Origin of the sequence: Pseudoxanthomonas jiangsuensis, assembly GCF_010093185.1 — a bacterium.
Lineage (GTDB): Bacteria > Pseudomonadota > Gammaproteobacteria > Xanthomonadales > Xanthomonadaceae > Pseudoxanthomonas > Pseudoxanthomonas jiangsuensis.
In genome coordinates, this window is sequence record NZ_PDWL01000004.1 from 111,654 (window position 1) to 167,651 (window position 55,998).

49 protein-coding genes (2 of these 49 running past the window's edge) are annotated in these 55,998 nt (G+C 72.2%); 25 read left to right on the forward strand and 24 right to left on the reverse strand.

Features of this window, described 5'->3' with window-relative positions:
* Positions 1-82, forward strand: partial view of a hypothetical protein gene (locus CSC62_RS04080; RefSeq protein WP_211368925.1) — the 3' portion only. It extends 659 nt beyond the left edge of the window; 82 of the gene's 741 nt are visible here — the last part of the coding sequence; its start codon lies off the left edge, out of view; it ends in the stop codon at positions 80-82.
* A 21-nt stretch (positions 83-103) separates the two neighbouring features.
* Here the strand turns inward: CSC62_RS04080 and dmeF are convergent, their stop codons facing one another.
* Positions 104-1,096: a CDF family Co(II)/Ni(II) efflux transporter DmeF gene (dmeF, locus tag CSC62_RS04085; protein ID WP_162404894.1), complete on the reverse strand. Its 993-nt coding sequence runs from the start codon at positions 1,094-1,096 to the stop codon at positions 104-106.
* Positions 1,097-1,149: 53 nt separating this feature from the next.
* On the opposite strand from dmeF, the gene CSC62_RS04090 reads away from it, so the two are divergent.
* Positions 1,150-1,422: a metal/formaldehyde-sensitive transcriptional repressor gene (locus CSC62_RS04090; RefSeq protein WP_162404895.1), complete on the forward strand. Its 273-nt coding sequence runs from the start codon at positions 1,150-1,152 to the stop codon at positions 1,420-1,422.
* Positions 1,423-1,490: 68 nt separating this feature from the next.
* Here CSC62_RS04090 and ahcY read toward each other — a convergent pair whose 3' ends face one another.
* On the reverse strand, positions 1,491-2,933 hold the full coding sequence (gene ahcY / locus CSC62_RS04095) for an adenosylhomocysteinase (protein WP_162404896.1): 1,443 nt from the start codon (positions 2,931-2,933) through the stop codon (positions 1,491-1,493).
* A gap of 322 nt (positions 2,934-3,255) precedes the next feature.
* On the opposite strand from ahcY, the gene CSC62_RS04100 reads away from it, so the two are divergent.
* The 5 genes from CSC62_RS04100 (at position 3,256) to CSC62_RS04120 (ending at position 13,536) form a co-directional block, all read left to right on the forward strand.
* A complete protein-coding gene (locus CSC62_RS04100; protein WP_162404897.1) occupies positions 3,256-5,769 on the forward strand; it encodes a S9 family peptidase in 2,514 nt (837 codons plus the stop codon).
* Between the two features lie 150 nt (positions 5,770-5,919).
* Positions 5,920-8,634, forward strand: a complete 2,715-nt coding sequence (ppc, locus tag CSC62_RS04105; RefSeq protein WP_162404898.1) for a phosphoenolpyruvate carboxylase — start codon at positions 5,920-5,922, stop codon at positions 8,632-8,634.
* A gap of 123 nt (positions 8,635-8,757) precedes the next feature.
* Entirely contained in the window at positions 8,758-9,975 is a 1,218-nt protein-coding gene (locus CSC62_RS04110; RefSeq protein ID WP_162404899.1) for an OmpA family protein, read from the forward strand.
* A 74-nt stretch (positions 9,976-10,049) separates the two neighbouring features.
* Positions 10,050-10,448 (forward strand): DUF6180 family protein, encoded by a 399-nt coding sequence (locus CSC62_RS04115; RefSeq protein ID WP_162404900.1) that lies wholly within the window; start codon positions 10,050-10,052, stop codon positions 10,446-10,448.
* A 172-nt stretch (positions 10,449-10,620) separates the two neighbouring features.
* The gene (locus CSC62_RS04120) at positions 10,621-13,536 is read left to right on the forward strand and encodes a serine/threonine-protein kinase (RefSeq protein ID WP_162404901.1); all 2,916 of its coding nucleotides are present in this window, start codon (positions 10,621-10,623) and stop codon (positions 13,534-13,536) included.
* Between the two features lie 44 nt (positions 13,537-13,580).
* Here CSC62_RS04120 and CSC62_RS04125 read toward each other — a convergent pair whose 3' ends face one another.
* The 4 genes from CSC62_RS04125 to metK form a co-directional block, all read right to left on the reverse strand.
* Positions 13,581-14,543 (reverse strand): phosphatidate cytidylyltransferase, encoded by a 963-nt coding sequence (locus tag CSC62_RS04125; protein ID WP_246194178.1) that lies wholly within the window; start codon positions 14,541-14,543, stop codon positions 13,581-13,583.
* Positions 14,544-14,563: 20 nt separating this feature from the next.
* Positions 14,564-15,178 carry a lysophospholipid acyltransferase family protein gene (locus CSC62_RS04130; protein WP_170298350.1) on the reverse strand — a complete coding sequence of 205 codons (615 nt, stop codon included), beginning with the start codon at positions 15,176-15,178 and terminating at the stop codon, positions 14,564-14,566.
* Positions 15,175-15,831: a CDP-alcohol phosphatidyltransferase family protein gene (locus CSC62_RS04135; protein ID WP_162404903.1), complete on the reverse strand. Its 657-nt coding sequence runs from the start codon at positions 15,829-15,831 to the stop codon at positions 15,175-15,177. The genes CSC62_RS04130 and CSC62_RS04135 overlap by 4 nt, the downstream gene beginning before the upstream one ends.
* Before the next feature lie 410 nt (positions 15,832-16,241).
* Positions 16,242-17,462: a methionine adenosyltransferase gene (gene metK / locus CSC62_RS04140; RefSeq protein WP_162404904.1), complete on the reverse strand. Its 1,221-nt coding sequence runs from the start codon at positions 17,460-17,462 to the stop codon at positions 16,242-16,244.
* 221 nt (positions 17,463-17,683) lie between these two features.
* On the opposite strand from metK, the gene olsF reads away from it, so the two are divergent.
* The 3 genes from olsF to CSC62_RS04155 are packed head-to-tail and all read left to right on the forward strand — an operon-like array spanning position 17,684 to position 21,289.
* Positions 17,684-19,405, forward strand: a complete 1,722-nt coding sequence (gene olsF / locus CSC62_RS04145) for a bifunctional ornithine lipid synthase OlsF (RefSeq protein WP_170298352.1) — start codon at positions 17,684-17,686, stop codon at positions 19,403-19,405.
* Complete coding sequence (locus tag CSC62_RS04150) at positions 19,402-20,220, forward strand: UDP-2,3-diacylglucosamine diphosphatase (protein ID WP_162404905.1); 819 nt, start codon at positions 19,402-19,404, stop codon at positions 20,218-20,220. The genes olsF and CSC62_RS04150 overlap by 4 nt, the downstream gene beginning before the upstream one ends.
* A gap of 37 nt (positions 20,221-20,257) precedes the next feature.
* Positions 20,258-21,289 (forward strand): metal-dependent hydrolase, encoded by a 1,032-nt coding sequence (locus CSC62_RS04155; protein WP_162404906.1) that lies wholly within the window; start codon positions 20,258-20,260, stop codon positions 21,287-21,289.
* Between the two features lie 112 nt (positions 21,290-21,401).
* Here the strand turns inward: CSC62_RS04155 and dusB are convergent, their stop codons facing one another.
* The 3 genes from dusB to CSC62_RS04170 all read right to left on the reverse strand — a co-directional run bounded on the left by dusB (position 21,402) and on the right by CSC62_RS04170 (position 24,785).
* Positions 21,402-22,394 (reverse strand): tRNA dihydrouridine synthase DusB, encoded by a 993-nt coding sequence (dusB, locus tag CSC62_RS04160; protein ID WP_162404907.1) that lies wholly within the window; start codon positions 22,392-22,394, stop codon positions 21,402-21,404.
* 35 nt (positions 22,395-22,429) lie between these two features.
* Positions 22,430-23,395, reverse strand: coding sequence for a ribokinase (locus tag CSC62_RS04165; protein WP_162404908.1), 966 nt, complete (start codon positions 23,393-23,395; stop codon positions 22,430-22,432).
* A gap of 91 nt (positions 23,396-23,486) precedes the next feature.
* Positions 23,487-24,785, reverse strand: coding sequence for a NupC/NupG family nucleoside CNT transporter (locus CSC62_RS04170; RefSeq protein WP_162404909.1), 1,299 nt, complete (start codon positions 24,783-24,785; stop codon positions 23,487-23,489).
* A 138-nt stretch (positions 24,786-24,923) separates the two neighbouring features.
* Between CSC62_RS04170 and CSC62_RS04175 the strand changes: the two genes are divergently transcribed.
* From CSC62_RS04175 to CSC62_RS04190, 4 genes are all read left to right on the forward strand, one after another.
* Positions 24,924-25,898, forward strand: coding sequence for an aldo/keto reductase (locus CSC62_RS04175; protein ID WP_162404910.1), 975 nt, complete (start codon positions 24,924-24,926; stop codon positions 25,896-25,898).
* 97 nt (positions 25,899-25,995) lie between these two features.
* On the forward strand, positions 25,996-26,172 hold the full coding sequence (gene hemP / locus CSC62_RS18230) for a hemin uptake protein HemP (protein WP_425501989.1): 177 nt from the start codon (positions 25,996-25,998) through the stop codon (positions 26,170-26,172).
* Positions 26,173-26,347: 175 nt separating this feature from the next.
* Positions 26,348-26,968, forward strand: a complete 621-nt coding sequence (locus tag CSC62_RS04185) for a Hemin transport protein (RefSeq protein WP_162404912.1) — start codon at positions 26,348-26,350, stop codon at positions 26,966-26,968.
* A 63-nt stretch (positions 26,969-27,031) separates the two neighbouring features.
* The gene (locus tag CSC62_RS04190) at positions 27,032-27,973 is read left to right on the forward strand and encodes a DUF6607 family protein (RefSeq protein WP_162404913.1); all 942 of its coding nucleotides are present in this window, start codon (positions 27,032-27,034) and stop codon (positions 27,971-27,973) included.
* A gap of 75 nt (positions 27,974-28,048) precedes the next feature.
* Here CSC62_RS04190 and CSC62_RS04195 read toward each other — a convergent pair whose 3' ends face one another.
* The 3 genes from CSC62_RS04195 to CSC62_RS04205 are packed head-to-tail and all read right to left on the reverse strand — an operon-like array spanning position 28,049 to position 30,559.
* On the reverse strand, positions 28,049-29,161 hold the full coding sequence (locus tag CSC62_RS04195) for a PDZ domain-containing protein (protein WP_162404914.1): 1,113 nt from the start codon (positions 29,159-29,161) through the stop codon (positions 28,049-28,051).
* Positions 29,162-29,199: 38 nt separating this feature from the next.
* Positions 29,200-29,901 carry a hypothetical protein gene (locus tag CSC62_RS04200; RefSeq protein WP_162404915.1) on the reverse strand — a complete coding sequence of 234 codons (702 nt, stop codon included), beginning with the start codon at positions 29,899-29,901 and terminating at the stop codon, positions 29,200-29,202.
* 1 nt (position 29,902) lies between these two features.
* On the reverse strand, positions 29,903-30,559 hold the full coding sequence (locus CSC62_RS04205) for an RNA polymerase sigma factor (RefSeq protein ID WP_162404916.1): 657 nt from the start codon (positions 30,557-30,559) through the stop codon (positions 29,903-29,905).
* A 148-nt stretch (positions 30,560-30,707) separates the two neighbouring features.
* Between CSC62_RS04205 and CSC62_RS04210 the strand changes: the two genes are divergently transcribed.
* From CSC62_RS04210 to CSC62_RS04230, 5 genes are all read left to right on the forward strand, one after another.
* Positions 30,708-31,676, forward strand: a complete 969-nt coding sequence (locus CSC62_RS04210; RefSeq protein WP_162404917.1) for an SPFH domain-containing protein — start codon at positions 30,708-30,710, stop codon at positions 31,674-31,676.
* A 3-nt stretch (positions 31,677-31,679) separates the two neighbouring features.
* Positions 31,680-32,114, forward strand: a complete 435-nt coding sequence (locus CSC62_RS04215; protein ID WP_162404918.1) for an NfeD family protein — start codon at positions 31,680-31,682, stop codon at positions 32,112-32,114.
* A 98-nt stretch (positions 32,115-32,212) separates the two neighbouring features.
* Complete coding sequence (gene gcvT / locus CSC62_RS04220) at positions 32,213-33,331, forward strand: glycine cleavage system aminomethyltransferase GcvT (protein WP_162404919.1); 1,119 nt, start codon at positions 32,213-32,215, stop codon at positions 33,329-33,331.
* 116 nt (positions 33,332-33,447) lie between these two features.
* Positions 33,448-33,840: a glycine cleavage system protein GcvH gene (gcvH, locus tag CSC62_RS04225; RefSeq protein WP_162404920.1), complete on the forward strand. Its 393-nt coding sequence runs from the start codon at positions 33,448-33,450 to the stop codon at positions 33,838-33,840.
* An 826-nt stretch (positions 33,841-34,666) separates the two neighbouring features.
* Complete coding sequence (locus CSC62_RS04230; protein ID WP_162404921.1) at positions 34,667-35,113, forward strand: histone; 447 nt, start codon at positions 34,667-34,669, stop codon at positions 35,111-35,113.
* 99 nt (positions 35,114-35,212) lie between these two features.
* On the opposite strand, the gene CSC62_RS04235 is transcribed toward CSC62_RS04230, so the two are convergent.
* On the reverse strand, positions 35,213-36,610 hold the full coding sequence (locus CSC62_RS04235) for a serine hydrolase domain-containing protein (RefSeq protein ID WP_162404922.1): 1,398 nt from the start codon (positions 36,608-36,610) through the stop codon (positions 35,213-35,215).
* A 79-nt stretch (positions 36,611-36,689) separates the two neighbouring features.
* Between CSC62_RS04235 and CSC62_RS04240 the strand changes: the two genes are divergently transcribed.
* Complete coding sequence (locus CSC62_RS04240) at positions 36,690-37,295, forward strand: LemA family protein (protein ID WP_162404923.1); 606 nt, start codon at positions 36,690-36,692, stop codon at positions 37,293-37,295.
* A gap of 76 nt (positions 37,296-37,371) precedes the next feature.
* A complete protein-coding gene (locus CSC62_RS04245; protein WP_162404924.1) occupies positions 37,372-39,267 on the forward strand; it encodes a M48 family metallopeptidase in 1,896 nt (631 codons plus the stop codon).
* Between the two features lie 472 nt (positions 39,268-39,739).
* Here the strand turns inward: CSC62_RS04245 and CSC62_RS04250 are convergent, their stop codons facing one another.
* On the reverse strand, positions 39,740-41,317 hold the full coding sequence (locus CSC62_RS04250; protein ID WP_162404925.1) for a GMC family oxidoreductase: 1,578 nt from the start codon (positions 41,315-41,317) through the stop codon (positions 39,740-39,742).
* 197 nt (positions 41,318-41,514) lie between these two features.
* Between CSC62_RS04250 and CSC62_RS04255 the strand changes: the two genes are divergently transcribed.
* Complete coding sequence (locus CSC62_RS04255; RefSeq protein ID WP_162404926.1) at positions 41,515-42,864, forward strand: NTP/NDP exchange transporter; 1,350 nt, start codon at positions 41,515-41,517, stop codon at positions 42,862-42,864.
* Between the two features lie 16 nt (positions 42,865-42,880).
* Here CSC62_RS04255 and CSC62_RS04260 read toward each other — a convergent pair whose 3' ends face one another.
* The 4 genes from CSC62_RS04260 to CSC62_RS04275 all read right to left on the reverse strand — a co-directional run bounded on the left by CSC62_RS04260 (position 42,881) and on the right by CSC62_RS04275 (position 47,293).
* The gene (locus CSC62_RS04260; RefSeq protein WP_162404927.1) at positions 42,881-43,258 is read right to left on the reverse strand and encodes a hypothetical protein; all 378 of its coding nucleotides are present in this window, start codon (positions 43,256-43,258) and stop codon (positions 42,881-42,883) included.
* A gap of 17 nt (positions 43,259-43,275) precedes the next feature.
* Positions 43,276-43,755 (reverse strand): hotdog fold domain-containing protein, encoded by a 480-nt coding sequence (locus CSC62_RS04265; RefSeq protein WP_162404928.1) that lies wholly within the window; start codon positions 43,753-43,755, stop codon positions 43,276-43,278.
* A gap of 128 nt (positions 43,756-43,883) precedes the next feature.
* Positions 43,884-46,355 (reverse strand): acyl-CoA dehydrogenase, encoded by a 2,472-nt coding sequence (locus CSC62_RS04270; RefSeq protein ID WP_162404929.1) that lies wholly within the window; start codon positions 46,353-46,355, stop codon positions 43,884-43,886.
* Positions 46,352-47,293: an alpha/beta fold hydrolase gene (locus CSC62_RS04275; protein WP_162404930.1), complete on the reverse strand. Its 942-nt coding sequence runs from the start codon at positions 47,291-47,293 to the stop codon at positions 46,352-46,354. Before CSC62_RS04275 ends, CSC62_RS04270 begins: the two co-directional genes overlap by 4 nt.
* A 151-nt stretch (positions 47,294-47,444) precedes the next feature.
* On the opposite strand from CSC62_RS04275, the gene CSC62_RS04280 reads away from it, so the two are divergent.
* Positions 47,445-48,041 carry a TetR/AcrR family transcriptional regulator gene (locus tag CSC62_RS04280; protein ID WP_162404931.1) on the forward strand — a complete coding sequence of 199 codons (597 nt, stop codon included), beginning with the start codon at positions 47,445-47,447 and terminating at the stop codon, positions 48,039-48,041.
* 7 nt (positions 48,042-48,048) lie between these two features.
* Here CSC62_RS04280 and pepQ read toward each other — a convergent pair whose 3' ends face one another.
* The 6 genes from pepQ to rph form a co-directional block, all read right to left on the reverse strand.
* Complete coding sequence (gene pepQ / locus CSC62_RS04285) at positions 48,049-49,371, reverse strand: Xaa-Pro dipeptidase (RefSeq protein ID WP_162404932.1); 1,323 nt, start codon at positions 49,369-49,371, stop codon at positions 48,049-48,051.
* 63 nt (positions 49,372-49,434) lie between these two features.
* Positions 49,435-49,779 (reverse strand): PilZ domain-containing protein, encoded by a 345-nt coding sequence (locus CSC62_RS04290; RefSeq protein ID WP_162404933.1) that lies wholly within the window; start codon positions 49,777-49,779, stop codon positions 49,435-49,437.
* On the reverse strand, positions 49,776-52,184 hold the full coding sequence (locus CSC62_RS04295; protein ID WP_162404934.1) for a DUF1631 domain-containing protein: 2,409 nt from the start codon (positions 52,182-52,184) through the stop codon (positions 49,776-49,778). Before CSC62_RS04295 ends, CSC62_RS04290 begins: the two co-directional genes overlap by 4 nt.
* Positions 52,185-52,325: 141 nt before the next feature.
* Entirely contained in the window at positions 52,326-53,483 is a 1,158-nt protein-coding gene (gene hemW / locus CSC62_RS04300) for a radical SAM family heme chaperone HemW (protein ID WP_162404935.1), read from the reverse strand.
* A gap of 157 nt (positions 53,484-53,640) precedes the next feature.
* The gene (gene rdgB, locus CSC62_RS04305; protein ID WP_162404936.1) at positions 53,641-54,249 is read right to left on the reverse strand and encodes an RdgB/HAM1 family non-canonical purine NTP pyrophosphatase; all 609 of its coding nucleotides are present in this window, start codon (positions 54,247-54,249) and stop codon (positions 53,641-53,643) included.
* On the reverse strand, positions 54,249-54,977 hold the full coding sequence (gene rph, locus CSC62_RS04310) for a ribonuclease PH (RefSeq protein WP_162404937.1): 729 nt from the start codon (positions 54,975-54,977) through the stop codon (positions 54,249-54,251). Before rph ends, rdgB begins: the two co-directional genes overlap by 1 nt.
* Before the next feature lie 136 nt (positions 54,978-55,113).
* On the opposite strand from rph, the gene CSC62_RS04315 reads away from it, so the two are divergent.
* The gene (locus CSC62_RS04315) at positions 55,114-55,974 is read left to right on the forward strand and encodes a YicC/YloC family endoribonuclease (protein ID WP_162404938.1); all 861 of its coding nucleotides are present in this window, start codon (positions 55,114-55,116) and stop codon (positions 55,972-55,974) included.
* Positions 55,975-55,979: 5 nt separating this feature from the next.
* Positions 55,980-55,998: the beginning of a guanylate kinase gene (gmk, locus tag CSC62_RS04320; protein WP_162404958.1), read on the forward strand. It continues 593 nt past the right edge of the window; 19 of the gene's 612 nt are visible here — the first part of the coding sequence; it begins with the start codon at positions 55,980-55,982; its stop codon lies off the right edge, out of view.

Below are 55,998 nucleotides of genomic sequence, written 5' to 3' on the forward strand. Positions count from 1 at the left end.
GGCCCCGGCCGTGGAGGCGGCGGCGCGGACTGGCCGCGAGCCGGAGGTCCTGGCGCCGATGGCGGCCGCCAGCGGCGGCTGAGTCCGCGCGCGGGAGACGCCTTCAGCCGGCCGTGGCCGGCACCACCGGCGCCGCACGGCTCACCTCGACGGTGATGTGGACCAGCTCCTCGTGGATGGCGATCGCACGCCGGAAGTGGTCGGCATCGGCGTCGGCGGCGGTGACCACGCCGACGATGCACGCGTACCGGCCGCGGCCCACCTGCCAGACGTGCAGGTCGCTGATCCGGGCCGGGACGTCGCCCTGTTCGATCGCCTCGTGGATCTCGGCCACCACCGGCGCGTCCATCTGCGCGTCGAGCAGGATCCGCCCGGAATCGCGCAGCAGGCCCCAGGCCCAGACCGAGACCAGCGCCGCGCCGACCAGGCCCATTACCGGATCCAGCCAGGCCGCGCCCATGAACATGCCGCCGAGCAGGGCCAGGATCGCCAGCACCGAGGTCGCCGCGTCGGCCACCACGTGCAGGTAGGCCGAGCGCAGGTTGAGGTCGTGGCCGTGGGCATGCCCGTGGTCGTGCCCATGGTGCACGCCGCCATGGTCGTGGTGATGGTCGTGCCCGTGGCCGTGCCCGTGCCCATGCTGGTCGCGCAGCCACCAGGCGCAGAGCAGGTTCACCGCCAGGCCGACGGTGGCGATGGCGATCGCCTGCTCGTAGTGGATCGGGCTGGGCTGCAGCAGCCTCTGCACGGACTGCACCACCATCAGCGCGGCCACGCCCAGCAGCAGGATCGCGCTGGTGTAGCCGCCGAGGATCTCGATCTTCCAGGTGCCGAAGGCGAAGCGGCCGTCGCCGGCGTAGCGCCGCGCGCAGGCATAGGCGAACGCCGACAGACCCAGCGCCAGCGCGTGCGAGCTCATGTGCCAGCCATCGGCCAGCACCGCCATCGAGTTGAACCACCAGCCGCCGGCGATCTCCACCACCATCATCGCCAGGGTCAGCCACATCGCCCGACGGGTGCTGCGTTCGGCCACCGGGTTGCCGTCGTCGAAGGCATGGCTGTGGCGGCGGGCGGCGGCAAGGGCGTCGAGGTTCACGGGCGGGATTCCGGCTGGACCGTATACCCCCCAAGGGTATAGGCTCCCGGTCCATGGCGCACGTCCACCGCGACAGGAAAAAGCTGCTGGCCCGGGTCCGCCGGGTGGCCGGGCAGGTCGCGGCGCTGGAAAAGGCCTTGCAGGGCGAGGCCAACTGCACCGACGTGCTGGTCCAGATCGCCGCGGCCAAGGGCGCGATGCACGGGCTGATGATGGAAGTGCTGGCCGGGCACCTGGCCGAGCACGTGGTCGCGCAGGCCGATGCCGACGAGCGCGCGCGCGAGGCCGAGGTGGTGGTGGCGCTGCTGCGGAGCATCGGCCGCTGAAGGCCGCAAGCGGAACGGGCGCCTCGCGGCGCCCGTTCCGGTTCTGCCCCTGCCGCGATCGATCGCGTTCAGTAGCGGTAATGCTCCGGCTTGAACGGGCCTTCCACCGGCACGCCGAGGTAGTCGGCCTGGGCCTGGGTCAGCTTGGTCAGCTTCACCCCGATCTTCTCCAGGTGCAGGCGCGCCACTTCCTCGTCCAGCTTCTTCGGCAGACGGTAGACGGTCTTCTCGTACGCGTCCTTGTTGGCCCACAGGTCGATCTGGGCCAGGGTTTGGTTGGAGAAGCTGTTGGACATCACGAAGCTCGGATGCCCGGTGGCGCAGCCCAGGTTCACCAGGCGGCCTTCGGCCAGCAGGAAGATCGAGTTGCCATTGGCGAAGGTGAACTTGTCCACCTGCGGCTTGATGTTGGTCTTCACCGCGCCGGAGGCGTACAGCGCGTCGACCTGGATCTCGTTGTCGAAGTGGCCGATGTTGCAGACGATGGCCTGGTCCTTCATCGCCTTCATGTGCTCGAGGGTGATGATGTCCTTGTTGCCGGTGGTGGTGACGTAGATGTCGGCGCGGCCGAGGGTGTCCTCGACCGGGGCGACCTCGAAGCCCTCCATCGCCGCCTGCAGGGCGCAGATCGGGTCGATCTCGGTCACCACCACGCGGGCGCCGTAGGCGCGCAGGGAGTGCGCCGAGCCCTTGCCGACGTCGCCGTAGCCGCAGACCACGGCGACCTTGCCGGCCAGCATCACGTCCATGGCGCGCTTGAGGCCGTCGGCCAGCGACTCGCGGCAGCCGTACAGGTTGTCGAACTTGGACTTGGTCACCGAGTCGTTGACGTTGATCGCCGGGACCAGCAGGGTGCCGGCCTCGGCCAGCTGGTACAGGCGGTGCACGCCGGTGGTGGTCTCCTCGGACACGCCCTTCCAGTCAGCGACCACGCGGGTCCAGTAGCCCGGGCGCTCCTTGGCCACGCGCTTGAGCAGGTCCTTGATCACCTGCTCCTCGTGGTTGCCCGACGGGGTGTTCACCCAGTCGCTGCCGTTCTCCAGCTCGTAGCCCTTGTGGATCAGCAGGGTGACGTCGCCGCCGTCGTCCACCACCAGCTCCGGCCCGGTCAGGGTGCCGTCGGCCAGGGTGAAGGTCAGCGCGTCCAGGGTGCAGTCCCAGTATTCCTCGAGGGTCTCCCCCTTCCAGGCGAACACGGGGGTACCGGTGGCGGCGATCGCCGCGGCGGCGTGGTCCTGGGTGGAGAAGATGTTGCACGAGGCCCAGCGCACGTCGGCGCCGATGTCCTTCAGGGTCTCGATCAGCACCGCGGTCTGGATGGTCATGTGCAGGGAGCCGGTCACGCGCACGCCCTTGAGCGGGGCGGTGGCGGCGTACTTGCGGCGGATCGACATCAGGCCGGGCATCTCGTGCTCGGCGATGTCCAGTTCCTTGCGGCCCCAGTCGGCCAGCGAGATGTCGGCGACCTTGTAGTCGCCCCCGGTCGAGAAGGTCTTGATTGCGGCGTTCATTGCGCGTGCTCCGGTCAGGTGCGAGAGGGACTCTCGCGTTCGCCGGGCGCCGTTGTCGCAGGAGTGCGCGCCGAGCCTGGCCATGTCCGGGCCCGCGCACCGGATCGGTGTACGGGCGGCGGCGGAGCCGCCTGTTCCATGGTCGCAGCGCCCCTCGGCGGCGGCGCGCATTATATCGGGCCGCCGCGGCGGCGGCTGAATCCAGGGGCCGTCGCGCCGCGCGGACCTGCGACCGCGGGCGCGGCCGGCAGGACTTCCGTCAGGGGCGTGCAAGGCCGGCGGCGTGGTATCCAGGGCGATCGACTTTCCGTGGAACCCGCCCATGCCCGCAGAACGCCGCGCCCCGTCCCGTCCCCTCGCATCGCCACGTCCGCGCGCGCTGCTGCCGGTGCTGCTGGCCGTGGCCGCCCTGGTCCTGCCGGGCGCCGTCCTGGCCCAGGCGGCGGACGGCGGCTACCGCACCCCGGCGGCCGAACTGCAGGCGATCGTCGACGCCCCGCGCGCGCCGTCGCTCAGCCTGTCGCCGCGCCGCGACCTGGCCGCGCTGGTGCGCAGCCCGGACCTGCCCGGGATCGACGTGGTCGCCCAGCCGGAGCTGAAGCTGGCCGGCCTGCGCTTCCACCCGCGGGTGCACGCGTCCAGCCAGTTCTCGTTCGGCCAGGACCTGTGGCTGATGGACGTGGCCAGCGGCGCCGAGCGCCGGATCGCCGGCCTGCCGCAGCCGCTGGGCCTGGCCGGCATGGCCTGGTCGCCGGACCAGCGCTGGCTGGCCTTCAACCGGATCGACCGCGCCAGCGGCGGCAACGAGCTGTGGCTGGTGGACGTGGCCGCGGGCAAGGCCCGGCGCCTGGCCACCGGCCTGAACACCCTCGCCGGCGGCGGCTACGGCTGGCTGCCGGACAGCCGCGGCCTGCTGGTCCGGCTGCAGAGCGCGCAGGCGCGGCCCTTGCCGGCCGCCGATGCGGTGCCCACCGGCCCGGCGATCCAGCAGACCACGGCCGGCACCGGCGTGCGCTCGGTCCGCACCTACCAGGACCTGTTGAAGAACGAGGCCGACGCCCGGACCCTGGAGCACTACCTGCTCTCGCAGTTGGCCCGGATCGACCTGCAGGGCAAGGCCACGCTACTGGGCGCGCCGGCCCTGTACCTGGGCAGCTCGGCCTCGCCCGACGGCCGCTACGTGCTGGCGCAGAAGGTCGAGCGCCCGTTCTCCTACCTGGTGCCGGTGTACGACTTCCCGCGCGCGATCGAGGTGCTCGACGCGGCCAGCGGCAAACCCGTCCACACCGTCGCCCGGCTGCGGCTGGTCGAGGGCCTGCCGACCGGCAACGACGCGGTGCCCACCGGCGTGCGCGAGGTGCAGTGGCGCGCCGACGCGCCGGCCACCCTGGCCTGGGCCGAGGCCCAGGACGGCGGCGACCCGGCGCGTGAGGCTAAGATCCGCGATGCGGTGTTCATGCAGGCCGCGCCGTTCGACGCTGCGCCGGTGAAGCTGGCCGAACTGGGCTCGCGCCTGGCCGACATCACCTGGGGCCGCGGCGACCTGGCGGTGCTGGACGAGTTCTGGTGGAAGACCCGCCAGCTGAAGACCTGGCGGCTGCGCCCGGAGCAGCCGCAGCAGGCGCCGCAGCTGCTGTTCGACCGTTCCTACGAGGACCGCTACGCCGACCCCGGCACGCCGGCCACGGTCGCCGACGCCGCCGGCCGCCAGCGCCTGCTCACCAGCGCCGACGGCGGCAGCCTGTTCCTGCTCGGCGACGGCGCCTCGCCCGAGGGCGACCGCCCGTTCGTCGACCGCTACGACCTGGCCAGCGGCAAGGCCGAGCGCCTGTTCCATTCGCAGGCGCCGTACTACGAGGCCCCGCGGGCGCTGCTGGACGACAGCGGCACCCGACTGCTGACCACCCGCGAGTCGCCGACCGAGCCGACCAACTACTACCTGCGCGACGCCGCCGCGGCGCAGCCCTTGCGCGCGCTGACCGCGTTCCCGCACCCGACCCCGCAGCTGCGCGACATCGCCAAGGAGCAGATCCGCTACAAGCGCGCCGACGGCGTGGAGCTGACCGGCACCCTGTACCTGCCGGCCGGCTACGACGCCAGGCGCGACGGCCCGTTGCCGGTGCTGATGTGGGCCTATCCGCAGGAGTTCAAGTCGGCGCAGGCGGCCAGCCAGGTCACCGACTCGCCGTACCGCTTCAACCGGGTCAGCTACTGGGGGCCGTTGCCGTTCCTGGCCCGCGGCTTCGCCGTGCTCGACGACCCGTCGATGCCGATCGTCGGCGAGGGCGATGCCGAGCCGAACGACACCTACGTCCAGCAGCTCACCGCCAGCGCCCAGGCCGCGATCGACGAACTGGCCCGGCGCGGGGTCGGCGATCCGGAGCGGGTGGCGGTGGGCGGCCACTCCTACGGCGCGTTCATGACCGCCAACCTGCTGGCCCACACCCGCCTGTTCAAGGCCGGCATCGCCCGCAGCGGCGCCTACAACCGCAGCCTGACCCCGTTCGGCTTCCAGTCCGAGGAGCGCAACTACTGGCAGGCGCAGCCGGTCTACCAGGCGATGTCGCCGTTCAACCACGCCGACCGGATCAAGGATCCCCTGCTGCTGATCCACGGCGAGCAGGACAACAACTCCGGCACGTTCCCGATCCAGAGCGAGCGCCTGTTCGCCGCGGTCAAGGGCCTGGGCGGGACCGCGCGGCTGGTGATGCTGCCGAACGAGTCGCACGGCTACCGCGCCCGCGAGTCGATCCTGCACATGCTGGCCGAGAGCGACGACTGGCTGCAGAAGTACGTGCGCCAGGCCGGCGCGGCGCAGGGCGGCGCCGCGGACTGACCTCCGCGGCCCGGCGCCGGGGCCGCGGGCGCGCCGATGCGTCCGCGGCCGCGACCTGCGGCAATAACGGCTGAAACTTTTGCGGCGCCGCACAAATCGCGGCTAAGCTCGCATGTTCGCCCGTCCGTCCGACCCGAGTAGTCCTGCTTGATGAACGCGCCCCGCCATCTGGAATTCGCCGCTCCCGACCTCCCCCTGCGCGACGACGTGCGCCGACTCGGCGCCCTGGTCGGCGACATGCTTGTCGAGCAGGTCTCGCCGGCCTTCCTCGAGGAAGTGGAGCGGGTGCGCACCACCGCGATCGCGCGGCGCCAGAACGGCGGCGACATGGAGTCGCTGTCGGCTCTGCTGGACGGCCTCTCCCCGGCCCATGCCGAGTCCCTGGTGCGCGCCTTCAGCACCTACTTCCAGGTGGTCAACATCGCCGAGCGCGTGCACCGCATCCGCCGCCGCCGCGACTACCAGCGCGCCGGCACCGGGGTGCCGCAGCCCGAGAGCCTGCACGACGCCCTGCGCCGGCTGAAGGACAAGGGCGTGGAGCCGGCCGAGCTCGGCCAGTGGCTGGAGAGGATCGACATCGAGCCGGTGTTCACCGCCCACCCGACCGAGGCGGTGCGCCGCGCCCTGCTGGAGAAGGAGCAGATCATGGTCGCCGCCCTGGTCGACGACCTCGACGGCGGCCGCACCCCGGGTGAGCGCGCCGCCGACATCGCCCGCTTCCGCATGGCCCTGACCTCGGCCTGGCAGACCGCCGACTCCTCGCCGGTGCGCCCGGGCGTGGAGGACGAGCGCGAGCACGTCGGTTTCTACCTGACCGAGGTGCTGTACCGGGTCATGCCGGTGTTCTACGAGACCCTGGAGCAGGCGATCGGCGAGACCTTCGGCATCGCCACCGAACTGCCGCGGCTCTTGCGCTTCGGCACCTGGGTCGGCGGCGACATGGACGGCAATCCGAATGTCGACGCCACCACCATCCGCAACACCCTCGACGCCCAGCGCCGCAACATCCTCGGCAAGTACCGGCGCGAGCTGCAGAGGCTCACCGGCCTGCTGACCCAGTCCACCGGCGTGGTCGCGGTCGATCCGGCGGTGGTGGACCGGGTCGAGCAGTACCGCGCCCTGCTGCCGGCGGCGGCCGCGGCCGCCCGCCCGCGCCACGCCGACATGCCCTACCGGCTGCTGATCGAGCTGATGCGCGCGCGCCTGCAGGCCACCCTGGAGGACCTGCCCGAGGGCTACGACTCGCCGGAGGAGTTCGGCGGCGACATCGACCTGATCCGGCAGAGCCTGGAACACAACCGCGGCATCCACGCCGGCTGGTTCTCGGTGCGGCGGCTGGTCTGGCGCCTGCGCACCTTCGGCTTCCACCTGGCGCGGTTGGACGTGCGCCAGGAATCGAGCGTGCACGCCCGCGCGGTGGCCGCCGCCCTGGGCGACGCGCAGTGGGAATCGCGCGACGCGGTCGAGCAGGCTGGTGTGCTCGGCGCCTACGCCGGCGGCGAAAAGACCCTGCCGGTGGTGGACGAGCCCGGCAACCAGCGCCTGGACGCGGTGTTCGCCGCGCTCGGCGACGCCCGCCGCCGGCACGGCGCCGACGCCCTCGGCGTCTACATCATCTCGATGGCGCGCAGCCGCGCCGACGTGCTCACCGTGCTGGCCCTGGCCCGCCGTGGCGGCCTGGTCGACGGCGCCGGCCACGTGCCGCTGGACATCGCCCCGCTGTTCGAGACCGTGGACGACCTGCGCCACGGCCCGGACACCCTGCGCGACCTGCTCGCCGACCCGGTCTACCGCGCCCACCTGGCCGCGCGCGGCAACGTGCAGATGGTGATGCTGGGCTATTCGGACAGCGGCAAGGACGGCGGCATCGCCGCCTCGCGCTGGGGCCTGCAGCGCGCCCAGGTGGAGCTGATGCAGACCGCCGAGGAACTGGGCATCAAGCTGACCTTCTTCCACGGCCGCGGCGGCTCGCTCAGCCGCGGCGGCAGCAAGACCAGCCGCGCGGTCGATGCTTCGCCGCGCGGCAGCGTCGACGGCCGCCTGCGGGTGACCGAGCAGGGCGAGGCGATCCACCGCAAGTTCGGCATCCGCGCCCTGGCGGTGCGCTCGCTGGAGCAGGCCACCGGCGCGGTGCTGGTGTCCAGCATCCGCCCGCGCGCACCGGAACCGCGCGAGGCCAAGTGGCGCGAGGTGATGGACACCGTGGCCCAGGCCAGCAGCCAGGCCTACCGCGGCTTCGTCGGCGCGCCGCGGTTCATGGACTACTTCCGCAGTGCCACCCCGATCGACGTGATCGAGCGCATGACCCTGGGCTCGCGACCCTCGCGCCGGCTCGGCCAGGACGCGGCGCTGTCCAACCTGCGCGCGATCCCCTGGGTGTTCGCCTGGAGCCAGGCGCGGGCGGTGATCCCGGGCTGGTACGGCGTGGGCAGCGGCCTGCAGGCGGCGGTCGCGCGGCACGGCGAGGAGGTGCTGCGCGAGATGGGCCGCGACTGGCCGTTCTTCAAGACCTTCCTCGACGACATCTCCATGGTCCTGGCCAAGGGCGACATGGGCATCGCCGGGATGTTCTCGCAGCTGGCCGGCGAGGAGCTGCACGCCGCGTTCTTCCCGCGGATCGAGGCCGAGCACGCGCTGACCCGGGAATGGGTGCTGCGCCTGAACGGCAACGAGTGGCTGCTGCAGCACGACCAGCGCCTGGCCCTGTCGATCCGCCTGCGCAACCCCTACGTGGACCCGATCAGCGTGCTCCAGGCCGACCTGCTCAAGCGCTGGCGCGCCAGCGACCGCGAGGACGACGCCCTGCTGCGGGCCCTGGTGGCCAGCGTCAACGGCGTGGCCCAGGGCGTGCAGAACACCGGCTGAGGCGCGTCGTCGGTCCCGCTTCGCCGCAGGCCGCATCGCGCGCCGCGGTTCAGGTACGGGATACCCGGGCCGCACAGCCCGCCCTTATGATCCGGGCACCATCCACGGACGAGGAGCGGTGCAATGCGGCAGTGGCGATTCTGGCTGGTGACTGCAGTGCTGGCGGCGGGGGCGTGCACGAGGACGCCCGGCGGCGATGCCGGCGATCCCCCTGCCGATCCTCCGCCCCCGCCGCGCGTGGCCGACGCGGGCGGCGAAGCCGGTGCGGGCGCGGCCGACCCCGCCGATGCCGGCATCCCGCAATTCCCCGCCATCCCGGTCATCGTCGTGCCCGAGATCCTCGGTGTCGGCCCGGCCCAGCGCGCGCTGGAGGCCTCGATCCGGCCGATCCTCGATCCGGTCGAGGGCGTGAGCGTGAGCCCCGCGCGTTGCGATGCCGGCGGCGAACTGCTCGCCGACGGCGGCCTCGCCCAGGTGGACGCGCAGGGCAACCTGGTCCGCAACGGCGACGAGGGCATCTTCCGGATCGCCGCCGACGGCAGCGGCAGCGCCAACTTCGAGGGCGGGCTGGTCACGGTGGAGGCCGACGGCAGCGGCACCATCAATGGCAGCGCCGGCGGCGACGGGGACGGCGAGACGGCCATTATCCGGGTGGAGGCCGACGGCTCGGGCAGTTACAACGGCCCGGCCGGGCTGATCACCCTGGACGGCAAGGGCGCCGGGACGTGGAACGGCGACAGCGGCCTGGTGGTCAACAACGGCGACGGCAGCGGCAGCTGGAACGGCCCGCTGGGCCTGCTCCGGATCGAGGCTGACGGCTCGGGTACCTGGAACGGCCCGCACGGGCTGGTGGTCAACAACGGCGACGGCACCGGCACCATCGGCCCGCCGGCACGCGAGGTGAGGATGCCGCCGCTGCCCAGGGTGCCGCCGGCCGGGCGCTTCCCGCCGCTGAGGAAGTTCGCGCCGCCCGGCGCGCCCTGCGGGTATGTGATCACCCTCAACGACCGCGTCCTGTTCGACTTCGACAAGTCCGACATCCGTCCCGACGCGTCGCGGGTACTCGACACCCTCGCCGTGGCGCTGGCGCGGACGCCGGCACGGGGCATGGAGGTCCGCGGCCACACCGACAGCAAGGGCAGCGACGCCTATAACCAGACGCTGTCCGAGCGCCGTGCCGCGGCCGTGGTCGCGGCCCTGCGCGAGCGTGGCGCGGCCGAAGGCGCCGATGCGCGCGGCTACGGCGAATCGCAGCCGGTGGCGCCCAACGAGATCAGCGGCCAGGACAACCCCGGCGGGCGCCAGCTCAACCGCCGCGTGGAGATATTCGTGCGCACCTGAGCGCCGCCCCCGTCGCCACGGCCCGTTCCATTCGCCGCGCCCTGCAGAATTTTCCCTCGAAGGAGAGCATGCGCATGACACGTTTGACGCCCCGCCTGGCCATCGCTGCCCTTGCGCTCGCCGCCGTGCTGCCGTCGATGGCGGCGGCGGCCGACGATTTCAGCCTGAGTTACGACGTGGACCGTTTCCCGTCCTCCCGGCTGGACCTGCAGGCCTGTCGCGCAGCGGTGGCGCGCGGTGCCGCCGCGATCGGTTACACCACCCGCATCGACCGGGACCAGAAGACCCTGGCGATCCACGTCGCCGGCCCGCGCCAGGATGGTCGCGCGCTGGTGGCGTACTGCATCACCGCCGGCGACCAGACCGTGTTCGTGGTCCAGGGCCTGGATTACTCCGGCCCCGGCAGCCCCGAGGCCGAGCGCGTCAAGAGCGCGGTGGCGGCCGAACTGCGCAAGGCGGCGCGGGCCGGCTGAAGGCCGGCCTGGGGGTTCGCAACGCCGGCAGCGCCCCCGTTCGCAAGCCCTTTCCCGCGTGCCGGTCGCCGGCGGAACCGGCTCCCGCGGCGGCGCACGGGCGCGGTAACGGGCGGGCTCTTACGGCTCCCCGCAGAATGGTCGCCGGGATGACGATCCGGCGGGGACGAGGATGCAGGAGAGCGGAACGGGGCAGGGCAGCGACGACACCGGCCGCTACCGCCTGATCAAGCGGATCGTGCTGCAGGCGCTGGAACTGCGCGGCGGCGCCCGCGAGGCGCTGGTGCTGCGCGAGACCCGGGGCGACGACGCCCTGGCGGCCGAAGTGCGCGAACTGCTCGCCGGGATGGACGCCGACCAGACCCTGGTCGTGTCCCTGCGCTCGCCCGGCGCCGGCGTGCCCGACCCGGGCCAGGACCTGAGCGGCCAGGAAGCCTCGGCCGAGGCCGCACGCGAATACCGCCTCTTGCAGCGCCTGGGCGCCGGCGGCATGGGCGTGGTCTACCTGGCCGAGCGCGACGACGCCGGGGTGGTGCAGAAGGTCGCGCTGAAGCTGCTCAACCCGGTCGCCGAGGCCTCGCCCGAACTGCGCGCGCGCTTCGCCCGCGAGCGCGAGCTGCTGGCGCGGCTGGACCATCCCGGTATCGCCCGCCTGCTCGACGGCGGCATCCTCGCCGACGGCCGCCCGTTCCTGGCGATGGAGTACGTGGAGGGTGAGCGGATCGACGCGCACGCCGCCCGGCTGCCGCTGGACGCGCGGATCGTGCTGTTCATCAAGGTCTGCGAGGCGATCGCCGACGCCCACCGCTGTCTGGTCATCCACCGCGACCTGAAGCCGGCCAACATCCTGGTCGACCCGCGCGGGCAGCCGCGGCTGCTGGACTTCGGCATCGCCCGCCTGATCGACGAGGAGGCGGTGGCGGCCAATGAGACCTCCACCGGGCAGCAGGCGCTGACCCTGGCCTACGCCAGCCCCGAGCAGGTGGCCGGCCAGCCGCTGACCACCGCCACCGACGTCTATTCGCTGGGCGCGGTGCTGTACCAGCTGGTCTGCGGCCAGGCGCCGTTCGCCAACATCGACACCCCGGCCGGGCTGTACCACGCCATCGTCCGCACCGACGTGACCCCGCCCAGCCGGCGCCTGCGCCGCGGCGACGCGCCACCCATGGACGCGCATGGCGACGGCTACAGCGGTCCGGTCCCGGCCGACATCGACGCGATCGTGCTAAAGGCCTTGCGCAAGGAGCCGGAGCAGCGCTATGCCTCGGTCGCCGCCCTGGCTGAGGACCTGCGGCGCTACCTCGGCCACCGGCCGGTGGCCGCGCGCGAGGGCGAGCGCGGGTACCGCGCCCGCCGCTACCTGCGCCGCAACGCCTGGCCGCTGGCCGCCGCCGCGGCGGTGGCGCTGTCGGTGCTCGGCGGATTGCTGGCCTCGGTCTTGGCCCTGCGCGAGGCGCGGCAGCAGCAGGCGCTGGCCGAGCAGCGCGGGCGCGAACTGCAGCGCCTGGCGGACTTCCAGCAGTCGATGCTGGAAAGCGTGGACATCGATGCGATGGGCCATGCCCTGACCGACACCCAGCAGCGCCGGGTGCTCGAACTGCTGGACCGGCAGGCGCCGGACTTGCCGCTGCAGATCCGGCTGCAGCAGGCCTTCGCCCAGGTGGGTGCGCCGAGCATCGCCCGCGATGCGCTCGAGCAGCATGTGGTCTCGCACGCCCTTGCGCGGCTGGACCGCGACTTCGCCGACGCGCCTTCGCTGGCGGCGGACATGCGCCAGTCGCTGGCGCGGGTGCTGCTCGCCATCGGTCACTACCCGCGCGCGGCCGAGGAATTGCGGCGGGTGCTGCAGGCACGCGAGGTGGACTTGGGCCCGGGCGATGCACGGGTGGTCTCGGCGCGGATCGACCTGGGCCAGGCTCTGTACCTGCAGGGAGAGTCGGCCGCGGCGGCCGGCGTCTTCGCCCAGGCGCTGGCTGCGGTGCAGGCGCTGCCGCACCTTTCGCCCTTGCGGCGCGCGGCCGAGGCCGGCGCCGCAAGGACGCAGGCCGCACGCGGCGAACTGCAGCCGGCGCTGGAGCGCCAGCGCACCTTGCGCGATGCGTGGATGACGGCGTTGCCGGCCGACGACGAATCGCTGCTGCAGCTGCGCGGCGATTATGTGCACACCCTGGGCAAGCTCGGGCGCCGCGACGAGGCCGGCGAGGAGATGGCCGCGCTGCTGCCGCTGTACCGCGGCCGGTTCGGGCCGGAATCCAACCGCACCCTGTCGGCGATGATCGTGCTGGCGGAACTGGAATTCGCCCGCAACGACTTCGAGCGCTCGGCGGCGCTCGCGCGGGAGGTGGCGCAGGTGCGCGAGCGGCGCCTGGGTGCCGAGCATCCGGACACGCTCAAGGCCTGGGGCACCGCCGCCACCAGCCTGGTGCGGCTGGCCGATTCCCCTGAGAGCTTCGCCGAAGCCGAGGCCCTGCTCGACCGCCTGTTGGCGGTGCAGGGACGGATCCTGGGGATCGGACATCCGACCACGCGCCAGTTCGTGGTCGACCGGATCCGCCTGCTGAGCAAGCAGGACCGGGACGCGGAAGCAATCGCGCTGCAGCGCAGCCTGCTGGCCGACTGCCTGCGCGTGCTCGGCCCGGAGCATCCTGAAACCCTGTTCGCCCAGGGGGCGCTGGCCAGCCTGCTCAGCTACGGGCCGGACCGCCTGGACGAGGCCCGCGGACTGGCCCGCAAGAGCCTGGAGGTCCAGCGCCGGCGGCTGGGCCCGGAACATCCGATCGTCACCGCCACCCTGGACCTGGTCGGCCGGATCGAACGCAACGCCGGGCACTGGCAGGCCTCGCGCGACGCCCATGCGCAGGCACTGGAGATCCGCGCCCGCACCCGCGGCATGCTCGACGCGCACACCATCGAGAGCGCCTCGCGGCTGTACGTGGCCTTGTTCAACCTGCACGACGAGGCCGGCATGCGCGATATCCGCAGCCGTTTCCTCGACCCGGTAATCGCGCTGGACCCGGCGGCGATCAACGCCAGCATGCGCAGCGTGCGCGAGGACGCGGTGATGGCGCTGGAGGGGCGCTGGGACTAGCGCCCCTCCAGCGCTAGGGACACCGGCACGCGGGCGCGGTCTTGCTACTGGAACCCGTAGCGGACCACGTGGAAGAACACCGGCGCGGCGAACACCACCGAGTCCAGGCGGTCGAGCACGCCGCCATGGCCCTCGATCATCTCGCCCCAGTCCTTGGCGCCGAGGCTGCGCTTGACCGCCGACAGCGCCAGCCCGCCGAGGAAGCCGCACAGCACGATCAGCGCCGACAGCGCCGCCGACTGCCAGGGCGAGAACGGCGTGGCCCACCACAGCGCCGCGCCGACCGCGGTCGCGGCCAGGCCGCCGCCGACCAGCCCTTCCACGGTCTTGGACGGGCTGACCTGCGGCGCCAGCAGGCGCCGGCCGAACAGCTTGCCGAACACGTACTGCAGCACGTCGCTCAACTGCACCACCAGCAGCAGGTAGAACAGCAGCAACAGGTTCTGGCCCTCGTAGCCGGGGATGTCCAGCAGCATCAGCGCCGGGGCGTGGCTGAGGCAGTAGACGGTGAGCATCAGTCCCCACTGGACCTTGGTGGTGCGTTCCAGGAAGCGGTCGGTATCGCCCTGCAGCGCGGCCACCGCCGGCAGCAGCAGGAAGCCGTACACCGGAATGCACATCACGAACAGCCCGTACCAGCCGATCCCGATCAGCCAGTACTGCAGCGGGATGGCGACGTAGAAGCACAGGCACAGCGCCAGGTGGTCGCCGCGCCGGGTTGGGGTGAGGGTCAGGAACTCGCGCAGGGCCAGGAACGAGAGCAGCGCGTACAGCACCAGGGTGGCGACCTTGCCGGCCAGGAAGCACACCAGCAGCACCGCGGCCATCGCCCACCAGGCGCGGATGCGGGCGTTGAGGTTCTCCACCACCGGGCCGGGCCGGCGCCGGGCCAAGGCCGCGCCGATCGCCGAGGCCACCAGCAGCAGGGCAACCACGCCGCCGATCAGCCACCAGAAGCGCGAGGGCGCCAGCGCGATCGCGCTGCGCAGGAAGCCGTTGAAGGGCAGGGCGTCTATGGTGGGCTCCTTCAGGGTGTGCCGGCAGGAGGCGCCAGCGCTTGCACCGCCTCGCGGGCGCGCTGCAGGAATGCCGCCTTGTCCTCGCCTGGCCGCAAGGGCAGCGGCGCGCCGAAGCGCACGGTGCAGATCAGCGGCACCGGCAGCAGGCTGCCCTTGGGCAGGCTGCGGCGGGCGTTGTCCAGGTACACCGCCACCGGCTCGACCTGCCGGAAGCGCGCGGCCAGGTGGTAGAGACCACTGCGGAACGGCAGCAACTCCGGGTCCGGATTGCGGGTACCCTCGGGAAACAGGATCAGCGAGTCGCCGCGTTCCAGTGCTTCGTACAGCGGCGCCAGCGGATCCTCGCCGGCCTGTTCGCGGTGGCGGTCGATCAGCACCGCATCGAGCCCGCGCCCGGCGATCAGCCGCCGCAGCGCGCCGGTGCCCCAGTAGTCGCGCGCCGCGACCGGCCGGGTATGGCGGCGCAGTGCCGGCGGCAGCGCTGACCACAGCGCCACCGTGTCCAGGTGGCTGGCGTGGTTGGCGAAGTAGATGCGCTGGCGCGGTTCGGGCCGGCAGCCGATCCAGCGCGGATAGGCGCCGACCAGGGCCTTGCTGGCGGCGACCAGCAGGGCGTCGATCACCCGCCCGCTCCGCCGCTGCCGTGCCTGCCGCCGCCGTCGCGCAGGCGCGCGGCCAGGGCATGGGTGCGGGTGAGGCAGGTGAGCAGCGAACCGGCGGCGATCACCGCCGCGGCCACGGCCAGTGCCGTCCATGCCTGCGGCCACCAGGGCGAGGCGGCGGCGACCAGGCAGCCGAGGGTCATCGCGAACATCCTCTGCTGCTTGGCCATCGGTCCACGGAAGTCGTGGCCCAGGCCCAGCCCGGCGCCGGTCTGGCGCACGTAGGCGGTGAGCGCGGCCAGCAGGGCGCCGCACCAGCCCAGCCAGGGCAGGCTGGCGGCGCAACCGAGGGCGACGATCAGCAGGGAGTCGGCGATGCGGTCGGGGAATTCGTTGTAGAGGGCGCCGGTGGCGGTCTGCTTGCCGCCTTCGATCGCGACCATGCCGTCGAACAGGTTGCACAGCAGCCGCAGCTGGATGCCGAGCGCGGCCAGCACGGGGCCGGCCGGCGCGGGCAGGAGCAGCAGGGCGGCCGCGCCAGCGCCGGCGAAGGCGACGCTGGCCACCGAGATCTGGTTGGGGGTGATGGAGGAACGCGCGAGTGCCGCGGCGATGCGCCTGGCCCATCCGGTATCGCGCGAGGCCAGCGGCCGGCGGTCGTCATCCTGACTCATGCGCCGATCCTAACCCGGCAGGCATGCTCCCGTGCAGCGTCGTCCCCGGGTCTCCGTTTCCCCTCCCCTGTAGGAGCCGGTCTTGCCGGCGACCGTGGAGGCGGACGCACCAATGGCACCCGGTTTCATGCAGGCGCATCCGCCATGGCGGTCGCCGGCAAGACCGGCTCCTACAGAAAGCCCAGCCAAAGCCGGAAGAGCAGAAGCGATAGAACCCGTGGGCACGACGGCCCAGGAGGCCGAAGCCGGCGCTTTTGCTCCAACCAACAAGGCGCGGAGGTTCCAGCCGAAGCCAGCGCTTTCTGCTCCGAACCCAAGGCACGACGGGCTTCGTTACAGCCCCGCGGCACGCGGAAAAAGAAAAGGCCGCCCTGCGGCGGCCTTCCTTCTGCCACGAGCGAACCCGCGGCTTACTTCAGCTTCGCGTCCGCGCGCAGTGCATCGGCGCGGTCGGTCTTCTCCCAGGAGAAGGCGGTGGCGGTCTGCTTCTTGCCGGCGCCGTCGGTGTAGGTCACCTGCTGCGGCTTGCGGCCGAAGTGGCCGTAGGCGGCGGTGGCCTGGTACACCGGGTGGATCAGGTCGAGCATCTTGACGATGCCGTACGGGCGCAGGTCGAAGTGCTTGCGGATCAGCTTCTCGATCTGCGCGTCCGGGATCCGGCCGGTGCCGAAGGTGGTGACCGAGATCGAGGTCGGCTCGGCCACGCCGATGGCGTAGGAGACCTGCACCTCGCACTTGTCGGCCAGGCCGGCGGCGACGATGTTCTTGGCCACGTAGCGGGCGGCGTAGGCGGCCGAACGGTCCACCTTCGACGGATCCTTGCCCGAGAACGCGCCGCCGCCGTGGCGGGCCATGCCGCCGTAGCTGTCGACGATGATCTTGCGGCCGGTCAGGCCGCAGTCGCCCACCGGGCCGCCGATCACGAAGATCCCGGTCGGGTTGATGTGGACCTTCTTCTTCGGCAGCGATTCCAGCCACTTCTTCGGCAGCACCGGCTTGAGGATGTGCTCGTACACGCCCTCGACCAGATCTTTCTGCTTCACGCCCGGGTCGTGCTGGGTGGACAGCACCACCGCGTCCAGGCCGACCACCTGGTGCGCGTCGTCGTAGCGCAGGGTGACCTGCGACTTGGCGTCCGGGCGCAGCCACGGCAAAGGCGAGTTCTTCTTCTTGCGGACCTTGGCCTGCTGCTCGACCAGGCGGTGCGAGTAGTAGATCGGCGCCGGCATGAATTCCGGGGCCTCGTTGCAGGCGTAGCCGAACATCAGGCCCTGGTCGCCCGCGCCCTGCTCCTCCGGCTTCTTGCGGTCCACGCCGGCGGCGATGTCCGGCGACTGCTTGCCGAGCATGTTGATGATCGCGCAGGTGTGGCCGTCGAAGCCGACGTCGGAGTTGTTGTAGCCGATCTCGTTGATCACCGAGCGGGCCAGGCCCTCGATGTCCACCCAGGCGCTGGTGGTCACTTCGCCGGCGACGATCGCCGCGCCGGTCTTCACCAGGGTCTCGCAGGCCACGCGGGCGCGCTTGTCCTGGGCCAGGATCGCGTCGAGGACGGCGTCGGAGATCTGGTCGGCGATCTTGTCCGGATGGCCTTCGGAGACCGACTCGGAGGTGAAGAGATAGCTGGACATTCGGCTATATCCCTGTATTCGGATGAAGAGATGGGCGCGCATGATACACGGCCGCGCGCCGGGGTGCATTGTGCCGGCTGCGGGGTTGCCGCGGGTTAAGCAGTCGTCGGCCTCCGCCTTGCCGGGGCCGGCGGCGGTCATCGCCCGGTCGCGCGGCTGCAACCGGACTGTCGCGCGGGCGGCGCAGGCTGCGCGGCAATCCGCCGCCACCGCACGCGCCCATGACCGTCCTGGAACGCCGCCTGCAAGCCCGCTACCCGCACTGGTTCCGCGGCCGCCGCGCGCACCTGGTGCGGCCCCTGCTGCGCGGGCTGGGGCGCTGGTCGCGGCTGGACGAGGTCGAGGCCTTCCTCGCCGGCCAGGGCCACCTGCGCGGCTTCGCCTTCGTCCGCGCCGCGCTGGAGCACCTGCAGGTGCGCTACGGCGCGCAGGCCGCGGCGGACGGCGCGATTCCCGCGCACGGCCGGCTGCTGATCGTGGCCAACCATCCGTCCGGGGCGCTGGACGCGCTGGCCCTGCTCGACCACGTGGGCAAGGTCCGGCGCGACGTGCGGATCGTGGCCAACGACCTGCTGTCGATGCTGGAGGGACTGGACGAGCTGATCCTGCCGGTGCGGATCCTCGGCGGCACGCCCGGCGCCGGCAGCCTCAAGGCGGTGGAAAGGGCGCTTCAGCAGGAGCAGTGCGTGATCGTGTTCCCGGCCGGCGAGGTCTCGCGCCTGGGCTGGCGCGGGGTGGCCGACGGCCGCTGGCGCCGCGGCTTCGTCGCCTTCGCCCGGCGCACCGGCGCGCCGGTGCTGCCGGTGCGGATCCAGGCGCGCAACTCGCCGCTGTTCTACGGCGCCTCGGCGCTGTTCCGGCCGGCGGGCACCGCGCTGCTGGCGCGGGAGATGTTCGCCCGCCGCGACCGCAGGATCGAGCTGCGGATCGGCCATGCCCGGCGCCTGCCGGAAGGTGTGGACGCGAAGGTTCTGCTGCGCGACCTGCGCCGCGAGCTGTACGCGCTCGACCGCGGCCTGCCGGTCGCACCGTCTTCTCCGTCCGCTCCCGAGCAACTGGCCGAACCCGCCGATCCGGCGGCGCTGCGCGCCGAGGTCGCCGCGCTGGAGCCGCTGGGCGCGACCAGCGATGGCCGCCAGATCCGGGCCGGCCGGCTGGCGCCGGACTCGGTCCTGCTGCGCGAGCTGGGGCGGCTGCGCGAGCTGACCTTCCGCGAGGTCGGCGAAGGCACCGGTCGCGCCGTGGACGTGGACGTCTACGACGCCTGGTACGAGCACATCGTGGTCTGGGACGCGGCGGCCGGGAAGGTCGCCGGTGCCTACCGCGTGGCCCGCGGCGCGCAGGTGCTGGCCGGACGCGGCCTGCCGGGGCTCTACACCGCCGCGCTGTTCGAGTACGCCGAGGCGATGCTGCCGCGGATCGCCGCCGGCATGGAGCTGGGCCGCAGCTTCGTCGCCCCGGAATACTGGGGCAGCCGCAGCATCGACTACCTGTGGCAGGGCATCGGTGCCTACCTGCGCCGGCATCCGCAGGTGCGCTACCTGTTCGGCGCGGTCTCGATCAGCGCCGCGCTGCCGGCGCCGGCGCGCGAGCAGATCGTGGCCTACTACGCGCGCTACCACGGCGACGGCCGCGGCGACGCCTCGCCGCGGCGGCCGTTCGCCTGCCGCGGCCTGCCGCCGCATTTCGGCGACCTCGACGCCGCCTGCGCCTTCCGCGCCCTGCGCGACAACCTCGACGCGCTCGGCGCGACCCTGCCGATGCTCTACAAGCAGTACACCGAGCTGTGCGAGCCGGGCGGGGCGCGCTTCCTCGCCTTCGGCGTGGACCCGGATTTCAGCGACGCGGTCGACGGCCTGATCGAGGTGGACCTGCAGCGGCTGAAGCCGAAGAAGCGCGAGCGCTACCTGGGACATCCCGCGAAGGAGGAGGCCACCGCATGAACCCGACCACCCGTCCGTCCGGCACGGTCCGGCAGCGCACGGTCTTCATCTCCGACGCGCACCTGGGCTCGCCGCACTGCCATGCCGCCGAACTGGCCGACTTCCTCGCCGGCCTGCAGTGCCGCCAGCTCTACCTGGTCGGCGACATCGTCGACTTCTGGTGGATGGCCCAGCGCCGTGCGACCTGGGGCACGGGCCAGCAAAGGGTGGTCGAGGCCCTGCATGCGCTGGCGCGCGCGGGCACGGAGATCATCTACGTGCCCGGCAACCACGACCGCCCGATCCGGCGCTTCTGCGGCTTGGTCCTGCCGGCGATGCAGGTGCGCCGACGCGCGATCCACGCCACCGCCGACGGCCGCCGGCTGCTGGTGGTGCACGGCGACGACTACGACGCCAAGACCCATTTCGGCGGGTTGCAGGAACGCTTCGGCGACTGGCTGTACTACCGAATCCTCACCGGCAACCGCCTGACCAACGCCCTGCGCCGGCGCCTCGGCCTGCGCTACTGGTCGCTGGCCGACTGGCTCAAGCGCCGCAGCGGCGCGGCCGAGCGCTACATCGAGCGCTTCGTCCGCGCCGGCCTGGACGACGCCCGCCGCCGCGGCCTGGACGGGATCGTCTGCGGCCACATCCACCGCGCCGGCCTGTTCGAGCGCGACGGCCTGGTCTACGCCAACGACGGCGACTGGGTCGAGAGCCTGACTGCGCTGGCCGAGGGCGCCGACGGCAGCCTGCGCCTGATCGATCACCGCGGCGAAGTGCGGGCCGAGCTGTCTTCGCGGCTGCGGCTGGTGGAGCTGCCCCGCGCCGCCTGAGTCCTGCGGGCGGCGTGCCTGCTAGCATCCGCCGCCTATGGATTCCCTCAGCCAGATCGTCCTCGGCGGCGCGGTCGCCGCCGCCATCGCTCCCCCCACCCATCGCCGCGCCGCACTGCTCGCCGGCGCCGCCCTCGGCACCCTGCCGGACCTGGACTCGCTGCCGATCGCCCTGCTGAGCGACGATCCGGTGGTGCTGATGACCGTGCACCGCAGCTTCAGCCACTCGCTGTTCGTGCTGCCCCTGGTGGGCCTGGCGATCTGGTGGCTGTTCCGCCGCTTCGGCCGCGGCCGCGTCGCCGAGGCGCCATGGCGCTGGTTCTGGGCGATCCAGCTGGCGCTGGTCACCCATCCCCTGCTGGATGCCTTCACCGTCTACGGTACCCAGCTGTGGTGGCCGTTGCCGGTCCCGCCGACCATGTGGTCGAGCGTGTTCATCATCGATCCGCTGTACACGGTCTGGCTGCTGCTGGCCTGCGCCGTGGCCTGGTTCGCCCGCAGCCGTCCCTTGGCCCATCGCGCCTTGCTGGCCGGGCTGGCGCTGAGCAGCGCCTACCTGGGCTGGTCGCTGCTGGCCAAAGGGCTGGTCGAGCGCCAGGCCGAGCGCAGCCTGGCGGCGATGGGCCTGGCCGACGCGCCGCGCTTCTCGGTGCCGATGCCGTTCAACACCCTGCTGTGGCGGGTGGTGGCGATGACACCGGACGGTTTCGTCGAAGGCGAGCACTCGCTGGTGGCCGACCGCGGGCCGATCGCGTTCCGCAGCTACCGTTCCGACACCGGCGCACTGGCCGAGATCGCCGACCTGGCCGCGGTGCGGCGCCTGGCCTGGTTCAACCACGGCTTCATGAAGGCGCGCGAGCGCGAGGGCCGGCTGGAGCTGAGCGACCTGCGCATGGGTGCCGAGCCCGACTACACCTTCGTGTTCGCCGTCGCCCGGCGCGAAGGCGGACAGTGGCGCGAAATCCCGCCGCAGCAGCTGCGCCTGCCGTGGGAGGCGCGCCGCCGCCTGGGCGCGATGTGGCGACGGATCTGGCAGGAGCCCCCTGCCGACGCGGCGGCTTCATTGTAGGAGCCCGTCTTGCGGGCGACTGCCATGGCGGAAGCGCGTGCGTGAAACCGGGTGCCATTGATGCACCCGACCCCACGGTCGCCAGCAAGACCGGCTCCTACAAAAAGAACGCTCAGGCCGCCGCCGACAGACCCTCGCCGGCGACCAGCGCATCGAAATACCCGGCGGTCAGCCGCAGCTGCTCCTCCGCCGTCTGCGCGCGGTTGACCACGGCGCGGAAGGCCGCGTTCTCCGCCCGGTCCTTCGCGTACCAGCCCAGATGCTTGCGGGCGATGCGCACGCCCTGTTCCTCGCCGTAGAACGCGTGCAGCGCCTGCAGGTGGCCGAGCAGGATCGCGCGCACCTCCTCCAGGCCGGGCTCCGGCAGTTCCTCGCCGGTGGCCAGGTAATGGGCGATGGCGCGGAAGATCCACGGCCGTCCCTGCGCGGCGCGGCCGACCATCACCGCGTCGGCGCCGGTCTCGGCCAGCACCTGCGCGGCCTTGCGCGGCGAGTCGATGTCGCCATTGGCGATCACCGGGATCCGCAATCCGGCCTTGATCGCGGCGATGGTGGCGTACTCGGCCTGGCCGGTGTAGTGCTGGTCGCGGGTGCGGCCATGCACGGTCAGGGCCTGGATCCCGGCGGCCTCGGCGATCCGGGCGATCACCGGCGCGTTGCGGTTGGCCGCATCCCAGCCGGTGCGGATCTTCAGGGTCACCGGCACCGGCACCGCGGCCACCACCGCCTCCAGGATCCGCCCGACCAGGGCCTCGTCGCGCATCAGCGCCGAGCCGGCCCAGGCGTTGCAGACCTTCTTCGCGGGGCAGCCCATGTTGATGTCGACGATCTGGGCGCCGTGGTCGACGTTGTAGCGCGCCGCCTCGGCCAGCTGCCGCGGCTCGGTGCCGGCGATCTGCACGCTGACCGGGTCCGGCTCGCCGGCGTGGTCCATGCGCCGCAGCGACTTGCGCGTGTTCCAGAAGCGCGGGTCGCTGATCGTCATCTCCGACACCGCCAGGCCTGCACCCAGGCGCTTGCACAGCAGCCGGAACGGCTTGTCGGTGACCCCGGCCATCGGCGCCAGGACCACCCGGGGTTGGATCGTGTAGGGGCCGATCTGCATGGCGGGAATCTTAGGCTCGGGAACGCCGGTCCGGCTCAGCCCGGGAAGCGCTCCAGCACCTCGGCATGCCGCGGCATCGCCGCGGCCGCGCCGGGGCGCTCGGTGGACAGCGCGGCGAAGCGGTTGGCGTAGCGCACGTGGGCGACGAACGGCTCCTGCGGCGCGCGCGCCAGTGCGGCGGCCAGGGCGCCGTTGAAGGCGTCGCCGGCGCCGGTCGTGTCGCTGGCGGCCACGCTCTCGGCGCCGATCCGGTAATAGGCCTGGGCATCGCCGCGGGTCTGCTCGTCGGCATGCGACACGAACACCCCCACCGAGCCCAGGGTCACCACCACCGTGCCGTGCGGCAGCAGTTTGCGGCACAGGCCGTGCAGGCTGGCGCCGTCCAGCGCGGCGACCGCGTCCGGCTCCAGCCGCTCGCCGACGTGGCGCACCAGCAGGGCGGCGAACTCGGTCTCGTTCGGGCTGATCAGGTCGGCCAGGCGCAGCAGGCCGATGCTGGTGCTGGCGTTGGCCGGCGCCGGGTTGAGCAGGGTGGTGGCGCCGGCCTCGCGCCCGGCGGTCAGCGCGGCCTCGATCGCCTCCACCGGCGACTCCAGCTGGGCCAGGACCACGCCGGCGCCGGCGAACAGCGCCGGGTCGGCGGCGACGTGGGCGGCGCTGAGCGTGCCGTTGGCGCCGGCCCCGATCACGATGCTGTTGAGGCCGCGCGCATCGACGTAGATGCCGGCGGTGCCGGTGGGCTGGTCGCTGGCCTCGGCGCGCAGGTCGATGCCGTCGGCCGCGGCCAGGCCGCGCGCGAGGGCGCCGCCGGGATCGTCGCCCAGGGCGCAGACGAAGGCCGTCGGCGCACCGGCGCGGGCCGCGGCCACGGCCTGGTTGAAGCCCTTGCCGCCGGGACCGGTGGCGTACTGGCCGGCGATGGTGGCGCCGACGGCGGGCAGCTCGGCGCAGCGCCAGACGTGATCGACGTTGAAGGAGCCGACGACGATGACCGGATTCATGGGACCTCTGCTACTGGAATGGAACGACAACGGGAAAACGGAAACGGCGGGCCGCGCAGGCCCGCCCGGACGGATCGTGGACGCCGGCGGCTCAGCCGAAGTGCGAGAGCACCCCGGCGATGGTGGCGGTCATGAAGGTGGCGACCGAGCCGCCCAGCACCGCGCGCAGGCCGAAGCGGGCCAGGTCCTGGCGCCGCTCCGGGGCCAGGCCGCCGATGCCGCCGATCTGGATCGCGATCGAGCTGAAGTTGGCGAAGCCGCACAGCGCATAGGTCGCGATCAGCGCGCCCTCCTGGCTCAGTACCTGCCCGGGGACCTGGCCGTTCACCACCTTGGCCAGCTCGGTGTAGGCGACGAACTCGTTGATCACCACCTTCTGCCCGATCAGCGAGCCGACCGTGGTCGCGTCCGCCCACGGGGTGCCGATCACCCAGGCGATCGGCGCCAGCAGGTAGCCGAAGATCGTCGCCAGGCTGGTCGGCTTGCCGATCGCCGCGGCAATCCCGGTGACCTCGCCCAGCCAGGTCAGCGGTGCGTTGACCAAAGCGATCAGGGCGATGAAGGCCAGCAGCATCGCGCCGATGTTCAGGGCCAGGCGCAGGCCGTCGCCGGCGCCGGCGGCGGCGGCGTCGATGATGTTGGCGGTGGTCTTCTCCACCTCCATCTTCACCGTGCCGCGGGTCAGCGGCTCGCCGGTCTCCGGGACCAGGATCTTGGCGATCACCAGGGTCGCCGGCGCGGCCATGATGCTCGCCGCCAGCAGGTGCTTGGCGTAGAACACCTGCTGCTCCGGATCGCCGCCGCCGAGCATGCCGACGTAGGCGGCCAGCACGCCGCCGGCGATGTGGGCCATGCCGCCGATCATCATCGTCAGCAGCTCGGACTGGGTCATCTTCGCGATGTACGGGCGCACCGTCAGCGGCGCCTCGGTCTGGCCGATGAACACGCTGGCGCAGACGCTGGTGGTCTCGGCGCCGGACACGCGCATGACCTTGGTGATCGCCCAGGCCATCGCCCGCACCACCGCCTGCATCGCCCCCAGGTGGTAGAGCACGCCCATCAGCGCCGAGAAGAAGATGATGGTCGGCAGCACCTGGAAGGCGAAGATGAAGCCGAACCGCGGCACGTCCATCAGGCTGCCGAAGATGAAGTTCGAGCCTTCGTTGACGAAGCCCAGGATGCGGACGAAGCCGTGGCTGAGCCAGTCGAACACCTCGCGCCCGCCCGGCACCAGCAGTACCAGCGCGGCGAACACGATCTGCAGGAACACGCCGGTACCCACCAGCTTCCAGTCCACCGCGCGCTTGTTGTTCGAGAACAGCCAGACGATGCCGATCAGCACGGCCAGTCCGAACAGGCCGAAGCCGATGCGCCCGAGTGCCTCGATCATGGGTTTCCCAGCGATGTTAAGGATTCGCGAAAGCGTAGCAGGTCGGGGTGTGAAGCGTCCCGCGTGGCCTGGCTGAACGGTTCGGCCAGGCGGCGCACGCGGCTTACACTGCGCGCTCGCGACCCGGAGATCCCCGCCATGCAGTACCGCCGTCTCGGCAGCACCGGCCTGCAACTGTCCGCGCTCGCGTTCGGCGCCTGGATGACCTTCGGCCGCCAGGTCGGCCGTACCGAGGCGCGCGAGCTGATCGCCACCGCCTGGGGCCACGGCATCACCTTCTTCGACAACGCCGAGGCCTACGCCCACGGCGAGGCCGAGCGGGTGATGGGCGATGCGATCGCCGACCTGGGTCTGCCGCGCGATGGCTACTGCGTGTCCAGCAAGGTGTTCTTCGGCGCCGCCGAGGACCCGCGGCCGACCCAGCGCGGGCTGTCGCGCAAGCACGTGGTCGATGCCTGCCACGCGGCCCTGCGGCGGCTGCGGGTGGACTATCTCGACCTGTACTACTGCCACCGCCCCGATCCGGACACGCCGCTGGAGGAGACGGTGGCGGCGATGGACCTGCTTGTGCGGCAGGGCAAGGTCCTGTACTGGGGCACCTCCGAATGGCCCGAGGCGCTGGTCCGCGAGGCCGCGCGCTTCGCCCGCAGCCACCACCTGGCGCAACCGGTGGTCGAGCAGCCGCAGTACAACCTGCTGCACCGCGAGCGGGTGGAACTGGAGTACGCGCCGCTGTACCCGGAACTGGGCCTGGGCCTGACCACCTGGTCGCCGCTGGCTTCCGGCCTGCTGACCGGCAAGTACGCCGGCGGCGTGGCCCGCGAGGGCCGGCTGGCCCAGCCCGACGCGACCTGGCTGCAGAGGCTGGTGCTGGGCGAAGGCGGCGAGCGCCGGCTGGAGCGGGCGCAGCGCTTCGTCGAGGCCGCCGCCGAGCTGGGCGAGAAGCCGGCGCCGCTGGCGATCGCCTGGTGCCTGCGCAACCCGCACGTGAGCAGCGTGATCCTGGGCGCCAGCGGGGTGGAGCAGCTGCGCGAGAACCTGCAGGCGCTGGAACTGGCCCGGCGCTATGACGACCCGGTCTGGGCGCGGCTGGAGGTGGCCGCGACCCGCTGATCGGCGACCGCTTGACACGCGAATGCGAATAATTATCAATAACGGGGTCCGCCCACCTACCGACCGGAGCCCGACCGTGAACGTGCACCGCCTGACCCTGCCGCCGCATGCCCAGTCCACCCGCGCCGCCGCCCCGGCCGCGCACGAGGAGCACGAGGACGTGCTCAGCAGCGAGACCCTGCTCAAGGGCCGCCGCGAGACCCTGATCCGCCATGGCGACAAGGTCTATCGCCTGCGCCACACCAGCAACGACAAGCTGATCCTGACCAAGTAACCGCCGTCCGCCGGCGGGTCCCCGGGGCGTCTCTCTCTCCCCCGCACCGGGTGTCCCGCCGACGGCGCGGCGATGCGGGCCTGCGCACCACGCCGCCGGGTGCGGCGCGCATCGTCCCTGGACGTTTCCGGCGCGGGCCACGGCCCGTCCGATTCCTTCCTCGAGGATTCCCAGGATGGCCAGCCAACGATCCCTGCATGCCATCGCCGCGGCGCCGCGCCGCGACCGCCTGCTGTTGCCGCGCGCCCGACAGCTGGCCGAGCTGGGCACCGTGCTGTGCATGTACCGGGTCCAGCAGGGCGGCGAACTGGCCGGCTGGATGCAGGCGGTGCGCGCGCAGTCCCAGGTCGGCGTCGACAGCGACGGCATGTGCGAGAGCCTGCGGTTCTTCGACGGCCGCGGGCAGTGCTGCTGGCGCCTGTTCCTGCTCCCGGACAGCGACTTCCTGGCCTGGGACACGCTGGCCGCGCAGCTGCCGCCCTGCGACGGCGACGCCGCGGGGCAGGGCGGCGTGGCCGAGCGTCTGTGGCGCCGGGTCGCCGGTCGCCTCGGCGGGGCGGGGTGGCGAGTCTGCGCCCTGCGCCTGCACGTGCTGCCGCGGGAAGGCGCCGCGGCCCTGGCCGCCAGCCCGGCGCCGGTGTCGGCGCTGGGCGCGGCGGCCGCGCGCCGGATCGCGCGCCAGGAAGGCGCCGAGGGCGAGGTCAGGCTCGACGACTGCTGCTGCGCGCGCGCGGCGGCGGCCTCGATCGGTTTTTCTCCGGCCGGCGGCAGCGAGGTGCCGCTGGTCAGGCTCTGAGCTGCAGGACCTCGAACCGCCAGGGATGGCGCCCTTCTCCCGTTTCCAGCCGCCGCGAGTCCCATGTCCGCCTTGTCCCGTACGCGCAGTGCCGCCGCCCTTTTCCTGCTGACGGCGCTGCCGGCCGCGGCCGTGTCCGCCGCCGAGCCGCCGGCACGCGACCGCCAGAGCATCCTGGCGATGCAGGGCGAGTACCTGGTCGATTTCGCCTTCGACGAGACGGTGCTGCTCAAGCCCGGCTACGAGCGCGCGCCGGCGATGCGCAGCGGCGGCGACGAGGTGGTGATCGTGGTCGAGGACGCGCCCGGCCGGATCGTGCTGCAGCACCTGCTGGTGGAACCGAAGAGCGGCCACGTCACCAAGCACTGGCGCCAGGACTGGACCTGGGAGGCGGCGCGGCGCTTCGAGTTCAGCGCCGACCAGACCTGGAGCGTGCGCGCGGTGCCGGCGGCGCTGACCCGCGGGGCCTGGACCCAGTGCGTGTACGAGGTCAGCGACGCGCCGCGCTATTGCGGCACCGGCCGCTGGAGCTACGACAACGACGTGGCCACCTGGACCAGCGACCTGTCCTGGCGGCCCTTGCCGCGCCGCGAGTACACCCGGCGCAGCGACTACAACGCACTGGCGGTGGTCAACCGGCACACGCTCACCCCGGGCGGCTGGACCCACGAGCAGTTCAACACCAAGGTCCTGCGCGGCGCCGACGGCGGCATGCGGGAGATCGCGCGCGAGTTCGGCTTCAACGACTACAGCCGCGACACCGACGTGGACTTCGCGCCGGCCCGCCGCTACTGGCAGGCGACCGCGGGGTACTGGGCGCGGGTGCGGGCGCGCTGGGAGCGTTTCCTGGACCAGCCGCCGGGCCTGCACCTGAAGACGCCGGTGGACGGCATGGCGATGATTATCCCGCTGTTCACCCAGGCTGGCGAGGTCGAGGAAGGCCGCGCCGTGCCGGACGCGGAGATCGACGCGGTGTTCGCGCAATGGGTGGAGCCGGCGCGCTGAGGGCACAAACAAAGCCCCCCGCATCGTGCGGGGGGAGGGAAAGGCCGGTGGATCCGGCGCATGGAATCCTGGGGCTCAGAGCAGGGCGACGCTGGGCGGCGAAGGTGCCGCGGGCGGGGCTGGCGGCACCGGCGCCCTGGGAGGCGCAGGCGGTGCCGGTGGCGCCGGCGGCGCCGGGATGAAGTCCAGCGAACGCATCCGCGCCGGTACCGCGACCTGCAGTTCGCGCGGGCTGCGGTCGCGCAGCACTGCGACCCGCACCTGTTCGCCGGGCTTCTTGCCGCCCATCGCCTGCATCGCCTCGCGTGGGGTGGCCACCGGCTTTCCTTCGATCGACTGGATCACGTCGCCTGCCTGCAGGCTGGGCAGGCTGCCCTGGGCCAGCACCAGCACGCCGCGCTCGGTGCCGAAGTAGCGGCCCAGCTGCGGCTCCAGCGCCAGCAGGTTGAGGCCGTCCCAGCGCAGGGCCTCGGCCAGCAGGGGGGCGGTGCAGGCGTCGCCCTCGCAGGCGCCGGGACGGGTCAGGCGCAGCACTTCGCCGCGCAGCCGCGGGCCGAGTTCGCGCAACTGGGCCAGGTCCTCGCTGTCGAGGATGTCGAGGGCGGCGATGCCGTCATCGCCGCCCGTGCGGTTCAGGCTGCGGGTGAAGACCATGCGCTGGGTCGCGGTGGGGGCCACCGCCACTTCGTGCTGGCGGCCGTCGCGCTGGTAGGTCAGCGGCACCGGCGAGCCGGCCTCGAGCCTGGCCAGCGCCTCGCGCGCGCTGGCCACGCGCGCCTCGCCGGTGCCGCCGGCGATGGCCTGGCCGCGGATCCGCAGAAGGCGGTCGCCGGCCTTCAGCCCGGCCTTGTCGGCGCCGCCGCCGGGGGTGACGCCGACGATGCGCACGCCGGACTGTTCGTCCACGCCCAGCAGCACGCCCAGGCGCGGCGTGCCGGCCTCGCCGCCGCCGATCCGCAGGGCCTGCAGGTGGCGGTCTTCCTCGGCCAGCCCGCGCGAGAGTTCGGCGACGCGGCGCGCGGCGTCGGCCAGTTCGGCGCGTGCCTTGGCCAGGTCGGCCTGGGCGCGTGCCTCGTCGGCCTGCGTCTTCGCCTGCGCCGGCTCGGCATGCGCGGGCAGGGCGAGGGCGGCGGCCAGGGCCAGGACCAGCGGGGCGAAGCTTCGCAGCAGGGTGGGCGCGTGGATCATGGCGGTTCTCTCCATCTATCTATATGTGGAAGGCGGGATCAATAGACCTGGACCAGGGCGTAGCCGCTGTCGCGCTCGCCGTACAGCGCGTCCCAGCGCTGGTCGGCGGCCAGGGTGGCGAGCTGGCGCAGCGCATCGACGCGCTGCTGCCACAGGCCTTCGCGGATGCCCGGGTCGCGGACGCCGGTGGACAGGTCGGCGTCGATCGCCTCGACCCGGGCGTGCAGTTCCGAGGCCAGGGTCAGCTGCACGGCGTCGCCGCCGGCGGCTTGCGAGAGTTCGGCCAGCAACGCTTCCAGGCGCGCCGACTCGGCGTGCAGGCGGGCGATCTCAGCGTCGCCGGCGCCGGCGCGGGGCGGAGCCCGGTGCGTGCGGGCGGCGGGCGGCGACGCGATGTCGGCGACGTCGCCGGCGGATGGCACCGTGTTGGTCGTCGCGACTTCCCGCGGCGCGGTGGGGGCCGAGGTATCGGGCAGCGCGGTGGCTGTCGCCGGGGTGCCGGCGACCGGCGAGACAAGCGGCACGGCGGCGGGGCGCAAAAGCAGCCAGGCGGGAGCAGCGGCCAGGCAGGTCACGGCGGCGGCGGCCAGCCACAGCGGCGGGTGGGGGCGCCCGCGCGCCGGCGTCGGCAGCGACGTGGCCAGCCTTTGCCAGCCGTCGCCCGGTGGCGATTCCAGCGGCAGGGCCGCGAAGGCGTGGTGCCAGTCGGCGGGCGCATGGGTGTGGGGGCGGGGATCCATGTCAGTCCTCCTCGACCTGGAGCAGGGCGCGCAGGCGGCGGGTGCCGCGCGACAGCTGCGACTTGGAGAAGCTCGGGGTGCGTTGCATCAGCTCGCCGATCTCCTCGTGGGTATAGCCTTCGGCGTGGTACAGCCAGAGCACGCTGCGGGTGGCCGCCGGCAGGGCCAGCAGGGCGCGCTGCATCAGGGCGGCGTCGGCCGCGGCCGGCGGCGGCGCGGCCCCGTCCTCGGGGTCGTGCCCGTCCAGCGGCAGGACTTCGTCCATGCGCTTGCCGCGGCGCAGGCGCAGCAGGGCCTCGTTGATCGCGATCTGCCGCAGCCAGCCCCAGAACGGTCCCTGGCCGCGGTATTCGCCGACCCGCCGCAGCAGCTTGAGCATGGTTTCCTGCAGCGCCTCGCTGGCTTCCTCGCGGTCGCCGCACAGGCGCAGGGCCAGGGTGAACACCGGCCGTTCGAACCAGCGGTAGAGCTGCTCGAACGCCGCCGCCTCGCCGCGCCGGGCCCGGCCGAGCAGGGCCTCGGGCACGTCGATGGCGAAGCCCGAGCGCGGCGCGGCCGGGCCCTCGCGCGTGTCCGCGGCCGCGCTCGCCGGGGCGAACGCCAGGCAGCTGGCGGGAGCGAGCAGGCCGGTGGAATCGGGCAGGAGCGGGGTGGTCATATGCGGATGTGGATGCCGCGGCCGGAGAAAGGGTCGCAGCCGGCGGGCGATGCCGATGCGACCGCGCGCCGGCGCCGCGGTTCCCGCCGCCGCCAGTGCCTATACTGGAACCGACTTGGGACGGCCATGAAGGCCAGGGAGGACGGGGATGTTCCCTTCGAGCTTGCTTGCACTGGTGCTGCTGGTGGCCGGCGTGATCGTGCTGTTCAAGACCGTGCGGATGGTGCCGCAGGGCTACGAGTGGACGGTGGAGCGCTTCGGCAAGTACACCCACACCCTGGACCCGGGCCTGCACTTCCTGATCCCGATCATCTACGGCGTCGGCCGCAAGGTGAACATGATGGAGCAGGTGCTGGACGTGCCCAGCCAGGAGGTGATCACCAAGGACAACGCGGTGGTCAAGGTCGACGGCGTGGTGTTCTTCCAGGTGCTGGACGCGGCCAAGGCCGCCTACGAGGTGTCCAACCTGGAGGTGGCGATGATCGCCCTGGTCCAGACCAACATCCGCACCGTGATCGGCTCGATGGACCTGGACGAGTCGCTGAGCCAGCGCGAGACCATCAACGCCCAGCTGCTGAACGTGGTCGACCATGCGACCAACCCATGGGGCCTGAAGGTCACCCGGATCGAGATCCGCGACATCCAGCCGCCGCGCGACCTGGTCGACTCGATGGCCCGGCAGATGAAGGCCGAGCGCGAGAAGCGCGCGCAGATCCTCGAGGCCGAGGGCCTGCGCCAGTCCGAGATCCTGCGCGCCGACGGCGAGAAGCAGGCCGCGGTGCTGGAGGCCGAGGGCCGCAAGGAGGCCGCGTTCCGCGACGCCGAGGCGCGCGAGCGCCTGGCCGAGGCGGAGGCCAGGGCGACCACGATGGTCTCGCAGGCGATCGCCCAGGGCGACGTGCAGGCGATCAACTACTTCATCGCCCAGAAGTACGTGGAGGCGTTCAAGGAGCTGGCCACCGCGCCGAACCAGAAGTTCGTGCTGATGCCGATGGAGGCCAGCGGGGTGATCGGCTCGATCGCCGGCATCGCCGAGCTGGCCAAGGAGGCGCTGGCGGGCCAGCAGCAGGCCACCGCCGCGCGCCGCCCCGGGCAGCCGCCGCGGCTGGGGGGCTGAGCCATGCGCTGGGACGTGATGGGGTGGGCGGTGGTGGCCCTGTTGCTGATCGCGGCCGAGACCCTGGCGCCGGGCGCCTTCCTGCTGTGGATGGGTTTCGCCGCCGCGGCGGTGTTCCTGGTGGTGCTGCTGGTGCCGGTGGATATTCCGGTGCTGGCGCAGGTGGCCGCGTTCGTGGTCCTGAGCTTCGTCTCGATCCAGATATACCGCCGCTGGTTCCGCAAAGCCGCGCGCCAGAGCGACCGGCCGCTGCTCAACCGTCGCGCCGAGCAGAACATCGGCGCGGTCGCGCTCCTGGACCAGGCGATCAGCGGCGGTCGCGGGCGGATCAAGCTGGGCGACGCGTTCTGGGTGGTGGAAGGCCCGGACCTGCCGGCCGGCACGCCGGTGCGCGTGATCGCGGTGGACGGGATGACGCTGAAGGTGCAGGAAGCCTGAGCCGGTAACCGGCTCCCGGAGGGCGCGGCGCGCACGGGGGATCGTTGCGGCTGAAAGGAGTCTGGGATAATGGCCGCCTTCCCGACCGCGAGACCGCCATGATCCGCAAGACCGTGCTCAACGACAGCCACCGCGCGCTCGGCGCCAAGATGGTCGACTTCGGCGGCTGGGACATGCCGATCCATTACGGCTCCCAGCTCGACGAGCACCACCTGGTCCGGCGCGAGGCCGGCATGTTCGACGTCAGCCACATGACCGTGGTCGACCTGCGCGGCGAGCGCGTGCGCGAGTTCCTGCGTCGGCTGCTGGCCAACTCGGTGGACAAGCTCAAGGTCCCGGGCAAGGCCCTGTACTCGTGCATGCTCGACGAGCGCGGCGGGGTGATCGACGACCTGATCGTCTACTACCTGGACGAGGCCTTCTTCCGCCTGGTGGTCAACGCCGCCACCCGCGACAAGGACCTGGCCTGGATCGAAGCGCAGGCCGCCGCCTTCGACGTGCAGGTCGTCGAGCGCCCCGACTTCGCCATGGTCGCGGTGCAGGGGCCGCAGGCGCGGGAGAAGGTGACCGGCCTGCTGCGCGAATCCGACCGCGCCGCCGCCGCCAAGCTCGGCCGCTTCGCCGCGCTCGAGGCCGAGTCGACGGCCGGCGTGCCGCTGTTCCTGGCCCGCACCGGCTACACCGGCGAGGACGGCTTCGAGATCGTCCTGCCGGAGAGCGATGCGGTGGCGTTCTGGAACGCCTTGCTGGAGGCCGGGGTGAAGCCGGCCGGCCTGGGTGCGCGCGATACCCTGCGCCTGGAGGCCGGCATGAACCTGTACGGCCAGGACATGGACGAGTCGACCACGCCATGGGAAGCGGCGCTGGCCTGGACGGTCGCCCTCGACCAGACCGACGGACACCCGCGCGAGTTCATCGGCCGCGCCGCGCTGGAGGCGCAGCAGGCCGCCGGCGTGCCGCGCCAGCTGCTGGGCCTGGTAATGGACGAGAAGGGCGTGCTCCGCCACGGCCAGAAAGTGCTGACCGCGCAGGGCGAGGGCGAGATCCTGTCCGGCACGTTCTCGCCGACCCTGGGCAAGGCGATCGCGTTCGCGCGGGTGCCGGCCGGCGAACCGGGCCAGGTGCGCGTCGACATCCGCGGCCGCGAAGTGCCGGTGCGGGTGGTGAAGTTCCCGTTCGTGCGCGAAGGCCAAGCCCAGGCCGGCGTGCTCGGCTGAGGCGCGGCCGTTCCCGCCGCCGGGCACCGCGCCGGCGGCGGATGGTTTCCCGCGCCACGGACTCCTCGTTAAACTGGCGCCCCTTCCCGACCAGTGCGTGACCGGAGCAATCCCTCATGAGCGAGATCCCCGGCGACCTCAAGTTCCTCAAGTCCCACGAATGGGCCCGTGTCGAAGGCAACGGCCGCATCACCGTGGGTATTTCCGACCATGCCCAGGGCCTGCTGGGCGACCTGGTCTACGTCGAGCTTCCCAACGTCGGCGACAGCGTCGAGGCCGGCAACGCGGTGGCGGTGGTGGAATCGGTCAAGGCCGCGTCCGACGTCTACGCCCCGGTCAGCGGCACGGTGGTGGAGGTCAACGCGGCCCTGGCCGACAAGCCGGAGACCATCAACGAGGACGCCTACGGCGAGGGCTGGCTGTTCGTGCTGGAGGGCGGCGACGCCGACCAGCTGGCCGAGCTGCTGTCGCCGGACGACTACGCCGAGCTGATCGAAGGCGAAGACTGACGCGCGCCGCCGGCGGCGACGCCGCCCGGCAGGTCCGCACGAGCGCACGACGCCCGCCCTCCGGCGGGCGTCTGCGTTTGCGGCGTCGGCGTCCTTCCTCTTCGCGCCATCCCGCCACTCGCTGCGTGGTCGCCGCGTGACGTCGGGAGTGGCGCAGGCACGACCATCGTCGTCGCGCGACCATCCCGACGCGGCGAAAAGCGCCGCGCCGGCTCGCGCAGTTCTGCGCAAATCGGCTTGTGCGACGCGAAACGGACGCCGCCGCGGGATTTTTTTTTCGTCCTTCCGCGGCCGTCCGGAGCGGCGTTCCGAAGTGCGTCCTGCGCGGTCGCGGCGCGCTCGTCCGCAGGCCGTGCCGATACGCGCGAGGAAAAAAACACTTGTTTTCCGCATCCGAATGAAACGCGTCGATGCGCCTGGCATTCGCCGGCGCCGCCGCGCCGGCGCGCGTAGCGGCATGCGGGCGCGATGGCGCGGTGAACGCGGCGGAAAAAAAATCCGCGCGGGTGTTGACAGTAAAAAAAACCGTGATTAGGTTTCGCCCAGCAGACGCTGCCTGCCGAAGCGAGTGAGTCGAATCAACACCACAACGCGAAGCACAACCCGGGCATCCACCATGAACCTTCAGCCGGTGGATCAGGCCCGCTTCCCTCCGAAAAAAGCAGCGAACCCCCGATCCGTCACCCGCGCCAACGCAATGCGCGGGTGTTTCCGTATCCGTATCGACGTGCGTACCGCGCCGACGGACTCCCCCCGGCGGACGCCGCCGCGGGTTTTCGCGACTGGGCGTTACCCATCTCCAATCCACTGACGAGGAGCTACACCCATGGCTGTCAAGAAAGCTGTCGCCAAGAAGAAACCCGCCGCCAAGAAGGCGGTGAAGAAGGTCGCCAAGAAGGCCGCCGCCAAGAAGGCGGTGAAGAAGGTCGCCAAGAAGTCCGCCGCCAAGAAGGCGGTGAAGAAGGTCGCCAAGAAGGCCGCGGCCAAGAAGACCGTGAAGAAGGCCGCCAAGAAGGTCGCCAAGAAGTCCGCCGCCAAGAAGACCGCGAAGAAGGCCGTCAAGAAGGCTGCGAAGAAGGTCGCCAAGAAGTCCGCCGCCAAGAAGCCGGCTGCGAAGAAGGCCGCCAAGAAGGTTGCCAAGAAGTCCGCCGCCAAGAAGCCGGCCGCCAAGAAGGCCGCGAAGAAGCCGGCTGCCAAGAAGACCGCGAAGAAGGCCGCCAAGAAGAAGCCGGCCCCGGTCGCGCTGCCGGCGACCCCGGCTCCGCTGATCTGATCAGACCCCGATAACCGTACGACCATAGACTCCCTCCCCGATGCCCAGCGGGGAGGGAGTTTTTTTATGGGCGAAGGAGAAGGAGCCGGCCGCCGCGGCTCAGCGCGGCGAGGGTGCGGCGACCGAGGACGAGGCCGATGCGCCGCCGGCCGGCGCGCTCGACGGTGCTTCGCCGTCGGCCATCAGGTTGTCGCTGCCGAAGTCGGTGTCCACGTCCAGCCAGCGCTGTGCCGGCAGGCCGACGGCGCGGTCGATGATGGTCGGCAGCAGGCCGGAGGGCAGGCTGCTCTCGCTGTTCCAGAGAATGGCGATGCCCAGGTCGCGGCCGGGCAGCAGCGCGGTCAGGCCGCGGTAGCCCTGGACCGCGCCGGCATGGAACACCACTTCCTCGCCGCCGTAGTCGAACACCCGCCAGCCCAGTGCGTAGCTGGCCGAGTGCACCCGGTCGCGGCGCCAGCCCGAACGCATCTCGCCCGGGGTGGCCACCACCGGCGCGTGCAGGGTCGCCAGCAAGGGCGCCGGCAGCACGTCCGGACGATGGCCGGTGTGGGCCAGCAGCCACTGCGCCATGTCGCTGGCGCTGGCGTTGACCCCGGCGGCCGGCGGCAGGCGGTAGTAGGTCGGCTTCGGATTGAGCGAGACCCAGCCGTTGCGGCTGCGCACGTGCGGCCGCGCCCAGCGTGCGGCGCCCTCGATCCCCGCCAGGCCCAGGCTGGCGTCGGCCATGCCCAGCGGCTCGAAGATCCGGCGCTGCACTTCCTGTTCGTAGAAGGTGCCGGTGGCGGCGAAGACCACGTCGCCGACCAGGCTGAAGGCCACGTTCTGGTAGGCGTAGCACTGGCCGGGCGCGCACTGCATCGGCGCCGAGGCCAGCTTCTGCGCGACCTGGTAGTACTCGGCGTTGCCCTCGATGTCGCGGTCGAAGGCGTTGTGCGCCTTCAGCCCGACCCGGTGGCTGAGCAGGTCGGCCACGGTGACCTGGCGGGTGTAGCCGGCGTCGACCAGCTGGAAGCCGGGCACGTAGTCGGCGACCCGGCTGTCCCAGCGCAGGCTGCCGTCGTTGACCAGCAGCCCGGCCATGGTCCCGGCGAAGGCCTTGGACAGCGAGGCCAGGCGGAACACGGTGTGGGCGTCGACCGGCTGCGGCCGGACCACGTCGGTCACGCCGTAGCCGCGCGCGCTGAGGATCCGGCCGTTCTGCACGATCGCCATCGCCAGCCCGGGCACCCGCTGGCCCTGGACCAGCTGTTCGGCCATGGCCTCGAAGCGGGCGACGTCGAAGCCGGCGGCCAGCGGCTGCGCCGGCGTGGCCGGGAAGGCGCGATAGGGCAGCGGCTGGGTCGGCGGCGGCAGGTGGCCGGGGCCGAGGGTCGGGGTCTGCGCGGTCGACGGCAGGGCCATGCCCAGCAAAAGCGCCAGCGAGGCGATCCTCAGCGACCGCGGGCCGAAGGCGGGGGACGAAGGCCTGGCCGGCCGGCGGACGCGCGCGTCATTCATCGCTGCTGGTGCCTGTACTCTACTGCTGAAACCGATTCTAGCGCCGGATTTCCGGAATGCACAAACCAGGAGAAGATGAATGGGCAGTTTGTTGATCCTGTTGGTATTTCTGGGCCTCGTGGTGGCCGTGGCCCTGTGGGCGGTGGGCATCTACAACGGCCTGGTGACCAGCCGCAACGCCTGGAAGAACGCCTTCGCCCAGATCGACGTGCAGCTGCAGCGGCGCTTCGACCTGATCCCCAACCTGGTGGAGACCGCCAAGGCCTATATGGGCCATGAGCGCGAGACCCTGGAAGCGGTGATCGCCGCGCGCTCGGCCGCGCAGTCCGGCCTGGCCGCGGCCAAGGCCGATCCGGGCGACGCGGCGGCGATGGCCCAGCTGGCCGCCAGCCAGGGCCAGCTCAACGGCGTGCTCGGGCGGCTGCTGGCGGTGGCCGAGGCCTATCCGGACCTGAAGGCCAACCAGAACATGATGCAGCTGTCGGAGGAACTGGCCTCGACCGAGAACCGGGTGGCGTTCGCGCGCCAGGCCTACAACGACGCGGTGATGGCCTACAACAACAAGCGCGAGACCTTCCCCTCCAGCGTGGTCGCCGGCAGCTTCGGCTTCGCTCCGGCCGCTTTGCTGGACATCCCGGCGGAGAAGGCGGCCCAGGTGCGCGAGGCGCCGAAGGTCCAGTTCTGAATCCGGCGGCGGCCGCGATGCGCCGCGACCGGCCGGGTCGCGGCGCCGGGCAGGCCATGGCGACGGCGAGGCGCGCATGAATTTCTTCGAGCAGCAGGCTGCAGCGCGGCGCGGCAGTGGACGGCTGGTGCTGCTGTTCGCCGCGGCCGTGGCCGGCATCGTCATCGCGGTGGACGCGGCGGTGCTGCTGTTCACCGGCAGCGCCGGGGCGACCGTGGCGGCGAGCGTGCTGACCCTGGCAGTGATCGGCCTGGGCTCGCTGTACCGGATCGCCTCGCTGCGCGGCGGCGGCGCGGCGGTGGCCGCGCAGATGGGCGGCACCGCGGTGCCGGAGGACACCCACGATCCGTCCCTGCGGCGGCTGCGCAACGTGGTCGAGGAGGTGGCGATCGCCTCCGGGGTGCCGGTGCCGCGGCTGTTCGTGCTGGAGCAGGAGGCGGGCATCAACGCCTTCGCCGCCGGCTACGGGCCGGCCGACGCCGCCATCGCGGTGACCCGCGGCGCCCTGGAGCGGCTCAACCGCGACGAGCTGCAGGGCGTGGTCGCGCACGAGTTCAGCCACGTGCTCAACGGCGATATGCGCCTGAACATCCGCCTGATGGGCCTGCTGTTCGGGATCATGATGCTGGCCCTGATCGGGCAGAGGATCCTGGTCTACGGCCGCGGAGGCCGCGGCCGCGATGGCCAGGCGCTGCTGCTGGCGGCGCTGGTGGCGATGGTCGTCGGCGGCATCGGGGTGTTCTTCGGCCGCCTGATCAAGGCCGGGGTCAGCCGCCAGCGCGAGTACCTGGCCGACGCCTCGGCGGTGCAGTTCACCCGCCAGACCCGCGGCCTGGCCGGGGCGCTGAAGAAGATCGGCGGGCTGCAGGAAGGCTCGCGCCTCAACGAGCGCGCCGACGCCGAGGAGGTCGGGCACATGCTGTTCGGCGAGGGCATGGCGCTGTCGTCGTGGCTGGCCACCCACCCGCCGCTGGCCGAGCGCATCCGCCGCCTGGAGCCGGGGTTCGATCCGCGTCAGCTGCAGGCGCTGGAGGCGCGCTGGCGCGCCGCCCCACCCGACGGCCTGGCCGAGGACGCGGCGCTGGGCCTGGGCCCGCGCGCGCCGGCGCCGCCGCCCTTGCCGCCGGCCGATGCGCGGCTGGCGGTGACCCCGCCGATGGGCGCCGGCCAGGTCGCAGCGCCGGCCGAGGACGATTACCGCCACGCCCACGACCTGGTCGAGGGCCTGCCCGCGTCGCTCCGCGAACTGGCCCGCGTCCGCGCCACCGCGATGCCGGTGCTGGCCGCGCTGCTGCTGGACGCCGATCCGGCCCTGGCCGCGCGCCAGCGCAGCGAACTGGCCTCGCGCTGCGGCGAGGCGCTGGCGGCGCAGGCCTGCGAACTGCGCCGCACCCGATTGGAAAACCTGCATCCGGTCCAGCGCCTGCCGCTGGCCGCGTTGGCCTTCCCGGCGTTGCGCCAGCGCCCGCGACCGGAACTGGACGCCTTCCTCGACGCGATCGAGGCGATGGTCCACGCCGACGGCCAGGTCAGCGTGTTCGAGTACTGCCTGTCCAAGCTGTTGCAGGTGCAGGTGCGCGAGGCTCTGGACCCGGCGCGGCACGCGCGCTTCGGCCGGCAGAAGGCGCCGGGCGTGCGCGCCGAGTTCGCGATCCTGCTGGCGGTGCTGGCCGAGGCCGGCCACCCGGGCCAGCCGCAGCAGGCGCAGCGCGCCTACCTGGCCGGGCTGCAAAGGGTGCTGCCGCGCGACCACCTGGCGTACGCACCGCCGGCCGAGGGCGTGCGCGCGCTGGACGCGGTGTGGGCGCCGCTGGACGCGCTGGCGCCGCCGGCCAAGCAGGTCCTGGTGGAGGCGCTGGTCGATGCGGTCTCGCACGACGGCCAGCTCGGCGTGGCCGAGGCCGAACTGCTGCGCACCGTCTGCGCGCTGCTGCATTGCCCGCTGCCGGCGCTGCTGACCGACTCGCCGTAGAAGCACGCGGGGTCTGAGCCGCGGCGAACCGGCCGTGCTGTGGCCGCTCGGACTTCTTTCAACCGTCGTCCCGGCGAACGCCGGGACCCAGCGCCTTTGCCTTGCTCCACCCTGTAGGAGCCGGCCTTGCCGGCGGCCGTGGAGGCGGACGCATCACTGACACCCGGTTTCACGCAGACGTTTCCACCATGGCGGTCGCCGGCGAGACCGGCTCCTACAAGGGAAGCAAAGACACTGGGTCCCGGCGTTCGCCGGGACGACGGTGGTGGGCAGAAGCCGGAAGAGCAGAAGCACCCGAAGCGGTGACCTCCAAAGCCGCGGAGGCCGTCGTGCCTTGGGTCTGTGGGGCAAGTGGCACAGGGACGTGCCACGGCCGCGAGTTGCGGGCAGGAGGCCCGCCCGAGCGGTGCACCGCAGACCCAAGGCACGGCGGCCCCGCCCGACGCCAGCACTTTTGCTCCTAGCCCGGTTGCTAACCGCGGACCAGGTCGGCCGCGCGCTCGGCGATCGCGATCACCGGGGCGTTGGTGTTGCCGCCCGGCAGGCTCGGCATCACCGAGGCATCGACCACGCGCAGGCCGGCGATGCCGCGCACCCGCAGCTGCGGGTCGACCACCGCGTCGGCGTCCACGCCCATGCGGCAGGTGCCGGCCGGGTGGTAGATGGTCTCCGCCTTAGTGCGGATGAAATCGGCCAGCTCCGCGTCGGACAGGTCGTCGCGCTCTGGGAAGATCGGCGCCCCGCGAAAGGCGTCGAACGCCTGCTGCCCGAGCAGCTCGCGCGACAGCTTCGCCGCCTCCACCATCACCCGCAGGTCGAAGCCTTCCGGGTCGGAGAGGTAGCCGGCCTCGATCCGCGGCGGGCTATTGGGATCGGCGTCGCGCAGGGACAGCCGGCCACGGCTGCGTGGGCGCAGCTGGCAGGCGTGGACGGTGAAGCCGTCGCCGGGCAGGCGCCGGCGGCCGTGGTCGTCGAGCATGGCCGGGACGAAGTGGAACTGGATGTCGGCCCGCGCGTCCGGCGCCAGCGCCGAGCGGACGAAGCCGCCGGCCTCGGCGATGTTGCTGCTGCCGGCGCCGCGGCGCCCGCGCAGGAACCAGTCGAAGCCGATCTTCAGCTCGCTCGCGCGGTCGTAGCTCAGGCCGGGCGGGCAGTGGCGCAGGGTGCAGATGTCCAGGTGGTCCTGCAGGTTGCCGCCGACCCCCGGCAGGTCGGCGTGCACGTCCAGGCCGTGGCGGCGCAGCTGCGCCGCCGGGCCGATCCCGGACAGCATCAGCAGCTGCGGCGAATTGACCGCGCCGCCGCACAGCAGCACCTCGGCGGCCGCGTTGGCGCGCTGCAGGCGGCCGCCGCGGCGGTACTCGACGCCGGTGGCGCGGGTGCCGTCCAGCACGATCCTGTGCGCCAGCGCGCCGGTGACGATCTCCAGGTTGGGCCGCCGCCGCGCCGGGGCCAGGTAGGCCGCCGCGGCCGAGCAGCGCGCGCCGTCGCGCTGGGTCACCTGGTACAGGCCGACGCCCTGCTGGGTGGCGCCGTTGAAGTCGTCGTTCCGCGGCCAGCCGGCCTGGATCCCGGCTTCGACGAAGGCGCGCGAGAGCGGGTTGACGTGGCGCAGGTCGGACACGCACAGCGGCCCGTCGCCGCCATGCCAGGGCCCGGCGCCGCGGGCGTTGCCTTCGGCGCGCAGGAAGTACGGCAGCAGCGTCTCCCAGTTCCAGCCGTCGGCGCCGGCCGCAGCCCAGGCGTCGTAGTCCTGCGGCGTGCCGCGGGTGTAGCACATGGCGTTGATCGAGCTGGAACCGCCCAGGACCTTGCCGCGCGGCCACCACAGCCGGCGGCCGAGCAGATGCGGCTCCGGCTCGGTCGCGTAGTTCCAGTTGATCCGGCGGTTGTTGACCAGCCGGCCGAGGCCGGCGGGCATGTGGATCAGCGGGTGCCAGTCGCGCGGGCCGGCTTCCAGCAGCAGCACCCGGCAGGCCAGGTCCTCGCTCAGGCGCGCGGCCAGCACGCAGCCGGCCGAGCCGGCGCCGATCACGATGTAGTCGTACATGCCATCCCCTGCGCCGCGGCGGTCCGGCGGCCGCTGGCGATGCTGTCGGCGGACGCCGGCCGGGCGCAAGCCCCCGCCGCCGGCGGGATGCTGCGGGCCGCGGTCGGCGCTGGCGATGTTGCAGTGCATCGGATACCGTGCGCGCCTGAGGCCCGGCCGGCGACGCCAGGCCGGTGCCATTCCCCAGGAAGTCCCCGATGAACCCCGCAGACGCGGCGTCCTCCCGGCTCGCCCGGTTCCGCTCGGCGCTGTCCGATTCGCCCCCCTTGCTGTGGGCGTTCGTGTACTTCTTCTGCCTGCTCAGCGGCTACTACGTGCTGCGGCCGGTGCGCGACGCGATGGGGGCATCGAGCGAGGTCGAAGCGGTGTTCCCGCCGGAGATGATCGGCTTCTTCGCCGCGCACGGCATCCCGCTGAAGGAGCTGATCCTGCAGGTGCTCTCCACCTGTTCCTTCGTCCTGATCCTGGTCGCGCAGCCGCTCTACGGCGCGCTGGTCAGCCGCTTCCCCCGCCGGGTGTTCCTGCCGGTGCTGTTCGGCTTCTTCATCCTGTGCCTGCTCGGGTTCCACCTGCTGTTCGACAGCGCGGTCGCCGGGCGCGGGCTGGCGTTCTTCCTGTGGGTGACGGTGTTCAACGTGTTCTCGGTGGCGGTGTTCTGGAGCTTCATGGCCGACGTGTTCTCCCATGCCGAGGCGAAGAAGTACTACGGCTACATCGGCGCCGCCGGCACCGTCGGCGCGTTCACCGGCCCGCTCATCACCCGGGTGCTGGCCGAAAGGGTCGGCCTCGCCAACCTGATGCTGGTATCCGCCGCGTTCCTGGTCGCGTGCGTGGTGTGCATCTGGCGCCTGCGCCGCTGGGCCCTGCAGCGCGAGGCGAAGGTCGGCCGCGACAACGAGAGCGCGATGGGCGGCGACGTGCTGGCCGGGTTGAAGCTGATCGCGAAGGAGCCCTTGCTGCGCTGGCTGGCGGTGCTGGTGTTCCTGGGCGTGGGCATCGGCCAGCTGCTCTACAACCAGCAGGCGGTGATCGCGCGCGAGGGCTTCGCCACCGCCGAGGCGCGCACCGCCTACTACGCCGGCATCGACATCGCGGTGAACGTGCTGACCCTGATCGTGCAGCTGTTCGCCACCCGCTGGCTGCTGTCGCGGTTCGGGCTGGCGCCGGTGCTGCTGATCCCGATGGCGGCCCTGCTGCTCGGGTTCGCGGTGCTGACCGCCTCGCCGCTGCCGATCGTGGTCGGCATCGTCCAGGTGGTGACCCGTTCCAACGAGTTCTCGCTGATGAAGCCCGGACGCGAGACCATCTACACCCGGGTCGACCGGCAGTGGCGCTACAAGGCCGGCGCGGCGATCGACACGGCCTTCTTCCGCGGCGGCGAGCTCACCTTCTCCTGGACGTTCAAGGCGCTTTCGGTCTTCGGCTCGCACGTGGTGTTCGGCGCCGGTTTCCTGGTCGCCGGGGTCATGACCGCCAGTGCGTGGCGGCTGCTGCGCGAGGAGCGCAAGCTACCCGACGGGCGCCAGGGGACGTCGCCGGCGGACTGACCGCCTGCCGCGGCGTTCAGCCCAGCAGAGGCAGCGCGAACAGGATCATGCCCAGCACGAACAGGGCGGTCAGCGCGCGGACCAGGCGATGGTCCACCGGCAGGAACACGAACTGCTCGACCGTGCGCCCGGCCCAGAACAGGGCCATGAACGCCAGCACGGCGCGGCCCAGCGGCGTGCCGCGCAGTTCGTCCGGATACAGCAGGCACAGCACGCCGATACCGGCGAACAGGTAGACCAGGCGCAAATTGAGAATCTGGACGATGGCCCGCGTCGGCAGGCCGACCTTGGCCAGTTCGCGCTTCCAGCCGAACAGCTTCCAGAACGCCAGGTGGAAGGCGGCGAAGCCGAAGCTGTGCAGGGCGCAGAGCAGGAGCGGCAGGTCCGGTCGCATCGCGGTTCTCCCGGGTGTCAGCCGGCGCGGGCCGGCTTCGGCGACACCCGCATCGCGATGCGGGCGCGGAACACGGTCTCGCCGGCGTCGTCGCGCACCGCCACCGTGACCGGCAGGTCGTAGCCCTCGGCCGACTCGACCAGCGGGATGTCCGGGGTGGCGACGGCGTGCATGCGGCCCACGGCCTTCTTCAGGTATTCCACCGTCATCCCGCGCGGGATCCAGCGCATCGATGCCGGCAGGCTGGCGTCGGTCATCACCCCGGCGGCCAGTTCGGCCAGGTTGCACAGGGCGATCGCGTGCACGGTGCCGATGTGGTTGCTGACCCTGCGCCGGTGCCGGATCGTGGCCTCGCAGCGGCCCGGCTCCAGCGCGGTGATGCGCGGGGCGATGCTGGCGAAGTACGGCGCCTTCAGGCAGACCGCGCGCGAGAACAGCCAGTCGCCGGCGGGCCAGCGCCGCAGGCGGCGGTACAGCTCGAGCAGGCGGTTGGACATGGAGGAGCTCCTCGGGATGAAGGCGCCGGCAGTGGCGCGCACGCGACGCAGGCCGCCGCGGATGCGGAAACGGCGGGCCGAAGCCCGCCGTTTCCAGGTATCGCCGGTCCGCCGCGTGGCGGCGGCGGTCAGGCCGCCTCGCGGGTGCCGGCGGCGGGCTTGTCGTAGTAGCTGGCCGCGCGCAGCTCGTGGGCGTCGAAGTCGTCCACGGTGATCGTGTCCAGGGTCAGCGCGCGCAGCTCTTCCAGCAGCTTGCGCTCCTCGGCGGTGATTCCGCCCTCGGCCACCGCCTCGTCCAGCTGCGGGCCGAACTCCAGCGCTTCGATGCCCTTGGTCTTGAGCGCCTTGAGGAACTTGCGCTCCACCGGCTCGGCCTGCACCGCCTTGGCCAGGTAGCTGTCGATCCGGCCGCCGGGGTTGTTCTCGCACGGGGTCAGGAACACGCCGGTGCCCAGGCGGTCGCGGGCCTCGTTCGGGGTCATCAGCAAGGCGGCGACGCGGCGGTTGAGGCGGTCGCCCGGGGCCTCGGCGCGGCGGCCGAACGGGAACACCAGTACCCACAGCAGCCACCCCACCGGGCGGATCGGGAAGTTGCGCAGGGCGGCGCTGAGCGAGGTCTCGATCTGATGGAAGCTGTTGTACATGCTCCAGGCCAGCAGGGGCTTGTCCGCTTCCGGCGCGCCCTCGTCGTGGTGGCGCTTGAGCACCGCGCCGGCCATGTACAGGTGGCTGAGCACGTCGCCCAGGCGCCCGGACAGCGATTCCTTGAACTTCAGCTTGCCGCCCAGCAGCAGCATCGACACGTCGGCCATCAGCGCCAGGTTGGCGGCGTAGCGGTCGAGCTTGCGGAAGAACGGACGGGTGTAGGCGTCGCCGGGGGCACCGCCGATCTTCGAGCCGGTGATGCCGAACCAGAACGAGCGGAAGGCGTTGGAGATGCCATAGCGCACGTGCCCGGCCAGGCTCTCGTCGAAGCTCTCCAGGGCGGCGGCGCGGTCGGGCTCCTGCGCGGCCTTCATCTCCTTCATCACCCACGGATGGCACAGGATCGCGCCCTGGCCGAAGATCAGCAGGCTGCGGGTCATGATGTTGGCGCCCTCGACGGTGATGCCGATCGGCGCGGCCTGCCAGTTGCGGCCGGCGAAGTTGCGCGGGCCCAGGATGATGCCCTTCCCGCCGATCACGTCCATCACGTCGGTGACGACCTCGCGGCCCATGTTGTTGCAGTGGTACTTGGCGATCGCCGAGGGCACCGAGGGCACGTCGCCGCGGTCGACCGCCGCGGCGGTGGCCTGCGACAACGCGCTGATGGTGTAGGCCTTGCCGCCGATCCGGGCCAGCGCTTCCTCCACGCCCTCGAAGCGGCCGACCGACAGGCCGAACTGCTTGCGGATGCGGGCGTAGGCGCCGGTGACCCGGGCGCCGAACTTGGCGCCGCCGGAAGCGGTCGAGGGCAGGGTGATCGAGCGGCCCACGGCCAGGCACTCGTTGAGCATGTTCCAGCCCTTGCCGGCCATCTCCGCGCCGCCGATCAGCTGGCTCAGCGGGATGAACACCTCGCGGCCGCGGATCGGGCCGTTCTGGAACGGCGAGTTGAGGGGGAAGTGGCGGCGGCCGATCTCGACCCCCGGGGTCTCGCGCGGCAAAAGCGCCAGGGTGATGCCGATGTCCTTGGTGTCGCCGAGCAGGCCGTCCGGGTCGTACATGCGGAAGGCCAGGCCGACCAGGGTCGCCACCGGCGCCAGGGTGATGTAGCGCTTGTCGAAGGTCAGCTTGACGCCGACCACCTGGGCGCCGTTCCACTCGCCGGTGCAGACGATGCCGAAGTCCGGGATCGAGGTGGCGTCGGAGCCGGCGAACGGGCCGGTCAGGCCGAAGCAGGGGACCTCCTGGCCGACGGCCAGGCGCGGCAGGTAGTAGTCCTTCTGCTCCTTGGTGCCGTAGTGGTTGAGCAGCTCGCCCGGACCCAGCGAGTTGGGCACGCCGACGGTGGAACTGACCACCGAGGAGATCGAGGCGATCTTCTGGATCACCTTGTGGTGGGCCAGCGCGGAGAAGCCCAGGCCGCCGTATTCCTTCGGGATGATCATGCCGAAGAATTTGTTCTTCTTGATGAAGTCCCACAGCTCCGGCGGCAGGTCGGCGTGGACGTGGGTGATCTCCCAGTCGTTGACCATCCGGCACAGCTCTTCCACCGGGCCGTCGAGGAAGGCCTGCTCCTCGGCCGTCAGCTGCGGCTTGGGATAGTTGAGCAGCAGGTTCCAGTCCGGGTCGCCGGTGAACAGCTCGCCCTCGAAGCCGACCGAGCCGGTCTCCAGCGCGATCCGCTCGGTCTGCGACAGCGGCGGCAGGATCCGGCGGAACACGTTGAGCAGCGGCGCCACGATCAGCGGCTTGCGGATGAAGGGCAGCAGCAAAGGCACCGCGACCAGCGCCGAGACGATGGCCACCACCGCGGTGGCGGTGCGGTGCGCGCCGAGCAGCCAGCAGGCGACCAGGGCGACGGCCAGCAACGCGGCCCAGGTGGCCAGCCGCAGCCGGTGGTAGGCGGCGAATCCTCCGATCAGGACGAACGCCAGGATGGGCGCGGCAATGCTCATGGGTTTGCTCCGGTGACGGGCGCTGGAGCCCGGTGCGCGAGGGAAGGCTGGCCGGTCCCCTCGGTCCGGTCCAGTTCCGCCAGATAGTCCAGCACGGTGGCGGTAAAACGGTCGTTGTCGTCGCCGGCCAGCATATGCGTGGCGTCGGCGAGCTGCACGTGGCGCGCGTGGGGCGCCAGTTCGAGGAAATCGGCGACGGTGCGGTCGGACACCAGGTCGCTGCGGCCGCCGCTGACCAGCAGGAGCGGGCAGCGCACGGCGCGGGTGGCCTCGGCGATCGCGTCCTGGTGCCGGTCGCTGTCGCGGGCCAGTTCGTCGACCAGGCGCGGGTCCCAGTGCCAGCGCCAGCGGCCGTCGCCGCCCTCGCGCAGCAGTTCGCGCAGGGAGCCGGGCGACTTGCGGCCCTGGCGGTGCGGCAGGTAGGCGGTGACGCTCCCGGCGGCCTGCTCCAGCGAGGCGAAGCCATCGGGGAAGGCGGTCATGAAGCCGAGGATGCGTTCCAGCCCGGCGGTTTCCCAGCGCGGGGTGATGTCGACCAGGACCATGGCCCGGAACAGGCCCGGCCAGCGCGCTTCGGCCAGCAGCCCGAACAGCCCGCCCATCGAGGCGGCCACCAGCACCGGCGGCCGCGGCAGTTCGCCGGCCAGCACGATCAGGTCGTCTGTGAACTGCTGGCCGGTGTAGGCCTCGCCGGCGGCGTTGCGGCCGGAGCCGCCGTGGCCGCGGGCGTCGTAGGCCAGGCCGGCGTGGCCGCGGCCGGCGAGCGCGGCCGCGGTGGCCGACCAGGCGCGCCGGGTCTGGCCGAAGCCGTGGGCGAACAGGATTGCCGGTGTGGCGGCGGTCGCCGAGGCGTCGTGCCGGGTCGCGGCCAGGTCGATGCCTGCGCCCTGCAACGACAGGTCGAACGAAGACACGGCGGCGGGCGGAGCGAATTCCATACTGAATGGTATGGACGCCGGCCGGGCAAAGTCAATACGAAGGCGTATGGCGTTGCAGCAAAGACCGTATGGACGGCAAGCCCCTGTCCCGACTCGGTTTCCACCGCAACGGCGTACTGCAACGCACTGCGGCGTATGGTTAAATCGGTGCATGAACACGACCCCGGACCCTGCACCCACCTCTCCCGCCCCCGCCCGTGGCGCCCGCCTGAGCGCGGCCGACTGGGCCCAGGTGGCCCTCGATGTCATCGCCGAACAGGGCGTGTCCGCGGTCGCGGTCGAGCCGCTGGCGCGCCGCCTGGGCGTGACCAAGGGCAGCTTCTACTGGCATTTTCCTTCGCGCGACGCCCTGCTGCAGGCCGCTTTGGAGCGCTGGGAGGAGGTGGAGCAGGAGCAGGTGTTCGGCAGCCTGGAGGAAGTGCCCGACCCGCGCGAGCGCCTGCGCATGCTGTTCCAGCTGGTCGGCCACGAGACCAAGCCGCACGCGATCTACAGCGAGCTGCTCAAGGCGCTGGAGCACCCGGCGGTCGGCCCGGTGATCCAGCGCGTGTCGCAAAGGCGCCTGGAGTACCTCACCGCCTCCTTCCGCCAGGCCGGCCTGGGCCGGAACGAATCGCAGAACCGCGCGCGCCTGACCTACGCCGCCTACGTCGGCTTCCTGCAGCTGCGCCCGCAGCAGCCGAAGATGACCCACGAGGAGTTCGAGGAATACCTCGAGCACGTGATCAATACCCTGATTCCGGTGTGAGCGGCGCCTAGTCCGCGAACGCCGGCCGGGTCAGGTTCTCCGGCGCGGCGTCGGTGCACAGCACATCGTCCTCGATCCGGATGCCGCCATAGGGGCGGAAGGCGTCCACCCGCGCCCAGTCGACGCTGGCGGCGTGGCCGTTCTTCTTCACCTCGTCCAGCAGCATGTCGATGAAGTACACGCCCGGCTCGATGGTCACCACCATCCCCGGCTCCAGCACCCGGGTCATGCGCAGGTAGGGATGGCCGTCCGGGCGCGGGATCGTGCCGCCGCGGTCGCTGGCGGCGAAGCCGGCCACGTCGTGCACCTGCAGCCCGATCGGATGGCCGAGGCCGTGCGGGAAGAACGCCGCGCTCACCCCGGTGGCCAGCGCCGCCTCCGGCGAGACCCTGAGCACGCCGAACTCACGCAGCACGCCCATCAGCGCCAGGTGGGCGTCGACGTGCAGCTGGCGGTAGTCGGCGCCGGCGCGCACGCCCGCGCACATCGCCTGCTGGGCCCGGTCCACCGCCTCGACCATCGCCTGGAACTCGCCGCCGCGGTCAGCCGCATAGGTGCGGGTGATGTCGGCGGCGTAGCCATGGTGGCTGGCGCCGGCGTCGATCAGGAAGCTGCGGGCCTGCGCGGGCGGGTCGCGGTCCAGCTCGGTGTAGTGCAGCACCGCGCCGTGCTCGTTGAGGGCAACGATGTTCTGGTACGGGACCTCGGTGGCGTCCTGGCGTGCGGCGGCGCAGTAGGTCATGTGGATCTCGAACTCGCTGGCGCCGGCGCGGAAGGCGCGCTCGGCGGCGCGGTGCGCGTGCGCGGCCCTGCGCTGGGCGATGCGCATCAGCGCGACCTCGTACGGGGTCTTGTACGAGCGCTGGTAGTGCAGGTAGTCGAGCGCGGCGGCCGGGTTGTCGGGGACGTAGCTGCCCAGGGCGCTGTTGGCCTCGCCGATGATCGCGCAGCGCTCCGGCGGCCCCGGCAGCAGTTGCAGGGCTTCCTCCGGGGTGCGGATCACCTCCACGTCCACGTGCCCGACCCACCAGCCGTTCGGCGCCTCGGGCACCACGTGCCAGTAGTCGAATGGCTGCAGGTAGATCACCTTCGGCCTGCGCCCGGGGCTGTAGGCGATCCAGCTGTCGGCGACGCCGGTCAGCGGCAGCCAGTGCTTGAAGTGCGGGTTGACCGCGAACGGGTAGTCGCGGTCGTCGAACACCTGGTAGTGGCGGCGACCGCTGGGGATCAGCAGGTGTTCGCGGCCACTGCGCGCCAGCGCCTCGTCGGCGCGCGCGGTCAGCACGGCCAGGTGCTGGGGATAGAGCAGGGCGGGATCGGCGGTGGTCATGCGGGCGAAGCGGAAGCGGGACAGGCGGCCAGTTTGCCCGACGCGGGCTGAGCGCAGGCTGCCTCAGTGCGAGGTGTCCTCGCCCGCTTTGACCCAGTCGCGCACGTGGCCGCGCTGCTCGTCGGAGATGGTCAGGAAGCGGAAACCGCACCAGGCCTGGCCGGGGGTGTTGGCCGCGCCCGACCACAGCAGGTGCACGCCGACCACGATCGACGTGCCCTGGCGGCCGCCGAGCTGGAACCGCAGCTGGTACAGCGCATCCTCGTGCAGGGGTACCGAGGCCAGCAGCAGCATGCCCGACTCGGACAGGTTGCCCAGGTGGCCGACCACCTCGTCGGTCATCATGTCCACCACCGGGACGCTCTCGGCGACCTGGCGGCGCGGGGCGCGGCGGGCTTCGTGGATCATGCGCCGGCCGCTCCCAGCTCGCCCATCGCGTCCGGCCTGCCGGCCAGCCCGCGCAGGGCGCGCAGGGTGGCGTGCCAGGCGCGGTCGATCAGGCGGCCCTTGTCCTCGGTGACGATCCGCGCCTGGCCCTGGGCCATCAGCCGCGCCAGGCTGTCCAGCGACTGCTCGCCGACCTTCTGCCCGCGGGCGTTGACGAACAGCGCGTTGTCGGTGACCGGGCTGTACCAGGACAGCCTTTGCCGGCGCAGGTCGCCCTGCTGGTTGAGCACGAACTCGAACCAGGTACCGAACGGCAGCGTGCGCAGGTGCTGGTAGCACGCCTGCTCGGCCTCGCTGCGCGGCGGCAGGTGGACCTTGCGGGCTTCGGCCTGCTCGCCCTCGCCCAGGCGCGCGCGCGCCTTGAGCTTGGCGGTCAGCTCGGTGCGCGAGGTGGCCTCGTCGTCGTCGCTGCGCGAGAGCCGGCGTGCGATCGCGCTGGCCTCGTCCTCGTGGTAGCCGACCTGGCGCAGGGCGCCGTCGATCTGCCCGGCCAGGGCCGGATCGGCGGGCGCGTCGCCGGCGCAGGTGATCTCGACGATGCGCGCGGTGGCCGCCTCGCGCTCGCGCCATTCCTCCGAGTCCTCGCCGTGGCGCAGCGCGGTCAGGGTCAGCACGTCGGCCCAGGCCTGGCTCAGCAGGGCCTGCACGAACTGCGGCGGCTTGCGCCCGCCCAGGCGCGCGGCGATCGCCTCGGCCGCGCGGCGCTTGGCCGTCTCCAGGCGGTCGCGGCCGCGCGCGGCCTCGACCTGGCGGCGCTCGCTGACCTCGGCCTTGCGCGCCTGCGCGCGGTGGTGCTCCTGGACCTCGCGGTTGGCGCGCTCGAACACGGTCTCGTCGCCGTCGTAGTCCTCGACCACGCGCTCGACCGCCTTCTCCAGGCGCTGGACCAGGTGCGGGTCGGCGTCGTCGTCGGCCAGCCAGGTGGCGCCGGACTCGGCCACCGAGTTGAGCAGCTCGCGCGCCGGATGCTGGTCGCGGACGAAGAAGCTGCGGTCCTGGACCGCGGCGCGCGCCACCGGCACCTGCAGGCGTTCGAGCAGGTTCTGCGCCGGCGCGTCCTGGTGCACCTCGCGGCCGATCTCGTGGTAGAGCATGCCGAGCAGGTCGAAGGTGTCGCTGTGCTCGGGCGACAGGCCGGCCTCGGGGCCATGTGCCTCGCGCATGCGCTCGAGCATCGCCCGGCGCAGGTCGTCCATGGTCCGCCGCGCGCGCCCGTGCGGGCGCAGGGGCGGCGCCGACTGCAGGGTGCCGAGGACGTTGACCACCGCGTCCACCGGCAGGATCAGGCCCGGGGTCGGCGGCGGCACCGGCGAAGCCTTGCCCGCCGCCGCGCCGCGGTGTTCGGACAGCATGTTCTGCAGGGCGGCGAACACCGCCTGCTCGGGCAGTTCGCCCGGCTGGCCCGGTGCGGCCGTCGCCGCACCGGCAGCGCCGCCGGCGGCCGCGGATCCGGCCTCGCCATCGGCCGGCGCAGCGGAGGCCATGCCGGCGCCGGCGGGGCCGCCGCGCGAGGCCAGCCCGGCCAGCAGGGCGCCGCTCCAGCCCGAGTGCCGGGCCTGGCCCTGCCAGCCGGTCATCGGCCGCTGGCTGGCGGCGCCGGCCGAGCCGGTCACCGGCGGCCGCCGGCTCTGGCCGGCGGTGCGCGGGCGGTAGGGCAGGTACACCAGGCCGGGCAGCACGCCCTCGTGGGCCAGCAGTACGTTGAGCCGTTCCACCAGTTCGCCGTAGCGCTCGATCACCTGGCGCTCGAACACCCGGTACAGCAAAAGCTGCGAATCCAGGTTCATGTGCAGCGCCTCGCCGGCGTCGCGCAGGACCCGGCACAAAGCGTGCGGGCCGACCGGCAGCCGCTCTGGATCGAACGCCGGGCGCGCGGCGAGCACGCCGAAGCGCTGGCCCAGCAGCAGCAGCGGTGTGCCGCCGCGCTGGCTCTCGCGCCGGGCGATCTCGCGCAGGACGATGTCGCGGTCCAGGTCAGTGTCCTCGACCAGGGTCAGGCGCTGGAACTGCACGGGATCCTCGGGCTCCTCCGGCAGGGGCAGCTCGGTTTCCGGCGCCTCGCGCAGGCGCGCCAGCGAGGCCTCCAGCCCGGCCAGGTAGCGTGGCACCAGGTCGGCGCGATGCTGGCGCAGGTGCTGCAGTTCGGAGAAGTGTTCGGCCTGGTGCTGGCTGCTGCGGGCGCGGTCGGCCTGCTTGAACAGCTGCCGCTCGAACTCGTTCAGGGCCAGGTTGAGCGAGGTGGACAGGCTCTGCGCCGCCAGCGCGTTGACCGCTTCCAGGATGTGGCGCACGCGCGCCGGCAACGCGGCGCTGGCCAGCGTCGTCGGTGCGGTACCGGACGAGGCGGATTGGGCGTGGGCGGACATCGGCGGCTTGTTTCCCCTATCGGCGAGGTATTTATCACGTTTCGCGCGGGGCCGGCCAGCGCGCTGACACCGGTGGATGCGACCGGCAGCCCGCGACATTCGCACGGCCCCGTAAGGAGCCGCGGGCCGGCGGGAGCGTACCTACAGGAACAGCTCGATCACGTCGTTGGCGAAGCGCCGGCCCAGGGCGGTGGGCCGCACCCGGCTGTCCTCCAGCCGCAGCCATTCGCGTTCGCGCGCGCATGCGAGAGCATCGGTGATGCTGTCCCGGGACAGGCCGGTGCGGACCTCGAAATCGGCCAGGTCGAAGCCTTCGTGCAGGCGCAGGGCGTTGAGCATGTATTCGAACGGGCGCTGCTCCGGAGCGATCCGGTCGTCGCCACCGATCGCCTGCGCGCCGCCGGCCGCGGCCATGTAAGTGGCGGGATGCTTGTGCTTCCAGCGGCGCAGGATCGCCTGCTCGGCGCCGAGGGTGATCTTGCCGTGGGCGCCGGCGCCGATCCCGAGGTAGTCGCCGTAGCGCCAGTAGTTGAGGTTGTGCGCGCATTGCCGTCCCGGACGGGCGTAGGCGCTGGTCTCGTAGTGGTCGTAGCCGGCGTCGGCCAGCAAGGCCTGGCAGCGCTCCTGGATGTCCCAGGCCGCGTCGTCGTCGGGAATGCCCTTGGGCGGCCGGGCGAAGAACACCGTGTTCGGTTCCAGGGTCAGCTGGTAATGGCTGACATGCGCCGGCTGCAGGGCGAAGGCGCGTTCCAGGTCGCGCTCGGCCATGGCCAGGTCCTGGCCGGGCAGGGCGTACATCAGGTCCAGGTTGAGGTTGTCGAAGCCGGCGTCCTGGGCCAGCTTCACCGCCGATTCCGCCTCGCCGCTGTCGTGGATCCGGCCCAGCCGCGCCAGGCAGCCGTCGTCGAAGCTCTGGATGCCGAAGCTGATCCGGTTGACCCCGGCGGCGCGGTAGCCGTCGAAGCGACCGTGCTCGGCGGTGCCGGGATTGGCCTCCAGGGTGATCTCCACGTCAGGCGCGAAGCGCAGCCTAGCCGAGGCCGCCTGCAGGATCCGGTCGATGGCTTCCGGCGGGAACAGGCTCGGAGTACCGCCACCGAAGAACACGCTGTGCACGGTGCGGCCCCACACCAGCGGCAGGTCGTGCTCCAGGTCGCGGACCAAGGCGTCGACGTAGGCGTCGAACGGCAGCCCGCCCTTGCCAGCGTGCGAGTTGAAGTCGCAATACGGGCATTTGCGTACGCACCAGGGCAGGTGCACGTACAGCGACAAGGGTGGCGGGATCAGGGCGGGCGTCATGGGGCGGAGCGGGGAATGGGCGGAACAGCGAACGGAGAATGAAAAGGGGGCGTGGATAGGCCCGTCGCCCCGGCGAAACGCTTCACAGCAGCCGAATGGCTGATCACGCCGGGATCCAGTGACTTTCCCGGGACGCCAGCAGTGCCGGGGCTGGGCTTCAGCGCAGCGCGGCCAGCGCCTCGGGCAGGCGCGCGCGCAGCTGCTCCAGGGCGCGGCCACGGTGGCTGATGCGGTTCTTCAGCGCCGGATCCAGTTCGGCCGCCGACAGCCCGCGTTCGGGATCCAGGAACACCGGGTCGTAGCCGAAGCCGCCGGCGCCGCGCGGCGTCTCCAGGATCGTCCCTGGCCAGCTGCCTTCGGCGACCAGCGGCTGCGGGTCCTCGGCGTGGCGCAGGAGCACGATCACCGCGTGGAAATGCGCGCTGCGGCGTGCCGGCGGCACGCCGTCCAGCTCGCGCAGGAGGCGGGCGATGTTCGCGGCGCTGTCGCCGTGGCCGCCGGCGTAGCGCGCCGAATACAGCCCCGGCGCGCCGCCGAGCGCGTCCACGCACAGGCCCGAGTCGTCGGCCAGCGCCGGCAGGCCGGTGATCCGCGCGGCGTGGCGCGCCTTGAGCAGGGCGTTCTCGACGAAGCTCAGCCCGGTCTCCTCGATGTCGTCCACGCCCAGCCGCGCCTGCGGCAGCAGCTCGACGTCCAGGTCGCCGAGCAGGGCGCCCAGTTCGCGCAGCTTGCCGGCGTTGCCGCTGGCCAGGACCAGGCGGGTCATCAGGCCTGCGCCAGGGCCGCCTGCTGCGCGGCCAGCAACTGGCGGATGCCGGTATCGGCCAGGGCCAGCAGGGCATCCAGTTCCTCGCGGCGGAAGGCGTGGCCTTCGGCCGTGCCCTGCAGCTCGATGAAGCCGCCGCCGTCGTTCATCACCACGTTCATGTCGGTGTCGCAGGCGCTGTCCTCGGCGTAGTCCAGGTCCAGCACCGGCACGCCCTGGTACACGCCGACCGAGACCGCGGCCACCGCACCGAATACCGGGTCGCGGGCGATCTCGCGCCGCTTGCGCAGCCAGCGCACCGCATCGACCAGGGCGACGTAGGCGCCGGTGATCGCCGCGGTGCGGGTGCCGCCGTCGGCCTGGAGCACGTCGCAGTCCAGGGTGATGGTGCGCTCGCCCAGGGCGCCGCGGTCGACGCAGGCGCGCAGGGTGCGGCCGATCAGGCGCTGGATCTCCAGGGTGCGTCCGCCCTGCTTGCCGCGCGCGGCCTCGCGGTCGGAGCGGGTGTGGGTGGAGCGCGGCAGCATGCCGTATTCGGCGGTGATCCAGCCTTCGCCCTTGCCGCGCAGGAACGCCGGGACCCTGTTGTCGACGCTGGCGGTGCACAGCACCCGGGTGTCGCCGAAGCTCACCAGCACCGAGCCTTCGGCATGGCGGGTGAAGCCGCGTTCGATGCGCACTTCGCGCAACTGGTCGGGAGCGCGGCCACTGGGACGGACGACGGTCATGGGGATTCCGGAAGGAGGGGAGAGGCGGTGCGCGGCTCGCGGCGCGAGGACGGCGCGGCGGCGGGGTGCCGCGATGGGCCGGCTAGATTACCATTCGCGCCTTGTCCCCACCGCCCGGACCGCCGGGAGACGCCGCATGATCCGCAGCATGACCGCCTTCGCCAGCGGCGAACGCGTCACTCCCTGGGGCGTGCTCGGTTGCGAGCTGCGCTCGGTCAACCACCGCTTCCTCGAGACCGGCCTGCGCCTGTCGGACGACCTGCGCGCGCTGGAATCGCAGCTGCGCGAGAAGGTCGCCGCGCGGGTGCAGCGCGGCAAGCTCGACCTGGCCATGCGCCTGCGCGCGCCGGAGGCGGCCAGCGGGCTGGCGGTCAACGAGTCCCTGCTGGAACAGCTCGGCGCGCTGGCCCAGCGCCTGGATCCGAAGTTCCCGCGGCTGCGGGTGGAGTTCACCCAACTGCTGCAGCTGCCCGGCGTGCTGCAGGCGCCGGCCGCCGACGGCGAGGCGCTGCAGGCGCAGGCGCTGGAACTGCTGGACCAGGTGCTGGACGAGTTCGTCGCCGCCCGCGGCCGCGAGGGCGCCAAGCTGGCCGCGGCGATCTCCGAGCGGGTGGATGCGATCGAGCGCATCGCCGGCGAAGTGAGAACCCTGATCCCGGCGATCCGCGAGGGCCAGCGCGCCAAGCTCGCCGCGCGCCTGGCCGACCTGCCGCACCCGGTCGATCCCGGCCGCGCCGAGCAGGAGCTGGTGATGTGGCTGCAGAAGCTGGACGTGGACGAGGAACTGGACCGGTTGGCCAGCCACATCGTCGAGATCCGCCGGATCCTCGGCCAGGGCCAGCCGGCCGGCCGCCGCCTGGACTTCCTGCTGCAGGAGTTCAACCGCGAGGCCAACACCCTGGGCTCGAAGTCGGTGGACGCGCGCACCTCGGCCGCCGCGGTCGAGCTGAAGGTGCTGATCGACCAGGTCCGAGAGCAGGTGCAGAACCTCGAATGAGCCAGATGCGCGGCACCCTCTTCA

Bases quoted from the DNA above. Each gene is read 5' to 3' on its own strand.
- CSC62_RS04090 (WP_162404895.1), top strand. From the start codon at position 1,150: ATGGCGCACGTCCACCGCGACAGGAAAAAGCTGCTGGCCCGGGTCCGC.
- ahcY (WP_162404896.1), bottom strand. From the start codon at position 2,933: ATGAACGCCGCAATCAAGACCTTCTCGACCGGGGGCGACTACAAGGTC.
- CSC62_RS04100 (WP_162404897.1), top strand. From the start codon at position 3,256: ATGCCCGCAGAACGCCGCGCCCCGTCCCGTCCCCTCGCATCGCCACGT.
- ppc (WP_162404898.1), top strand. From the start codon at position 5,920: ATGAACGCGCCCCGCCATCTGGAATTCGCCGCTCCCGACCTCCCCCTG.
- CSC62_RS04110 (WP_162404899.1), top strand. From the start codon at position 8,758: ATGCGGCAGTGGCGATTCTGGCTGGTGACTGCAGTGCTGGCGGCGGGG.
- CSC62_RS04115 (WP_162404900.1), top strand. From the start codon at position 10,050: ATGACACGTTTGACGCCCCGCCTGGCCATCGCTGCCCTTGCGCTCGCC.
- CSC62_RS04120 (WP_162404901.1), top strand. From the start codon at position 10,621: ATGCAGGAGAGCGGAACGGGGCAGGGCAGCGACGACACCGGCCGCTAC.
- CSC62_RS04135 (WP_162404903.1), bottom strand. From the start codon at position 15,831: ATGAGTCAGGATGACGACCGCCGGCCGCTGGCCTCGCGCGATACCGGA.
- metK (WP_162404904.1), bottom strand. From the start codon at position 17,462: ATGTCCAGCTATCTCTTCACCTCCGAGTCGGTCTCCGAAGGCCATCCG.
- olsF (WP_170298352.1), top strand. From the start codon at position 17,684: ATGACCGTCCTGGAACGCCGCCTGCAAGCCCGCTACCCGCACTGGTTC.
- CSC62_RS04150 (WP_162404905.1), top strand. From the start codon at position 19,402: ATGAACCCGACCACCCGTCCGTCCGGCACGGTCCGGCAGCGCACGGTC.
- CSC62_RS04155 (WP_162404906.1), top strand. From the start codon at position 20,258: ATGGATTCCCTCAGCCAGATCGTCCTCGGCGGCGCGGTCGCCGCCGCC.
- dusB (WP_162404907.1), bottom strand. From the start codon at position 22,394: ATGCAGATCGGCCCCTACACGATCCAACCCCGGGTGGTCCTGGCGCCG.
- CSC62_RS04165 (WP_162404908.1), bottom strand. From the start codon at position 23,395: ATGAATCCGGTCATCGTCGTCGGCTCCTTCAACGTCGATCACGTCTGG.
- CSC62_RS04170 (WP_162404909.1), bottom strand. From the start codon at position 24,785: ATGATCGAGGCACTCGGGCGCATCGGCTTCGGCCTGTTCGGACTGGCC.
- CSC62_RS04175 (WP_162404910.1), top strand. From the start codon at position 24,924: ATGCAGTACCGCCGTCTCGGCAGCACCGGCCTGCAACTGTCCGCGCTC.
- CSC62_RS04185 (WP_162404912.1), top strand. From the start codon at position 26,348: ATGGCCAGCCAACGATCCCTGCATGCCATCGCCGCGGCGCCGCGCCGC.
- CSC62_RS04190 (WP_162404913.1), top strand. From the start codon at position 27,032: ATGTCCGCCTTGTCCCGTACGCGCAGTGCCGCCGCCCTTTTCCTGCTG.
- CSC62_RS04195 (WP_162404914.1), bottom strand. From the start codon at position 29,161: ATGATCCACGCGCCCACCCTGCTGCGAAGCTTCGCCCCGCTGGTCCTG.
- CSC62_RS04200 (WP_162404915.1), bottom strand. From the start codon at position 29,901: ATGGATCCCCGCCCCCACACCCATGCGCCCGCCGACTGGCACCACGCC.
- CSC62_RS04205 (WP_162404916.1), bottom strand. From the start codon at position 30,559: ATGACCACCCCGCTCCTGCCCGATTCCACCGGCCTGCTCGCTCCCGCC.
- CSC62_RS04210 (WP_162404917.1), top strand. From the start codon at position 30,708: ATGTTCCCTTCGAGCTTGCTTGCACTGGTGCTGCTGGTGGCCGGCGTG.
- CSC62_RS04215 (WP_162404918.1), top strand. From the start codon at position 31,680: ATGCGCTGGGACGTGATGGGGTGGGCGGTGGTGGCCCTGTTGCTGATC.
- gcvT (WP_162404919.1), top strand. From the start codon at position 32,213: ATGATCCGCAAGACCGTGCTCAACGACAGCCACCGCGCGCTCGGCGCC.
- gcvH (WP_162404920.1), top strand. From the start codon at position 33,448: ATGAGCGAGATCCCCGGCGACCTCAAGTTCCTCAAGTCCCACGAATGG.
- CSC62_RS04230 (WP_162404921.1), top strand. From the start codon at position 34,667: ATGGCTGTCAAGAAAGCTGTCGCCAAGAAGAAACCCGCCGCCAAGAAG.
- CSC62_RS04235 (WP_162404922.1), bottom strand. From the start codon at position 36,610: ATGAATGACGCGCGCGTCCGCCGGCCGGCCAGGCCTTCGTCCCCCGCC.
- CSC62_RS04240 (WP_162404923.1), top strand. From the start codon at position 36,690: ATGGGCAGTTTGTTGATCCTGTTGGTATTTCTGGGCCTCGTGGTGGCC.
- CSC62_RS04245 (WP_162404924.1), top strand. From the start codon at position 37,372: ATGAATTTCTTCGAGCAGCAGGCTGCAGCGCGGCGCGGCAGTGGACGG.
- CSC62_RS04250 (WP_162404925.1), bottom strand. From the start codon at position 41,317: ATGTACGACTACATCGTGATCGGCGCCGGCTCGGCCGGCTGCGTGCTG.
- CSC62_RS04255 (WP_162404926.1), top strand. From the start codon at position 41,515: ATGAACCCCGCAGACGCGGCGTCCTCCCGGCTCGCCCGGTTCCGCTCG.
- CSC62_RS04260 (WP_162404927.1), bottom strand. From the start codon at position 43,258: ATGCGACCGGACCTGCCGCTCCTGCTCTGCGCCCTGCACAGCTTCGGC.
- CSC62_RS04265 (WP_162404928.1), bottom strand. From the start codon at position 43,755: ATGTCCAACCGCCTGCTCGAGCTGTACCGCCGCCTGCGGCGCTGGCCC.
- CSC62_RS04270 (WP_162404929.1), bottom strand. From the start codon at position 46,355: ATGAGCATTGCCGCGCCCATCCTGGCGTTCGTCCTGATCGGAGGATTC.
- CSC62_RS04275 (WP_162404930.1), bottom strand. From the start codon at position 47,293: ATGGAATTCGCTCCGCCCGCCGCCGTGTCTTCGTTCGACCTGTCGTTG.
- CSC62_RS04280 (WP_162404931.1), top strand. From the start codon at position 47,445: ATGAACACGACCCCGGACCCTGCACCCACCTCTCCCGCCCCCGCCCGT.
- pepQ (WP_162404932.1), bottom strand. From the start codon at position 49,371: ATGACCACCGCCGATCCCGCCCTGCTCTATCCCCAGCACCTGGCCGTG.
- CSC62_RS04290 (WP_162404933.1), bottom strand. From the start codon at position 49,779: ATGATCCACGAAGCCCGCCGCGCCCCGCGCCGCCAGGTCGCCGAGAGC.
- CSC62_RS04295 (WP_162404934.1), bottom strand. From the start codon at position 52,184: ATGTCCGCCCACGCCCAATCCGCCTCGTCCGGTACCGCACCGACGACG.
- hemW (WP_162404935.1), bottom strand. From the start codon at position 53,483: ATGACGCCCGCCCTGATCCCGCCACCCTTGTCGCTGTACGTGCACCTG.
- rdgB (WP_162404936.1), bottom strand. From the start codon at position 54,249: ATGACCCGCCTGGTCCTGGCCAGCGGCAACGCCGGCAAGCTGCGCGAA.
- rph (WP_162404937.1), bottom strand. From the start codon at position 54,977: ATGACCGTCGTCCGTCCCAGTGGCCGCGCTCCCGACCAGTTGCGCGAA.
- CSC62_RS04315 (WP_162404938.1), top strand. From the start codon at position 55,114: ATGATCCGCAGCATGACCGCCTTCGCCAGCGGCGAACGCGTCACTCCC.